Origin of the sequence: Varibaculum sp. (genome assembly GCF_008661855.1) — a bacterium.
Classification (GTDB): Bacteria; Actinomycetota; Actinomycetes; order Actinomycetales; family Actinomycetaceae; genus Varibaculum; species Varibaculum timonense_A.
Map to the genome: position 1 here is coordinate 1 of NZ_RPZY01000057.1, position 57,671 is coordinate 57,671.

A 57,671-nucleotide genomic window follows, 5' to 3' on the forward strand; every position below is an offset into this window, starting at 1 on the left:
AGGTTGTGGAGGCTGCGGAGACTGGAGAGGGGGATTCGGGGGTACGGCATTGTATGGTGATGGACCGGGGTAGCCTTGCGGTGGAAGTGGGGGCTGGGGAAGATTGTTTGGTGGAGTCATGATTAAATGACAGCTTTCTGATTAGAATAGTCATTATCTGAAATGGTTAGACAATCTGAACCAATTCCGGGATTATTCTTAGGCTACTTCTCTAGTCTATTTTTAGTGCCGACTTGAATGTCTGAGTTGTGATACAGCCCGAGCTAGTTGTGATAAAAGTAAATGGCAAAAACCTTGAATAAAAAGAGGTTTAAGAAAAGGACTATTCGCTTTAATAACAACAGATATGAAGATAATCGTGTTACTAAAATAATTACTTGTAATTCCGTTTTATTAAAGCTATTTTGCTGCTTAGAAAAGCATTATTGCTCTATATAAATCTTTTTTCGTTAGAAAGTAACGTAGCTTTCTACGCCCGCCCTCGCCTATGATATGAAATATGGCTGGGCTTATTCGACGCGAGGACATTGATCAGGTACGCGAGCGCGCCCATATTGATGAAATCGTAGGCGAACATGTGGCACTGCGTCCTGCCGGGGTGGGATCTTTAAAAGGGCTATGTCCTTTCCATGATGAGCGCACCCCCTCATTCCATGTTCGTCCTGCTCAAGGGTATTATCATTGCTTTGGTTGCGGTGAGGGCGGCGACGTTATCAAATTTGTGGAAACCATTAATCACCTGTCTTTTAGTGAAGCCGTTCAATATCTGGCAGACAAAACCGGGGTGACTTTACGCTATCAAGAGGGGACAGACAAAGAATCAACAGACCCGAACCGGGTTTCGCGTTCGCGAATCTTGGAAGCAAACCGGAATGCGGCGCAGTTTTTTCGCTCGCAATTGGGCAGTAAAGAGGGACAGATTGCCAGGAATTTTTTGAACCAACGAGGGTTCGATGCCGACGCTGCTGCCCGCTTTTCTTTAGGATATGCCCCTAACTCGTGGAACGCCCTCTTGTCTTATTTGCGTAAACGCGGATTTACGGAAGTGGAACTGGCAGCTTCCGGGTTGTTTTCTACCGGGCAGCGCGGTCCTTATGACCGTTTTCGAGGGCGAGTTATTTGGCCCATCTGCGATTTGACGGGGGCGGTCGTGGGTTTTGGGGCGCGGCGATTGAGCGAAGAAGATAAAGGTCCGAAGTATTTGAATACCCCTGAAACTGCGGTTTATAAGAAATCGCAGGTACTTTATGGGATTGAGATGGCGAAGAAAGCCATCAGTAAGCAGCGCCGAATTGTGGTGGTTGAAGGCTATACCGATGTAATGGCTGCTCATCTTTCCGGGGTGGAATGTGCCGTGGCTACCTGCGGTACTGCTTTTGGGGATGGTCATGTGCGCATTGCTCGGCGTTTGCTGGGGGACAGCGCAGATGCCGCTGCCGGGGTAATGCTATCGTCTGGTAAAACCCGTGGTGGGGAAGTTATTTTTACTTTTGACGGCGATGAAGCGGGACAAAAGGCGGCTTTGCGGGCTTTCGGGGAAGATCAGTCCTTTGCGTCTCAAACATTTGTAGCTATCGAGCCGAGCGGCAAGGATCCTTGTGATTTATGGCAAGCTCAAGGGGCAGGAGCGGTACGAGGTTTGGTGGATTCTCGTCGCCCTCTGTTCGAGTTTGTTTTACGCACTACCCTAAAGTCTTTTGACTTGGATACGGCAGAAGGACGAGTTTCAGGTTTGCGAGCAGCCGGACCTATTGTTAGCCAGATTCGCGATCTTGCGTTGCGCTCTGAATATACCCGCCGCCTGGCTGGTTGGGTGGGAATGCCAGAAGAGGAAGTGCGGCGGGCAGTGCAGAATTCTCCTCGCCCCGAGCGTGGCGGTTTTGGCGGGGGCAGGGGGCAGTTTCCTAATTCACAGGTTTCCCCGAACCTAAATGTCTATCCCTCAACTTCGCCCGCGCACCGTTCCGGAACCCCTGGTGCTGGCGTTGGCGCTGGTTTTCCGGGTGCTGCCTCCAGGGTTAATTTGCCCAATTCCACAGATCCGATTGCTAAGTTGGAGCGGCAAGCTCTGGAATGTTTGCTACAGCTGCCGGCTAGTCTTTTTGGGGTAGGGGTAGAGACGGTTTCGACAGCGGCATTTCGAGTACCCATGTTTAGCGCCCTTTTTACCGCGATTATTGCTTTGGGCGGGCTGGATAAATATGCGGAGCTGTGGCGCGACGCCGAGGACGAACTGGGACTTAAAGGGCAGCGAGCGGTGATTCTGGCCAATAAACGATGGGGTGAACTCTTAAATGCGCAGGTAGATTCGCAGTTGCAGGGGCTGGTTTCTGCGCTGATTGTTTCCCCACTGCCTCAAGATGATTCTGCCCGCCTAAGCGAGTATGCGCGGGGGGTGTGGCAAGCGGTGATTCGCGGTGACCTGTCACGCCAAATCGCAGAGACAAAGGCGCGATTGCAGCGCTGTGACCCTCAAGATGAACAGTATCAACAGATTTTTTCTACATTAATTAACCTAGAGAATGCCCGCCGTAACCTGCAAGAATCTAAATAAGCAACAACTTAGGTACTCAATACTAATTTAAGTAATGACGCTATTGCTATTTAAATTTAGGGAATACTGTTTCAATTATTAGAAGCTAAAAAGCTTTCTATCAGCAGTTATGGAGTTTTATTAATAGGGGTGACATTTTTGTGTTTAATTGCTTTTACTTTGTTGCTTCCCTTTGTAGATTGAAATTGTCTTTATAAAAAAACTTCAAAGGAGGAACACAATGGCAATGCCAGGAGTAAATTGTTCAGCTAGTGATTGTGCCTTTAACGATAATGGTTGCAACGCTTACGCGGTGACCATCGCAAAAGGTGGATGCGCAACCTTTATTGCCCTAGACGAAAAGGGGGGACTAGGAAAAGTTAATTCCCAAGTGGGGGCGTGTCAGCTTGCCGACTGCAAATTCAACAAACACTTGCTCTGCCAAGCTGATTCCGTCAAAGTGGGAGACGACGAAAAATGCCTTACCTTTGCTACCGCCTAGGTAATCAGGTCAGCAGCAGTTAAGAATCTGAATTCTTAACTAAACAGGCAGGATAATAACTTAAGGGGCTGAGGAGTAATGATGCTCCTCAGCCCCTTAAGTTATCGGTTTCACCCCACAGGCGAACCTTCACTTAAAGATTCGCTGACCTAAAACTGTTCCGGGCTAATGGGTTCTTATCTACAGTTAAAGGAACTAGCTATAGCAGTTGGGCACGTAGCTGCTCGGGGGAGGACGGGGAATACCAAGCGGGGGGAATATCCAGGACGCTGGCGGCTCCGATATGTCCGTTTTCGTGCAAACGTACCAGGGCGCGAGCGCTGGCGGTCACCATTGAGCCGGTGAAATCGGGGTTGGAATCTAGTTGCAGCTGGAAGCGGATCAGATGTTTGACCCCCTCTTGAGTGTGACCGAGACGGAGGACTTGCCCTCCGTGGGGCATACCGGCGTGCTCACGCGCCAGTTCCTGGGCGGAAATAAAGTTTACTGTGGTTTCATAATCTGCGAAATACTTCGGCATTTCTTTAATTTCGCGGGTAATCCGTTCTTTATCGGCGCCTTCAGCGGCAACTACATAGCACAGGCGTGAGTGTTTATCTGCCGTGCTCAGCTCGGGGTTTTCTCCGCTTTCTACCGCCTTGATTGCTGCTTCGTTGGGGACAGTGTATTGCACTGCGCCCTCGACCCCTGCAATCCGGCGAATTGCGTCCGAGTGTCCTTGAGATACCCCGCGTCCCCAGAAGGTTTGGGTATAGCCATTCGGGAGTACCGATTCACTTACTACCCTGGCAATCGAGAACAGCCCCGGATCCCAGCCGGTAGAAATCAAGGCAGAATGTCCCGCTTCCTTGGCGGCAGTATCCATATCGGCAAAATAGGCGGGAATATCGGCGTGAGTATCAAAAGAATCAACAGTGTTAAAGTATTTAACCGCTGCCGGTCCTTGGGTGCGCAAATCCGTGGCGCTGCCTCCACAACAAATACACACATCAACTTGTCCGGAAAAATCTGCCATCTGCGAGACAGAATAAACCGGAGTGTCGGCAGTTTCTAAATCTTTAGGATTCCGGCGAGTAAATACCGCGACTGCCTGCATATCTTCGGCGGCATTAACTGCCCTTTCAACCGCGCGTCCTAAATTTCCATATCCATTGATTGCCACTTTTATAGTCATAGCCAGATACTACAAGTTGTATCCTGTTAGATGTGAAAACTGCCCAAAACCTAGACAGGGAAACGTCTAGGTTTTGGGCAGGACGGTAACTAGGTAAGTATTTAGTAGCTGAGCGGCAAATCGGGGTATTCGGCTTGCCAAGTTTGCCGATAGTAATCGGTCAGTTGCAATTTGCTGGCGGCAGCTTCATCAGCGATGATGAATGCGTTTAGGTGGTACTGCAAAATAGAGGCAGGCCAAAAAGCGCTGACCGCGCCCTCTACCGTTGCGGCAACGGCATCGGCTTTTTGGGAGCCGAAAGCCAACAAAACCGCTTGACCCGATTTCATAATGGTAGATAGCCCCTGCGTGACTGCCTGCTTGGGGACATTAGCTTCGTCGTTATCGAAGAAGCGGGCGTTGTCGGCAATAGTTTGGGCGGTTAAGGTCACCACATTTGTGGGGTTAGCTAGGCTGCCGGTCGGTTCATTAAAACCGATATGTCCATCGGCGCCGATACCTAGAATCTGTAAATCAACTCCGGGGGCGATTTCTGCTTCATAATCGCGGGCAGCCTGGCGAGGGTCGGAAGCAGTGCCATCGGGGGTGTGTAAGTTTTCGTCCTTGAGACCGGTCTTGTCGCTGCCAACCAGTTCTCGGCGCAATACGTTACGGTAGCGTTCGGGGTGGTCGGGAGCGATTCCTACATATTCATCTAAAGCCCAGGCGGTGCATTCTTCCAGGCTAAATTGTCCTTGCTCATGGGCGGCGCGGAGCTCAGCGTATAGACCTTCGGGAGTAGAGCCAGTTGCTACCCCCAACCTAAATCCCGGTTTGACTTGGGGAATAATCAGTTTTGCCGCTAGTTTGGAGGCATCTTCGGGGGTGGGGGTAATCGCAATATGCATGTAAATCTCCTTTGGTAGGACTTTTCCATCGTTGGCTATTGAAAGTCCCTCCCATTATCTCACACCTGCTAACTTGGAAAGGATTGCTAGCGGCTAAGCTTAAGATTTCCGGTTTTCCTGTTACCGAGGTTGAACGTGAGAAAATAGGGTTAGACGGTAGTAGGAGGACGAAATGGCGCAGCGCAAAAGAGTTACATTAAAAGATATTGCACAAGAAACTGAGTTATCAATATCTTCAGTTTCACTTGCGTTGCGCAATGACTCGCGAATCTCCGAACCGGTGCGTGAACGGGTTAAGGAAGTTGCCCACCGTTTGGGGTATCAAGTGGATTTGTCGGGGGCGATGCTTCGCAGTTCTAAACCTAAGATAATTGGAATAGTTGCCCAGCTAGATCAAGAGTTACATAACAAATATGTCGAGAATATAAACCGTTGCGCCCAAGAAGCTGGCTATCGTACGATTACTCAAAACGCTTCCCTATTTAATGATTATCGGCAGGGATTAGAGGCTCTGTCTCAGCTACGGATTAACACTTGTGTAGCGATTAATCCTGTTTTTAGCGGTGAGGAACTCCCGGCAAACCTAACTCCCGCAGTAGTGGTGGGGCAAAGCGCGTTAGCGGGCGCTGACTTGGTGCGTTCATCTAACTATAGCGGGCTGCTTGAACTGGTTTTGCATCTAAAGTCTTTAGGACATGCAGAAATAACTTACTTGGACGGTCCGAAAAGCTATTCATCTAAAATTCGTCGCCAGGCACTAATGCGTGCTGGCAAGGAAGCGGGCTTAAAAGTTCATCCGATTTTGGCAGGTAATACTGTGGATGATGGGTTTAAAGTCGTGCAGCAACTTTTGACTGATTCTTGGAGTCGCCAAAAATCTCGTAATGATTTGACTCGGGTTGCTTTATTGGGGGTCACAGCGCTGGCTTGTTATAACGATCAGGTGGCGCAGGGGGCTATGGTGGCTCTATATAGAGCTGGTTTTTCTATTCCCGCTGATATTTCGGTGAGCGGGTTCGATAACTCTCTGGGGGCGTCCTCCCTGGCTTTTAATTTAACCACTGTGGATAGGGGGGCGGCGAAAGTTGCTGAGCACGTGACTTCACTGGCGATTAGAAGAGCTTCCGGTCAGGTGGCAGCGCCGCAAGAGCTCACTGTGGAGAGTTCTTTGGTAATTAGGCGCTCTACCGGTACAGCTTTCTTCCTGCAGAACTAGGAGGGGAAAAGATATTAAAACGTTAAAACAAAAAAATCTAAAAATAGCACTTTTATGCTCTTTCGTAAATTAAGGCTGCTGATAAAACCTATTCAAACGTTTGACTTAATGTGAGGGATATTTTATTGTAGGGCTATGTGCTAAAGCACATCTAGGAATTATTTGCAGCAAAGGAGCTACGAATATGCGTTCAAAGTTAAATAACCTGGGATTCACGGCGACTTCATTTCTGTCGCTGGTGCTAATCACAGTAAATGCGCAGTTAATTTATGCTTTTTGGGACATTCGGAACACCATTCCCAAAGATTTTCCTACCGCCATGGGGGTCACCGACGCTCAGGCAGGGAACCTATATTCAATGCAAGGTTTAGTTATTATCCTGGGAACCATTGCCTTGGGATGGATAGGCGATCGTTTTGCGATTCGTACTATCATGCTGATTTCTTCTCTGGGTGCGGGAGGGATTTCCCTATTCATCACCGTATTCTCACCCAATCTCTCCCTGGGGACGCTGCTCGTATGCTTCTTCTTGATGCTGCTGTTTACCGAGGTATTGTTCAAACCAGCCAACTTCAAAGCAGTTAGCCTCTCAACTACTGAAGAACATCAAGGCAGTGCATTTGGCTTTTTCGAGTTTGGACGCGGTCTGCTCGCGTTCCTGGTTTCTTTGCTTTGGACCTTGATGCTGGCATCAGGAGCCAGCGCTCGAACCATCATGTATACCTCCTCGATAATCGTCCTGGTAGCCGGGCTAATGGTGTTCTGGGCAGTACCAAAAGGACAAAAAGTCGGCAATGAAGACACCCAAGCAGCTAACACTGTAGAGGCAATCAAAGGGGTTGGGAAAGTAGCTAAACTGCCGATAGTCTGGCTCACCGGTATTAACGTTTTCTGTATCTATGGCACTTTCGTAGCTGCCGGAACTTATTTTGCTCGCTTCTTGCAAGCCGGATATGGAACTTCGGCTGTGGCTGCCGCCGTGTTTGCAACTACCGTAATCGGCTTGCGTATGTTGCCACTGGTTTCAACGATTCTGGTAGAAAAAGTATTTAAATCAACGGTAAAGTTCATGAGAACTATGGAAATAGTTCTGGTAGTTCTACTGGCGCTGATTGCGGCAATCTTCTTCACCAACAGCCCAGCTATCAGCTCTTATCCAGCTGGTCAAGTACCGGGTAACCTGATCTCTAGTGGAATGTTCTGGGCGCTAATCGTGATGATGCTTTTGGCATCTGCCACCACCTTTATGATTCGGGGCGTCTACTACGCGCCCATCGGAGAGTTCGGGATTGCCAAGAAGAACTCTTCAGCTGCGATGTCTTTTGCAATCACTGTCGGATATATCCCGGCGTTATTAGCTCCCATTGTGCTCGGTGGTCTGATTACCCCCTCCATTACTGATAGCAATGGGAAAGTAATCACCGAAGTGCTAACCTCCACCAATGTACTGGGGTCTGCATTCTTAGGATTGGCAGCTTTGGCTCTGGTTGCAGCGGTAATGTCACATCTCATGGTGAAAATGCAGCGCCGCCAAAAACAAATGAACTGAGGGCAAAATGAAAGCAGCTGTTAAACAAGCAGACTGGATGGCTCAACATCCAGATTCAGTTTCCATCGCTAATCTCACTATCGTGGGAACTCATGATTCTATGACCGCAACCTGTCCGCAAAGATACTATAAAACTCAGACTCTCCAGCTTGCAGAACAGTTAGATATAGGGGTCAGGTTTTTAGATTTGCGGATTCGTTCTAGCCTGGTTGCAGCTCACCGCGAGTGGATAAGCACAATTAAAGCTACGGACATATTGCAAACTATCCGAGAGTTTCTAAAGAATCATCCGCAAGAATTCCTCTTAGTTAGATTCCAAAATGCAAATGAAAATAAGGATGATTTTCCGCGGTATTGTCAGCAAATTACGAAACTGATTGCCGAAAACAGAGATTTATTCTTCCTATGGAAGAAAGAAAATCAGATTCCCATCAGTGAGCTAACTTTGGGGCAGTTACGCGGAAAAATCCTGGCATTGGAATGTGCTCCCAGTCAGTATGAATCGACGTATTTACCAGATTGTGTTTGGGCATATCCCTGGCATGAAGCCGAGAAAATACGGCTGCAAGACCTATGGGATGGTCCCAGTCTAGAAGCTAAACAGCAGGCAATCTTGCAACTAGGGGAACAATCTGGAACTGGTGAGCTACGTTTGAATCATATTAGCGCCACGAATGGACAGTTAGGATTCCCCGATGCCTATGCCGCTCAGCTAAATCCGTGGATTTTTGATATTTATACCAAGGAGGAAGCGAGATGCAAGCAAAGGGCGCAGGTGCTAATTTTTGACTATCTTACCCCTGAGATTGCTCAAACTTTGATAGATGCTGGGCTAAGTAACTGCCAGAACTAGGTGAGGAACATGGAAAAGCCGGAATTGCTGAAACTATTGGATTATGCAGTAGCTACCGTTAAAAAAGCCGCAGCTATGGCGCTTGAACCGGGAATGGAACTAAATATTACCGCTAAAAGCAGCCGTAATGATTTAGTTACCGATGTTGATAAAGCAATAGAGCAATTTATTGCGAATCAACTACTGGAATTTAGTGGCTACCCAGTGCTCGGAGAGGAAGGACACCAGGTTGATTCTTTCGAGGGACGGGTATGGCTGGTAGATCCCATTGATGGGACGATGAATTACATAGAAACCAAGCGAGATTACGCAATTTCCTTGGCATTATGTGAAAACGGAGTCCCGGTTCTGGCAGTAGTGCAAGATGTGGTGGCTGATAAGACCTATACCGCGACTTTAGGGGGAGGGGCTTATTGCAATGACCTTCCCTTAGAGGCGGTGAATTCGGATATAGATTACCGCCAGGTAGTTCTGCTAACCGATTTAAAGGAAATCCGAGCGCTTCCTCGCTTATCTCAAGTTTTAGAGGAATCGCGGGGACATCGCCGATACGGTTCTGCCGCATTAGAAATGGTGGAAGTAGCAGCCGGTAGGGCAGGGGGATTTATTCATCTTTGGGTATCCCCTTGGGATATAGCGGCGGCGACTTTAATCTGTCGGGAAAGTGGATGCTTAGTTTCCCGCTTTGATGGTACCAGCATGGATGTGCGCCAGAAAGGATCCGTTTTGGCGGCATGGCCTGCCGTACATTCCGGGCTGCTGTATCGGTTGGTGCAAGCTCCTGCCTAGCGGGTTAGCGCAGCCGAATGCCAGGGTGAAACCGCGGGGCAGGGCAGCGGATTTGTCCTGGGAAAACCGGATAGAAAAATAGTCGCGGGGTGGAAGAATCTTTCTTCCACCCCGCGACTATTAGCTATTGACCTATCGCCAAGAATCCGCTTCGGCAGCTAGATTTTTTGTGCCTGTATCTTCCAAACCTCTTTAGCGTAATCAGCTATGGTACGGTCAGCGCTGAATCGACCGGATTCACAGATATTAATCCAGCATTTGCGCGCCCACTCCATCTGGTCAGCATACTCGAGGGCAGCCCGGTCGCGAACCTCACGGTAATCGGCAAAGTCACCCAGCACATAGTACACATCGGCTGGCTCATACCCATTCGAGTCCAGTAACGAGCCCAAAAGGTCATGGAATAGCCCAGTGCCATCATCATCTAAAGTGCCATCAACGAAAGCATCTAAAGTGCGTTTAAGTCCCGGCACGGTTTCATAGAGATGGCGAGGATCGTAAGTGCGCCGCAGTTCGGGCAGTTCTTCCTCTTTCGCCCCGAAAATATAGGCGTTTTCGTCCCCAACTGAATCCACAATCTCTACATTTGCGCCATCTAAAGTTCCCAGGCACAGCGCTCCGTTCATCATGAACTTCATATTGGAAGTACCGGAAGCTTCTTTGCCAGCAGTAGAAATCTGTTCGTGAATATCAGCAGCCGGAATAATATGTTCCGCCGGGGATACATTGTAGTTCTCAACGAACACAACTTGAATAATCTCGCGAACCTGCGGGTCGGAAGCAATTAGTTCCCCAATAGTATTGATTAACTTGATGATTGCTTTAGCGCGTACATACCCGGGAGCTGCTTTCGCCCCGAAAATAAAGACTCGATGCGGCCAGGGCTTTTGCGGGTTTTCTTTAATCCGGAAATACAAATCCAAAATATAGAGCGCGTTCAGCAACTGCCGCTTGTACTCGTGTAACCGTTTAATCTGCACATCGAAAATAGCGGAAGAATCTACCTTAATCCCGCTACGCTGCTCCAACCAACGCGCAAAATCCCGTTTGTTATCGGATTTTACCCCCAGTAATTGAGCCATCAAATCAGAATCGTCAGCCAAATGCCGTAAGGATTTCAGCTGATCCATATCATTAACCCACTCGGTGTTGCCCAGCTTTTCAGAAAGCAGCTCTGCTAGGCGAGGATTGCATTGTTTGAGCCAGCGCCGAGGAGTAACCCCATTGGTCTTGTTATTAAACTTTTGTGGCCATATCTCATGCCAGTCTTTCAAAGTCTGCCGCTTAATAATCTCGGTGTGCAACGCAGCCACCCCATTGATAGAGAAAGCAGCGTAGCAAGCAATCCAAGCCATGTGGATACGACCGCCATGAATGGGCGACATATAGTCAATGCGACCAGCATCAAAGCCCAGGGCTTCTAGCTCCATCCGGAAACGGCGGTCAATCTCCGTTACAATCTCAAGGATTCTGGGGAACAAGCGCTGGAAGATTGAGTATTCCCAAGTTTCCAAAGCCTCGGCTAGAACCGTGTGGTTAGTGTAGGCAAAGGTGTTCTGTACGATTTGCCAGGCGCTTTCCCAATCCATGCCATGGTCGTCAAGCAAAATCCGCATTAGTTCTGGAATCGCCAGCACCGGGTGGGTGTCATTCAGCTGAATACAGTTGTATTTAGCGAAATCATGGAGGTCTTGACCATGGTGCTTAATATAGTTATCCACCATGTCTTGCAAGGAAGCAGACACGAAGAAGTACTGTTGGCGCACCCGCAGTACTTTCCCCTCGAAAGTGGTGTCATTGGGGTAGAGTACCCGGCATAGGTCAGCAACCCGTTCCCGTTCGATAATCGCATCGGTGAACCGCTGAGAGTTGAAAGCCTCATAGTCGAACTCTTCCATCGGTTCTGACTTCCAAAGACGTAAAGTATTTACGTTATCGGTGCCGTAACCGGTAATCGGCATATCATAGGGAACCGCCCGCACCTGCATATCCGCAAAGTTAATAAAGCGGGGTTCTTCCTCGCGGCGGAGGACGAACGGATAGCCTTCCTCCATCCAGGGATCAGGGTGTTCACGCTGGTTACCGTTTTCGAAAGACTGTTTAAACAATCCGTAACGGTACAAGATTCCATATCCGCGAACTGGCAGGTTCATAGTGGCACAAGAATCTAGGAAACAGGCAGCTAAGCGCCCTAGACCGCCATTTCCTAAAGCGGCATCATGCTCGGCTTCCAAAACGTCAGTTAGAGAAATACCGAAAGCATTGGTTGCTACTTTCGCGTCCTCTAACAGCCCCAGATTATCTAGGTTGTTTAGCAAAGCCCTGCCCATTAGGAACTCTGCGGAAAAATAATGTTCTTGGCGTCCCGCTGCATACTTATCGGTAGTTTTTTCCCAATTTTCAGCGATTCGTTCAACTACCGCTTGCGACATTCCCGTCCAAAACTCCATAGGAGTGGAAGCCTCAACGCGACGTCCAGAAATTGAACGGGTGAAAGACCCAAGAGAATCTGTAAGGTTGTCTGCCATTTTTAAACTCCTTGCAAAACTACGGTTACAGGCTACCGGTTGAGACGCAAATAGCGGTGCTTAAAATCCCTATTTAATAAGTGGCATTAGTTACATCTGTCCTCAGACTTCTTAAAACGGCTTTCACCAGGCTCTATTTAATGCGGCTATGGGTAAGCGGATTAAACCTCAATCCATAGGGTCTGCCCGGGGCCGATCCCCCTATCCCGGAAACTGCACTCTGCGTCCTCAGAAGTGATTGTCGGGGTTTGCAAAAGCACCTTCGTCCCCTTACTTAAAGCCAATTGAGGGAGCGGGCGATAACCTACTGCCAGGTTGGTAGCAACTATTACTTTTCGTCCACAACTAGCTGTAACCAGCAGTGATAGTACCTCCGGGTCGCTGTCCAACCAGGTTGATTTTCCCATTCCCAGGCCGAGGCTACGGCGGGTAGCGAGCATTTTCCGGTAAAAATTTAAAGGGGAGTAGGGATTAGACTCTTGCACCTGTGCTGACAGTTCTCCCCAATCAGCTGGTTGCGGTAGCCAAGGGGAGCTAGCTCGCGCAGGCGAAAACCCAAAGTTAGAGCTGGGATTATTTGACCAGGGGAGAGGTACGCGGCAGCCGTCGCGTCCGCGTACGCGATAACCGGAACGTTTCCAGGTAGGGTCTTGGCGGGCATCATCAGGAAGCGTAGTCGCTTCCGGTAGCCCCAGTTCCTCGCCGTTATAAAGGTAAATCGAGCCGGGTAGCCCCGCCAGGAAAGCGGTCGCTGACAAGGCCCGGGTAAGACCGATTTCCCTATCTGGTTGCGGGTCGGTTACCCCGATTCCATTGTCAGTGTTTGCCCCGGTAGGATAGCCAAGCCGGGTGCTGTGGCGCACCGTGTCATGATTGGAGAGTACCCAGGTGGCAGGAGCCCCCACCGATGCCGAGGCTTCTTGGGTGCGGCGGATAACTTTACGCAGCGCGCCCGGCTCCCAGGGGCAATTAACTACCGAGAAGTTGAAAGCCTGAGACATTTCGTCTTCGCGTACATACATAGCTTCTTGTTCTGGGGTATTAACCCAGGCTTCGGCAACTAGCATCCGGTCACGTCCATATTCATCCAACACCTGGCGCCACTCGCGATAAATATCGTGGACTCCTGGCTGGTTAAAGAATGGTCCCACATCGAGGGCGCGGCCATTTTCGCTGTTCGGTCCTTCATAGTTAAGGCGATCTGGTCCCACCTCATCATCGGGTAGCGCGGGATCTTTCACTAAGCCATGCGCCACATCTACCCGAAAACCATCTACCCCGCGGTCTAGCCAAAAACGCAGGTAGGAGCGGAAAAACTCGTGAACTTTCGGGTTTTCCCAGTTGAAGTCAGGTTGGGAAGCGTCAAAAATATGCAGATACCACCAATCCGAATCACTTGCTTTGCCACTTAGGGGCTCAACCTTTGACCAGGCAGAACCGCCAAACATAGAACCCCAGTTGTTGGGAGCACCACCGCTAGATTTACGGAACATATACATATCGCGTGCCGGATCTCCCGGCTGGGCAGATAGCGCCTGCTTGAACAGGGGGTGCTCCCAAGAGGAATGGTTAGGGACCACATCAATGATGACTTTTATCCCGCGGGCATGAAGCTCGGCGAGAACCTTATCGAAAGTCTCCAAGTCCCCATATTCGGGATTAATATCCAGGTAGTCGGCTACATCATAACCGGTATCATGCTGGGGTGAAGGGTAGAAAGGAGAAAACCAGACTGCATCAATGTTCAACTGTTCCAGGTAGTCGATTTTTTCTAGCACGCCACCCAAATCCCCAATTCCATCCCCGTTGCTATCGGAAAAGGAACGCGGATAAACCTGGTAAATAGCGGCGCTACGCCACCACTGATTCCAGTCATTTCTGTGCAACTGGTTCATAGCGTATCCCCTTTACTCTTCGCTACCTTTACGCCGTCGGCTCCGATTTCGGCGAGGACGAGGCTGTCGTTGGGTTCCAGCCCCCTGGTGGGTATCGCGCTCACGGCGTCTGTCGCGTCCCCCGCGGCGCTCTCGTCCTTTCCCGCCTTGAGAATTCCTTCCCCGACCACCGCGATTGCGTCCGTTACGCCCTCCGCGCCGGCCACCGGTTTCCCCTAAATCTTCCAGCTTTTCAGCGGATAAACCTGCCCGCTTACGCTGAGAAATAGGTAAACGAGAACCCGCGTCTTCGGGAATATCTAAATCGGTGTATAGGTGGGCGCTGGTGTGATAGGTTTCTACCGGTTCTTCCGCCCCCAAAGAAAGTTCCTTATTTATCAACCGCCAGCGGGGAACATCATCCCAATCAACAAAGGTAATCGCGGTGCCGGAATGACCAGCCCGCCCGGTACGTCCAATGCGGTGAATATAGATTTTTGCGTCCTCGGGGCACTGATAGTTAATAACATGGGTAACATCATCAACATCAATACCGCGGGCAGCCACATCAGTTGCTACCAATACATCAACTTTTCCATGCCGAAAGGCACGTAAGGACTGTTCCCGTGCTCCTTGCCCCAAATCCCCATGTAGGGAAGCAGTCGCAAAGCCGCGGCTATTCAAATCATCACTAACCCGCGCGGCGCTGCGTTTAGTGCGGGTAAAAATAATGGTGAGACCGCGCCCACGTGCCTGGAGAATACGCGCCAGTACCTCGATTTTATTGAGGGCGTGGCAGCGGTAAATAACTTGCCGAGTAGTTTTAACCGTGGCTCCCTGATCGTCTGGATCTTGCGCCCTAATATGGGTGGGATGCTCCATATAGCGCCTGGCCAAAGCGATTACTTCTCCGGGCATAGTGGCGGAAAACAGCATCGTGTGACGGTTAGCAGGAGTGCGGGAAAGTAACACTTCCACATCGGGAAGAAAACCTAAGTCAAGCATTTCATCGGCTTCATCTAACACCATGGTGCGAACTGATGAGAGGCTCAAATGTCCCTGTTTCATCAGGTCAATCAGGCGTCCAGGGGTGCCAACCACCACCTCAACCCCCCGCTTTAGAGCCGCAACTTGCGGCTCGAATGCACGTCCTCCATAAATTTCACAGATTCTAACGCCGCGACGAGAAGCTGCCTGCGTGGTTTCCCTCGCTACCTGGATAGCTAGCTCGCGGGTAGGGAGCACAATCAAGGCTTGTGGATGTCCAGGGTCTAGGAGGTCTTCGTAGCCATCCTCACCCGGAGCCACCACGTCCTGCAGAACCGGGAGTGCAAACCCCAAGGTCTTACCGGTGCCGGTCTTGGCTTGCCCAATAATGTCATGGCGCTCCAGCGCCACCGGCAAGGTGAGAGCCTGAATGGGGAAAGGATGGACAATGCCCGCCTCGGCTAAAGCTTCACAAAGCGGGGAGCTCACCCCAAAATCGGCAAAAGTTTTATCGCTCAAATCCATTGAGGCTTCCCCCACCACATCGGCTTCCACCTGCTCGGTAGGAAGCTCGTGGGCAAAGGAAGTATCAGCGATTCCGCTAGTTGGCTGGTTAGACTTTTCAGCTATCAATCGATTACCTTTCACGGGGAAAACTTCCCCTACAGTTGGAGGTAGCCGATCGCAAAAAATCTTGGCTTAGCGCTTCAAGGCGACGCCACGCGCCCTTGGAAAAAACTTCGTTCACGAAAACGATCGGTCAACCCGTTGTCGTCGAAACCATCCTATCCCACGCCTGTTGAAAGCAAACAATGAGGGTAACTAAACTTACAGCTTTTTTGAGGGTAAATAACACCCAGTAAATGCTCTGCCTTTCAAAAGCTAGTATCGCAGCGCCAGGCAGGATAATCTAAGAGGGTGAGTGACGCACAAAGACTGGGACTTATTGGGTACTTCACCTTGGCAATGCAGCAACGTCTAGCAAAGGACGCTTCCTTGTGTCCCACGGTGGAACAAGAAATCGCCCTCGGACAGATGTCGGCACGGGCTTGGGAAAACTATCAAAAGGTGGCTCAGGTCAGCCAAAACGTAGCGGTTGATTTACCGGAAGAAATGAAACAGTATCTCGGGCTTACCGTCCAGCTAGAGGAGCGCTTGCGTCCTACTGACTGGTATGAACGCCTGGTGAAAAGTTACGTAACTATTGGAGCTATGGCAGATTTTAACCACAGTTTGACTATCGGATTATCCCCGGAAATCCAACCCCAGCTGGCAGAGGTTTCTTGGGGCTGTGGGCAGGAAGAATGGGCGGTTCCGCTAATTACCCAAGCTTGTGCTACCCAAGTGACTGTACCCGCGCGGCTTTCGCTTTGGGGTAGGCGAGTCCTGGGGGATGTTCGCTCTACTATGCGTCAAGCAATTGTGGGCTACCCGGAACTGTCAGGGCAGGGCGCAGAAGATATCCCTGAGGAAATAAAAGCACGTCACCGGGCACGAATGGAACGGGCTGGTCTGAAAGCCTAGACGAGTTAGTGTCAAGCAGTAACTAATTGCCGAAATTGTTTATCGCCTTGGGCTAGCCATGCGGTATATATGCTGTTAAAAGGGTTTTACCCGATTCCAAATCCCACGCGTTTAGGTTCGGGTTTACCTACCTGGCAGTAAGCAATTAAACGCGGATTAATCAAAACTTGCTGACCGTGTTTATCGGCTAGGACAAGTAATTTTCCTGGTTCATCTAGGGCGGTCTGTAAAACAGATTTTACCTGTTCAGAATCCATTTCTACTTCTAAATCTAAAGATTTGGCAACGCCTTTAAGTCCCAGGGAAATATTCACAGTATCCTCCGTTTAACTTCGTGTTCTGCTCCCCATCCTACCTGCCTTAGCTAAGGCTTTCCCCGATTGCTTGCTGAGAGCAAAATATCTTTAGCTAGATTTATCCTAGGAGCAAGTTATCCCGATTATCTCTCTCTCGTTTATTTTGAAGCGAATAGGATAATCGGCTGCTTAGGGACTGGTCTTTGTTACGGCTAAACAGATAAGGACGCGGCGAGAGGGGGCTGCTCCCTATAATTGTTTCCATGGCTACTTTTTCTGTTCGTCCCGCCCCTTTTCCTCCTGAACTGGAATTACCAGAGTTTAGTGAAGCTGGAGCGCAGCTGCTTTCGCGTTTAGATTCAGCTAGCTCCCTGGTAGTTGCGGGCGTGGCTGGCAGTGGGAAAACCGTCCTCGCTTTGGCAGCAATGCAGCAATTACGCAAGCAGGGCGATACCGTGCGGGGACTGGTTCCCTCACGGTTACGTGCCGATTATTTGAACACTTCCCGCTGCGCCCGGAGTCTGCCTATTGCTCGTCCTTTTATTACCCCGAGCGCTTTAGCTTTCCAGGTTTTGCAGCAATTTGCTATGAAAAGACGCCAAGCTCTTCGCGAACCGGTGTTACTTACCGGCTCTGAAGAGGAAGCCAGAATCCGGGAGCTTTTAGAAAAAGTAGATGCCCCCTGGCCTAGCTACATCAACGCCGAGCTTCGCAGCAGCGATTATTTTTGTTCCGATCTGCGTTCCCTGTTCGCAACCTGCGCCCATTGGGGACTTAGCGCTCAGGAATTAGATGAGCTAGGACGCGAACGTAAAGTTACAGAATGGCAGGCGGGAGCCGTCATGCTCAGCCAATACGAGCCATCTTTTAAGGACAACAAATGGGATGCTGCCAGAATGCAAGACCGGGCAGCTAGGTTGCTGCAAAACTGGGAGCAGGATGCTGCCATCTTAGAACCGCCGCTTTTGCCGGATTGGATAGTTGCCGATGACCTGCAAGACTGTCCAGCTTCAACTATCCGAATGCTCAGAGAAATGGGCAAGCGGGGAACAAAAATTTTCGCCCTATTTAATCCCAAAGTAGCGGCAGAAACGTTCCGGGGAGGATACCCGAACGGAGCTAAAGAACTGTCTGAACAGTTAGGATGTCCACTTGTATCCTTGGAAGAATCATTTCGGGAAACAGCTGGCGGTCTAACCCTTAGCGATCCACTCAGTCAAAAACTAGGCGGAGACAGTGCGCGCGATCAAAAAATTGCCCAGTTTTCCACGATTTCTTCGCAGGCGAGGGCGGTCGCGGAATACTTACGCTACCAGCATCTAAAACGGTATGTGGCATGGAATGACATGGCGATTATTGCCCGTACTCAGGGGCAGCTTGATGAACTTAGTGCCTTGCTGGAGGGCTTGGAAATTCCTATCAATCACCGGCGTCGGCCCATGCTGTTTAAATCCAACCAGATTAGCGGCTCCTTGCTTCGCTTTTTCACTATTGCAGGGCAATCAGAGTTAGCTAAATCTATTTCCCCTCGAAAAACAAAGCAAAATGGGCAGGGACAGGCCCCAGCTTATGACCTAGGTATTGGATACTGCTGGGACGAAAAGTTGATTACTGCGCGCGGTAAAGCCATCCGCCAGCTGCTTCGCTCCCCACTTTTTGCCGTGGATTCTTTGCAGATGCTCCGTTTGGAGCGTTCCTTAGTGGGAGCCCAGATTGCAGTAGATACCAAACTAGAAGAGTTTTACGCGCTGCTAGGTACTCCTCGTTTTCCTCTTAGCCAACTTCAAATGGTAGAGGGAGCGCAGGTTTTGATTCGTTGCCACCAGGTTTTTACCGCTGCCGTGTCTGCTTTGACGCTTCCTCCCACGCAAGCCTTAGAGAAAATCTGGTTAGAGTTGCAGTTAGAAGAGCAATGGCGTCACCGCGCCTTAGCGGGAGACGAATTTGCAGACCAGGCATTAGATGCGGTGATTTCTTTAGTTAGACACGCGGAGATTTGGTCACAACGGCATTTAAGCGCGAATATGACCGACTATTGCGCGGTGCTTTTGCGGCAAAGGCAAGCCGAGGACGTACTCAGCGGCAGTCACGGTCTCAAACCTGCTGTAGCTATAGAAACTGTGTTCTCGGCAGCCGGACGTACCTGGGATACCTGTGTAGTAATTGGAATGCAAGATGGGCAATGGCCTTTACTTTCCGAAAGTGGCTCGCTACTTAGAGTTGGGGAATTATCAGAGTTAATGCATGCGACTGCGCTGCTTAGCCCCTCGGGGAAACTTCAGGAGGTTCCCGGTGGCTCCAGAAAACGCGCCCTCGAAACTGAACGTTCCTTAGCGAGGTGCGCCCTGAGTCGCGCCCGAGAGAAAATGCTGGTAACCGCACGTTCAGGTAATGAGGACGTGCCTTCGATTTTTTTCATTAACCTCGGTGAAAAAATCAAAAATGGAGATTTTAATACTGCGCAATATCTAGGAAATAGCTGGGATACCTTAGGGGGAAATGATTTAACGGCCAGCTCAAAGCTGAGGGATAAAAACCATGAGGAGCAGCAACTATTTCCCTCTGTACGCTCTTTGGTGGGGTATCTTCGCGCCCTACTTTCACAAGACATTCCAGTAGATGCCCCTGGGGGTACATCAGAAGATGCGGATAGCTACCGGCGTAAAGCCCTAGAGACCTTGGCCTATCTAGCCACACAAACAGTAACTGCCGCAAACCCGCAAAGCTGGCGACAAGTGGGTCGAGATTCTAGCTGGTGGACAAATCCGGCGGGATTAAAGCCAGCTGGTAGTAGAGTCGGAATTTCTCCCTCTACCTTGGAACAGTTAAATGATTGCGAACTTCGCTGGTTGCTGGAACGCCGAGGCGGTCAAGAAGTCGATGCTACCGGCAGTCTTTCTTGGGGAACCTTGGTGCATCAGATAGCGGAGGAAATGGGGGATAACAGTTTAAAGGAGCGCCTAGATTTCTTTTATTCACACTGGCCTCAAAATAAAGAGACGTTTTATTCGCGAACCGAACTGCAAAGCAAAGAAGATATGATTGTTCGCCTCTCGCACTATCTGGATAATCATAAAGCACCGGCGGTGAGCGAGATTAGTTCACGCGCATTCGTGGGTGAATCAGCGCTACTTAATGCCCGGATTGACCGCCTGGAAGCCGGAGAGGACGGGGTGCGAATAGTTGATTTCAAAACTATGAAAAACCCTCCCAGTGCACAGGAAGTAAAGAACCATCTCCAGTTGGCTTGCTACCAGCTGGTACTGGAAGCCATGCTAGCGGGAGACGATTCTCAGGCGGCTAAGGCTCTTTCGCCCGTGCTTAAAGCAACCAAAGCTGAAGTGCAAAGTTCCAGTCTGGTTATCGTCTCTAAAGCTAAGGGAAGCCGGGAAGCAGAGATTCCCAAAGAAATGTCGCAGGCTCCTTTAACCGATGAACAGAAAGAACAGTTAGCGCAAACCATAGTTGATGCGGCGCAAGTAGCGGCGGGAGCGGTCTTTAAAGCGGTAGAAAACGCTAAATGTGACCACTGTAAACTGCGTTCTTGCTGTCCATTGATGAGCGAAGGAGAGTCAGTCCTATGAGTATAAATCCCGAAATTAGCTATTCTCCCGCGCAAATTGCCGAGGCAATCGGGCAGTACCGCCCAAACCCAGATCAAGAAAAGGTTATTTGCGCCCCGGTGGATAAACCAATGATGGCGATTGCGGGGGCGGGAGCTGGGAAAACCGCGACTATGGCTTTCCGGGTGGTCTACCTGGTGGCAAATGCTTTGGTGTCTGCTGAAAGAGTTCTGGGGCTGACATTTTCCAATAAGGCGGATCGTGAGCTATCTGAGCGAGTCAATAACTATTTGCGCCAGCTAGCCAAGCATAAAGATTTCTCTAAGGTCGCGGATTTTTTAACCGACAGTGAAACTGGTGCTCTAATGCGACCGGTAACTTCTACCTATAACGCTTTCGCTAACCAAATTGTGCGCCAATATGGTTCTCGACTGGGGATTTCCCCTGCCTGTGTCCTGCTAGATGAGGCGCGGCGTTGGCAACTGATGTATCAGGTTGTTAGTGAATGGGCCGGGGATTTAACCACTGAACTAAGTATTGGGGCGACTGTAAAAAATGCCTTGGCTTTAGGTTCGCAGCTGCGCGATCAACTAATTGAATCCGAGGACGTGCGGGCTGGTTTAACTCAAATGAAGCAGATGTATTCAGCGGGTCAGCCGGGGAAACGTTCTAATAAACCCAATAAAAATATGCAGAGTTTTCTTGATTCTCTAACCTATAGGGCAGAGTTATTAGATATTTTTGCTGAATATGAAAAGTTAAAGAAACAAAACGGCTATCTTGAATACTCTGATCAGATATATTATGCCGCGCTTTTAGTAGAGAAATTTGACGATATTAGAGAACAGATTCGTGCCCGCTATGACGTGGTTTTATTGGACGAGTTCCAAGATACTTCTGTGGCGCAGCTAAAACTGTTTTCTACTATTTTTACCGGTAAGGGCGTGATGGCGGTCGGTGACCCCAATCAAGGTATCTATGATTGGCGTGGGGCTTCAGATTTATCTATGCAACATTTCTTGAGTAGTTTTGGAGTGCCAGCTAGCGAACACGCTGCCCATATTCAAGATATGCCGGTGACCTATCGTAACCGGGAAGCGATTTTAGAGGTAGCTAACCAGGTGGTTTTACCTTTACGGAACCTTTCTGCGGGCAAAAGCGCTATCCAGGTTGAAAGCGAGGTTCGCGCCAGGCTTTCTGGGTCGGAACCAGAATACAAACTTGATCCTGCCCCCTCCCCAGATCAATTCGCCGCGCCTTCATTAGGGGTTAAAGCAAAAGAGCTGGTTACCTGCCCGCAAAAGCGAGATGACCCGGGTGAAGTCCAGATGTATTTTGTGGAAGATTCCCAGCAAGAAGCAGAGTTGGTTGCCGATTTCTTTGCTGAACGTTGGGTCGAGCGTGAACAAATAATAGCTAAAAATCAGCAGCTACCTCCACAAGAACAACAAAGCGTTCCCACCGGGGCGATTCTAATCCGGAAGCATTCCCAAGCTCCGCTCCTTACCCAGGCGCTACGTAAACGGAACCTGCCGGTAGAAGTGAGTGGGGTGGCGGGACTGATTTACGATCCGGCAGTTGCCGACGTGATTGCGGCGTTGCAGGTGTCGGCAGATGCCGGACGCGGAGATGCCTTAATGCGGCTAATAACCGGGTGTGGAATTAGTCCGGCTGATATCGATTTATTATGGCGTTGGGCAGGTCATTTAGCTAATCCCGAGGACGACCAGGGCGTTCGCGTACAACCCTATTTAATGGACGCACTCGATAACTTACCCCAGCCAGGCTGGACAGTTAAAGGAGCGGGGAGCGCTTTTAGCCCGGAAGCCTATCGCCGCCTAGATATTTTACGTTCCCAACTAGCTACTGTGCGCCGCCACCTGCATGATTCTTTAGGATCGTTGGTGCAGCGCACAATTTTTACTCTTTGCCTAGATTTAGATGTGAAAGTACGTCCCGATGGGGGAATATCTGCCAGGTGCTTGGAAAGTTTTGTAAAGATTGCTCGTGATTACCAGGCAAGTGGAGTAAATGCCGATTTACCTGGTTTCTTGGAATGGTTAAAGTTTGCTGACCAGCAAGGCTCGGGACTGGATATGCCACTGCAAGAACCAGATCCAAACGCTATTCAACTCATGACTATTCATGCCGCGAAAGGACTGGAATGGACTTGGGTAGCCGTTCCGGGGATGGATGAGTCTCGCAGCGGCAGTGGCAGTTTACCGAAAACCGCTATCTCTGTTAATAAGGGCGAATGTAAGGATTCCGCCTGGATTAGCGATAAAGGGATGATTCCATATGATTTGCGCCCAGATAAGCAAGTTCTCCCCACCATTGAGCGCGGCATTGAGGACAGCGGTTATGACTTCGCTGAGGGAACATTTTCCGATAACCCCAAAGTTATAACCAGTTATCAGTATGCGTTAGGTTTTCACTCCCAACTAGCGGATCGGCGGCTAGCATATGTGGCGTTTACACGCGCAGAATCCAAATTGTTGATTGGAGGTAGCGCCCATAGTGCTACCTCCAAGAAAGAGCGGGTTCCTTCCCAGTTCTTAGCGGAAGTCGATAGCAGCGGAAAGCTGCGCGAGCTGCGTAATCGACAAGCAGATGAAAACGATAGCTGGGAGGCTCCCGTGCGTGAAGAGCCTTGGCCGGGCGCGGTATCACCGCAGCTGTCTAGGCTTTCGGTGGCGGCGCGAGAGCTCAGTGAGCTGATCAGCGGTATTCACGCTCACCCCTTTTTACACCGGTTAGTGTCCACCTCGGATTTAGAGGAGGCGCAAGACATGGCGAATAGTCATTCTTCTTGGCTCAGTCAGGCTTTGCAGCTAACCAGAGATTTACGGGTTGAACAAGAGTATCTAGGGCAGGTTCAAATGCCGGTGTCTAGTGGCGTAACCCGGGCAAGAGAACTGCAAGATAACCCCGCGGCTTTCGCCTTAAATCAGCGTCGTCCTTTGCCAGATTTCCCCACCGCGGGTGCTAGGGTGGGCACGTTGTTTCACCAGTGGGTCGATCAGCAGCAACGGGGTAATGATTATCCTCTTCCCGATAATCTCGATACCCAGGTGCGTGAAGATTTGCGCTCGTTACAGCACAGTTGGCAGCAAGCGAAAATTCATCCCGAGGACGGGTGGGAATATATCGATTCCGAGGTTGAGTTCTCTGCTCCGATGGCTATCAAACTGGTGGCTCGTATCGACGCTATTTTACGGAATCCCGCAACCGGTAAACCCACGATTATTGATTGGAAAACTGACTCTTTACAGTTCGATGAATCCGGGACTATTAGCGGCAAAGCGGGCGAGCTAGTGGCAAAATATATGCAACAGATTAATACCTATCGCCTGGTGTATGCCTTTTCTAAAGGAATGCGCCTTGACGAGGTGGATGCGGCACTATTTTTTGTTAGACACCAGTTGCTGTTGCCGTTAGAGGATTGGCAGGCAAGGCTAAATCTGCCCCAAAAACTCGAAGAACTGTTCCCAGATTTGGTCTAGCTGCTAGGGTTGGTCATTTTCGCTCTGATTATCCGGGGAATCGGTATTTAGCTCCTCCTCGCCCTGCGAATCCGCAAGGGTAGGTGAGTCCTGGTTGTTGGTTTCTTCCCGGTCAGCATTAGGGGTGTCGGTCTGACTCGTCCTAGCGGTTGTTTTTGGGAGGGCGTCCTCGCGCAGAGCCGGCAGTAACCCGGTTGCGTCCAAAGTATCGGCTAGTTGAGAAATTAACTCGCGGGCATCGCCTATGATTTCGTCATTGTTTTCGTGGACTCCATGCAGTAGCCACTCTAGAAGTACCAGCTCGGAGTGGAGTTCTATGCGGGTTGTAAACTTTGGGTCTTCAACTAGCCGGAGTTTTCGATAGGTAGCTAATACCCAGGTTGCGAAGTCATCTGAAGAGGAGGAAACTACCCAGGCGAGGTCGCGGGCAGGGTCGCCAATTTGGGCTTGTCCAAATCCGGTGATACCGCTGATGGTTGCGTCCTCTATATATAGGTGTTGTTCTAATAGGTCATTGTGAATGAAGGCTGGCGAAAAATTCCATAGGGAAGTATCTTCTAAACGTTCCTCCCAGCGTTGCCAAAGACGTGGGGGGATGGCGCGCGTGGTTGCACCCTCGTCTAAGAGGTGAAGCCAACGGCGGCGAATCTGGTCGGCGGTGAAAATAGGGCAATCGGCGCTCTGTAAAATCCGGGCGGGTAGGTCATGTAGGGAAGCGAGGGCAGTACCTAGGGAGATAGCGAGTTTTTCCGATATTGTGAAGTCCTCTGCTTGCGCGGGTCTACCCGAGAATGCGGGATGTATGAGGGCGTGTTTTCCTCCTACTATTCGTACCGAGTGCGCTGGCCAGGGCACTGAGAAGGGGAGGCGGGCTCCATCGTGTGAGAGAACCCGCATGATTCGGGTTTGAGTTTGCAGTTGTTTATCTAGGTGGCTAGAAGTTGGGCAAGTGACTAACCATTTGCGTTCGGCAGTGTCTTTAACTGCGCATACTCGCATTTCTTCGGTTTCAAAATGTGGAGAAGAAAGGGAAATAAAGTCAGTCTCGGGCATCGCGGCGGATGCCATAGCCGCTAGAGGTAGAAAATTGTCCATGTCATTCACTGTTTTAGGTTATCAAGCTGGGAGGATTTCGGGGTTTAAGTGAAGCGCTAATCGGATTTTTTGAGGTTTTCGGGCTCGTTTTTTTATTGGGAGTGGCTTACGGGGGTGCTGTTTTTGGTTGGGGTTGGTGCTTAGTGGGAGTAATGATTGACGAAAGTAGAATCTCTATGAGGTAGGGCACGAAAAGATTTGAAGTGATGAAAAAGTTATTAGATAACGGTCATGAGGTAGGTGTTTTTAAGGGAAATTTGGCGGTTATCCCCAATACTTACCAGGTGGTAAGTATTGGGGATAAAATATTGTGCTAAATAAAAAAATCTTTATATTCCCTGGTTGAAGCGGTAAAGACACTTGTTTTTATAGTTTCCGCTATATAAGTTTTTGGCAATTGTGGCGCACGTCACGTAAAAATAAGGGCTATTAGCTTGCTTTCATCTAACCGGGTGGTAAGATTGATACCAACAAGAAAGAATTCAAGTCGTGAGGGAGACTGAAATGAACAACAAGGCTTCAATCAAGAAGATAGCTGCTTGCGGAATCGCTGCTGCTGCTTTGATTCCAGCTGGTGTCCTCACCGCTCAGGCTGCCGAGGGGCTGTCCAATGATGGTGTTCAGACTTCCGTTCAGATTCAGGCTCGCACGACCGAGGTTAGCGGAAACCTAGCTGCTAACGATGTTGATGCTACAGCTTATGCGGCCAACAATCTCTCCGCGATTGACCGTATGGGCGGCGCCGGCACCCTCGCCGGAATCGTTATCTTGGGTGGCATCGGCGCTGCCGGTGCTATCAGCCTTACACGTTCCTTCATGATTGGGTAGCTCCTCTTACTACCTAATAAGAAAAACCTTTCCGTGCTTATGTTTAACCGTGCGTTCGCTCATTTCCCGGCAAATAAAGTCGAGCCAGAAAGAATTGCGGTAGTGGTTAATAAGTGCAATCGTGTTATCGCGAGACGGTCGAGTTCTTTCACAAAATAGCTGATGTGAGCTTTAAAATCTGGGTTAATACCTATAATTTCATTACTTTTTAGGGGCGTGGTTTCCTGAGGTAAACGTCTTATCTTGGCTTACGTTACGCAGCGAGGAAATAATTGCCAAGCCCATTCCGCTACTACTAATAAATGTCGCTCTCCAAACACTAGGAGCACCCCGAAGCTGCTAATACACCAATCCGACAGCAGACTCCCTATGTTTACGCGAATACTTCCTAGGTGTAAAACAATCCCCTCAAGTAACCAAAAAAGATAATTCACAACGACCTTTAGGTTTAGTTAGAGTGGGTGTCAGGCTGTTAGATAGTTCTATGGTAGTTAAAGATCGTTTGGGAATGACCCGCAGGGATCGGCAATCTCTGGACGTGGCTAAGCTTTACTATAGTGGGTTATCCCAAAGTGAAGTCGCAGATATAATGCATATTTCCCGACCGAATGTTTCTAAACTACTTACATATGCTAAGGGGCGCGGGTTCGTAAAAATCAATATAGAGGATCCACGCGAGCAAGACAGAGAATTGATTGATGCCCTCCGCTCCGTCTTTTCACTTGATGAAGTACGTTTGGTTTCGCCACCTAGAAGGCGCGATGTTGATATTCGCAAGGCTCTAGGAAAAGCGGGGGCAGACCTATTCATGAATCTTGTACGCGATGGTGACACGGTTGGGGTTTACTGGTCGCGAACTATTCAGTCATTGACCGCAAGTCTGCGCACGCTAGATTTACAGCGGGTTACCGTAGTGCAATTGGGGGGCGATTTGAAAATGCCATCCATGGATTTATCTACGCGAAACAGTTTCCGGGAGTTACGACAATCTTTAAAGGCAGAGGTGCATATGATGGGCTATCCAATAGTTATGGAATCTGCCGGTGCGAAGCTGACGATTGAAAGAGAAGGGACTGTAAGTAGAGCAATGGAGCTTGCGCGCCGAGCACGAATCGTTCTTTATTCAGTTGGGTCAGTTAGTTCAGAGGGAAACCTGTTGCACAGTCCGTTAATTAGTAAGGATGAAAGAGAATTTTTAGCTGCGCACTCAGTGGGTGAGGTATGTTCACACTTTATTGACTCAGATGGTCGAGTCTGCCTGCCAGATCTCAACAATCGCACTCTGGGAATTTCTCTTCCAGATTTGCGGCACAGTGAGCAAAAAATCCTTTTAGCGGGAGGAGCCGATAAGCTCTGTGCAATCAATGCCGCATTGATTCGGGGGTATGCTAACCGGTTGGTAATAGACACGGCAACGGCACGCATGCTATATGCCTTGACTCAAAAGAAAAAGGGGAAATAACTAAAATGGCACATATGTGCCAATAATTTGGTGTGAATGCATAGCTCGCAAAGTAGCGTGAAACCAGTGACAAGTCAATCAGTAACTTGCACGAAGTCGAAGGAGACGTAGATATGACCACTAAAGCAAAATTAATCGATCATACCCTGCTTGCCCCGGATGCTACGACCGAAGCAATCAGAAAGCTTTGCGATGAGGCTAAGGCTGCTGGCTTCTGGTCAGTGTGTGTAAGCCCTAATAGGGTTTCACTGGCGAAGCGTGAGCTTTCTGGTAGTGATATTAAAGTATGTACTGTAATCGGATTTCCCTCCGGAGCGCATTGCACAGAGGTGAAAAAAATCGAGACTGCCCAAGCAATTTCGGACGGTGCGCAAGAGGTCGACATGGTGGTAGACCTGGGGGCAATCAAAGACGGAGATTGGTGCACAGTTCAGCGGGATATCGCTGCTGTAGTCCAAGCAGCGGGTGCCGAAGTATTAGTGAAGGTCATCTTGGAAACCTGCTTACTTACCGATGAAGAAATTGTGCAAGCATGTGAATGTGCACAAGAGGCGGGCGCAGACTTTGTAAAAACTTCCACGGGTTTCTCACAATCCGGTGCCAGTACGCACGCAGTAGAGCTTATGCGCAAAACTGTTGGCTCAAAAATGGGCGTGAAAGCATCTGGAGGCATCCGAACCTCCTCTTCCATGGATGAAATGATCTCGGCAGGAGCTAATCGTATTGGTGCCTCTGCCGGAATTAAACTGTTGGGAGAGAACTGATGAGTACAGATGTAAAAAACTCACCGAAGAATCAATTAATGCCGGAGCGAAACACTCCCCAAGGACAAACAAATAACACTTTAGGACTGATAAAGGATAATGCATTGCAATTATCCGATGGATACCTATCGCGAACACCTATTTTTCAGTATCTCTTATTATCGATTTGCTTCCCTATGTGGGGGATAGCTGCAAGTCTCAATGATATTTTAATTACGCAGTTTAAATCAGTTTTCACACTTTCTGACTTTGCTTCCGCTTTTGTGCAGTCGGCATTCTACGGTGGGTATTTCATTATTGCTATCCCCGCCTCCCGAGTAATCCGCTCTACATCCTACAAAGTAGGAATCATGGTTGGTCTAAGTGTTTATATAATCGGTTGCTCGATGTTTTTCCCGGCCTCCCGCATGGCAACATATTCAGTTTTCCTACTATCTCTATTTGCAATCGCAATAGGGTTATCGTTCTTAGAGACCTCCTGTAATACTTACTCCTCTATGATTGGACCGAAAAAATATTCCACGCTGCGACTAAATATTTCCCAAACTTTCTATCCTCTGGGATCTATCGGGGGAATTTTGTTGGGCAAGTACTTGATTTTTTCCGAAGGTGCTGCGCTTCATAATCAGATGGCCAACCTTTCGGCGGACGAGTCGCAACAATTTGCTCGGGAAATGCTTCAACGTACCTTGCATCCCTACCGGGTAATCATAATGATTTTGCTAGTGATGTTGGTTCTAGTGATGATTACACAGTTTCCAAAGTGTAAACCAACAGTTACCAAGGCAAAAGAGACCACAAAGGCAACTGTGTTCGAGACTCTGAAATACTTAGCTGGAAATCGCAGATTTAAAGCTGGTATCCTGACCCAGTTTCTTTATGTCGGTATGCAGACTGCGGTCTGGTCTTTTACTATTCGACTTGCCTTACAACTAGATCACGGTCTTAATGAAAGAACCGCCTCGAACTTCATGATTTTTTCGTTCATCGGATTCTTCTTGGGTAAATTATTGGCAAATATCTTGATGACTCGATTCAATCAAGACCTCGTCCTCGTTGGTTATTCTGTTTGTGGATTGGGGGCGCTAGTATATGTAATCCTAGTTCCCAATATGACGGCAGTTTATGCTGCGGTATTGGTGTCGTTCCTGTTCGGACCGTGTTGGGCAACTATTTACTCACGCACATTAGACTCAGTAAAAGATAAGCGTTATACAGAAACTGGCGGAGCAATAATTGTTATGTCGATTATTGGTGGTGCAGTTATCCCCGCAGTACAGGGGCTAGTTTCTGACCTTACCGGTTCAATGCAAGTATCTTTTGCTGTGAATCTCTTTTGCTTCGGTGCGGTATTCATGTACTTCTATTTCTCTTACAAGACTTCTCAAAAGGCTGAAATCTAATGCAATACGAAATTAATTTAACAAAATCTCTTTTTACACCGCTAGAGACAGAAATACTTCATTCAGAGCAATGGTCGGTAACCGCGAAAACCTATTCGTCAGGAGTTGCTTCACTTACCATCCATAATTCGCTCGGGTACGTTGAGATTTTGCCGTTCATGGGGCAAATCATATGGGATGCAAATTTTTGCGGGCACAGCCTACGTATGGAAAGTATGTTTTCTGAGCCAAAACCTGCGACCCTAATTGAGGATACCTACGGGTGCTTTGCTTTTCATTCGGGACTGCTCGCTGCCGGTTGTCCCGGCGAAGGCGACAATCACCCTTTGCATGGAGAATTTGCGTGCGCGCCCATGGACTCGGCAAAATTAATCGTTTCAAATGATGCTATTCGTGTAGTTTCTTGCTGCGAGTATTTGAAAGGCTTCGGGAATCACTACTTAGCCAATCCGGCTGTGACTTTGCGCCAGGATTCATCTATGTTTGACATTGAACTGCGAGTGCAAAACTTGTCTAAGTATGCGTCAATGCCTCTGCAATATATGTGCCACATGAACTATGCGTTTGTGACAAACGGAAAAATAACACAAAACTTGCCTGTAGAGGCCTTCAAACTGCGTGAATCAGTACCTGCGCACGTTAAACCAACCGAAAATTGGTTGAAAATAAATGCAGATATTAGAGCCGGTAATCGAGATGCTAATTCCTTGGAAGGAGCCGAAGAGTTCGATCCGGAGATCGTTTATTTCGCTGATGCAGTCGATGAAATGACTAAAGAAGCGATTATAGAATTGGATAGCCAGAATGGAACGGTATTTGAAACCCGTTTTAGCACTGAGAGTTTCCCAGTGGTTACGCGCTGGATATTGCACAACGCAGATCAAAAAGTTGCTGCGTTTGCGCTTCCCGGCACCTCGCGTCCAGAAGGGCGTGAAGCAGCTCGTAAAGCTGGAACATTGATTGAACTTGCTCCGGGAGAAGTTCGCAATTTCAAGGTAACCACTGGGATAAAGGAGAAATAAATGGATATTGCAGTAGTTGGCTCTAATATGGTTGATTTAATCTCCTATATAAATCGAATGCCGCGTGAAGGTGAGACCGTAGAAGCCCCGGATTTTTGTATGGGCTGTGGCGGTAAGGGTGCGAACCAAGCCGTAGCTGCTTCTCGATTAGGCTCAAAGATTTTGATGGTTACCAGGGTGGGTAACGATATGTTTGCAGACAACACCATCAGAAATTTCGCCGAGAATGGGATAGATACAGATTTTGTTTTACGCACTGAGGCTACCTCGGGAGTTGCCCCAATTTTTGTAGATCCCCAATCCCGTAACTCAATAATCATCGTGAAGGGTGCAAATGCATTCCTAACTCCTGATGATGTAGAAAGTGCTAGGGCACAAATTGCCAAATGTAAATTGATTGTGATGCAGCTGGAAATTCCGTTAGAAACGGTATATTCAACTATACAATTAGGAAAGGAATTAGGTATCCCCATTCTGCTGAACCCAGCACCAGCTGATCCTTCCTTATCGTTGGAACGGGTAAAAGACGTAGAGTTTATAGTACCGAATGAGAGTGAACTGTCTTTACTAACCGGAATGCCGGTAGATACCGAGGAAGATATCCGCGCCGCCGGTCAAGTACTTATGCGATCTGGAATTCCAAATGTAATTGTTACTTTAGGGGCTCGCGGAGCTTTGTGGATTAGCGATTCGGGGGAGCAGTTGATTGCGGGTACTTCCTCCCGAGCACTGGATACCACCGGAGCAGGTGATGCTTTTATTGGATGTTTTTCTCACAGCTGGACTCAGAGCGGTGATATAGCAGACTCGATTCGCAAGGCAAATATTTATGCAGGTGATGCGGTAACTAAACGAGGAACGCAAACCTCCTATGCAACAGCAAAGGAGCTGAAATTTAGCTAATATCATTTGCGTGTCTACCTGGTAATCACGTAGCTACTGGGCTTATTTAGTAGTTACACTACTTTTAGTAGTGGTCGGCACAGACAACGTTAGAATTATGAGGGTATGAGGCAGGGGTATTTTTATCAATCTGCTGCTACTCTTGGATGCCCTTCCTCTATTTAGAGGAAGGGCATCACGCTATTTTTACTGAGTTGATTGCGTGCGGAGAGGTCGAATCCTGCTCAAGTGCATGGGGTTTTATTTCTGCCTATTTTGAGAGGGTTAGGGATATGAGTAAGAGGTGTTCGCACGATTTTAAGGATTACGTGGTTCGGATGGTGTGTGAGCAGCTTGAAATGGTTTGTTCTCTAACGTCTGTTGAACAGATAAAATCAATGTCTCAGTGTGCGCGGTTTGCGTGATTAATTCCTGATAAAGGAACTGAAGCAGATATATGCAGGTGGCTACGAGATCTACGGGAAGCGGAAAATGTAGTTGGAAATCTTTAGAATCTGTAGTTAGATTTCACAAATTCCGCGAACCGGTAGTTCTCATCGAAAATCTACACGATTTCCCCTGCTATCACGATATTTATCAATTGCCTGGCATATGCTTTTTAACTTTGTCACCCGATAAGCGTGGGGAGTAACAAAGCCTCAAATAGGTATTAGCCAGTTAATCGCGGATGGGGCCCAAGGCGCTTAGGGGAATCACGTGTATACCGCTAGGTAGGGTATACCCGGAAGTGCTGCGTACTGGTTTTATTCCGCTTCTTGATACTATTTGTTTTACTGCCGCGCGGTAGAAAATGACCCAACACGACAGGAGCAAAAAATGAAAAGAAACATTGCAGCCATGACGGTGTTACCATTATCGGTTTCTTTACTTTTTACCGGTTTTAGCGCACCAGCATTCGCAAGTGAGACCGTACCGTATCCCAAAGATCAGGTTATCGTAAATACCCATACACCGAGTGTTGCAAACTGTGCTTCTGTGATTACTCAGGAAAATGAGAATTCATTATTCGATTTGGAGACTAAAAACCAAACAAGTAACGTCAAGAATCTAAAGCCGTCGTATTCATCTCCCTCACGAGAAGATATCAGTTTTTATGGAACTGATGATTTAGAAACAATTGCCTTGTTAAAGGAGATAGAAAAAGGCTTTGAGTTCTATGGAAACGAGGGAGCGTACGATGACTTAGTAATTCCTGCTATACAGACTCGGAGTTGGGGGACATTTGCCAACTGTATAGGAAACGGGTTAGCAAAGTCCTATGGATTGGATGTGTTAAAACGGGCTTTTAATCAAGAAGTTCGTAAGGCATTAAAATCACGCAAATGGAAAGTTGCCTCATCTGTGATGCATCGAAATCTTAAAAAGTTTTTAGGTAAGAAAGTCGCTTCTTATGTAATTAAAGTGATTGCAAGTAAAGCACTTCCAGGAGGATTACCTGGTCAGATTGCTTTTCAGGCAGGAAAATGTGCCATCAAGGAAGTTTGGTAGTGATGAAATCTGTCAAGAAAACGCGAATGGGCGAACCTAGCTTCGCAAAAGCTCTAGCAATAAGCATTCTAATTATTTTATCTGTACCGCTTCCCCTAGCGTTTTACATGAGTGGTATCGATTGGATATTTCAGGGGATATCAGCTGTTCCAAAAGAGTTTTTAGCTACATATTTTCTTGAATTGTTGATTCTGGTTATTAGCATTTCTGTATTTAAAATTAAAGAAAAAATATCTCAGCAGAAATAGTCGTAACTTTTTTATATTCACCAATCAGGTAACCACTGAAAATAAGCACTCATTTTAGGCAAAGCCCCGAGTAGACGGTTGAACGGCTCTCGGGGCTTTGCCACATTTGACGCAGTAGGGGATACTGTCGGGTTGATACCTGAATGGGAATTAGTCCATTAATCGCGGATGGGACCCAAGGCGCTTAGGGGAATCACGTGTACACCGCTAGGTAGGGTATACCCGGAAGTGCCTCCGGTTATGATGGCTAGGAAATCTGGGGGAGTAACCATTCTGCTGTTCCGCAAACGGAGAAGGTTATTCTCGGCAGCAGAAATAACGCTATCTGATTCTCCAAGTTTTACCTCAAGACCTGCCCAGTTTCCATCATCAAACTCAAGCAAAATATCTACTTCTAGATCTGATTCGTCCCGGTAGCCAAAACAGTTAGCGTCAATTTGCTCCGCGTAGGTGCGAATGTCTCGAACCGATATCGAAATAAATATCGCTTCTAACAGCTATATTGATACTTTTGCGAGAATTTTGTTGATACTTTTGCGAGGTTTTTGCTTATATGTTTGCGAGGTTTTCATTGATACTTTTGCGAGATTTGTTCGCCTTAAGGTAAATGAAAAGACCGGGGTATGACCAGGGATTGATGAGGCTAGCTGCTCTGGTTTTCCTTGGCCTGGCGAGTATATTGATCAAAATCTTCCACATTGTTGTTGGAATCCCCACCCAAGGGGGAGGAGACGAGTGGAACTTTCTTGAAAGTAAGCGCGGGGTCGTAGGGCATAGGGCGCTGACCCTTGCGACGCGCAGCAGATATGAAAGTAACCAGCCAAGAAATCACTGTCCAAATCGCCAAAACCACGAGTGCTTTGCCCAAATGTAGTTCCCCGCCGGCAATAGCCGCGCGAATCGTGCGTGCCACGTGGGTCATTGGGAATAGCGGGCTGAGGAACTGGAAGAACTTCGGAGCGGTTTCTACTGGGAAAGTTGCCCCGGTAGAGGTTATCTGTAAACACAATAAGATTACTGAAAGGGCGCGTCCTCTATAGCCCAAACCGGCTACGCAAGCTTGGTTTACTGCTACATATCCGATAGAGGCTAATACTGAAATCAGAATCAATGCCACGAAATTATGAGGATTTATCTTTAAGAACAGTTGCAAACCGGTCACTACCGTAACTGCTTGAAGTGCCCCAAATAGCGCGCCTATTGACATAGAACGGAAACCGCAACGCCAGAAGCTTTCCTGAGGGTGACGTCGTAAATCCAATGCCGGGAAAATCAAGAAAATAGCGATTCCCCCAATCCATAGACACAAAGCCATAAAGAACGGGGCAAATCCGGCACCGTTGTTACTGACGGAGTTTTCGCGCACGGATTTAACATCTGCAACTGTGCTGGCAGATTTAGAAACTTTATCCGCTTGAGTGCTGCTGACCTCGGGAATCTGCTCGGCTCCGCTGCGGAGACCGTCTTGGAGGTTTGAGGCTCCCTCGCCAAGTTGGTCTATACCGACAGAGAGCTGTTTTCCACCATCGGAAGCTTTTTTCGCTCCCTGTGATAGCGAGTTAAGACCGCCAGTTAGAGCACCTGTTCCTTGCTGTAGTTGAGCCGAATTCTTATCTAAGGTGGCAGCGCCGGAAGCTAGTTTATTAACTCCTTTTTCTGCTTGAGCTAATCCGTTAGCGAGCGCAAATGTGCCATCTTTTAAGGTTGGCTTATTTTTTCCGTTTTGGGAAGCAGGGGTAAGGGCAGTCTGTCGGCTCAGTTCTTTTATTCCCTGGTCAGCGGTGTTTAGTTTCTGTTTGATTTCTTGAGGATTGAGCTGGGAGAGTTTATTTGCCATTCCAAGGAGGTCTTGGGCTTTCGTGATTTTTTCCGCTAGCTGTTGCAGGGTTAAACCTTGCTGCTTGGCCATATCAGACAATAATTTGCACTGGGGAACTGTGGGCAGCGCAGCTGGAGGAACCTGAGCACAAGCGGTAACCACTCCTTTAAATTTGGTTAAAAACTTTGCAATTTGTGCAGCATCAACGTCTGAATTAGCTAGCGGCGCTAGCAAATCAACTAGGTCATTTCCTTTCTTAACCAATTGGGAAACCTCAGGTTGAATAGCGGAAACCTGCTGGTGGATTTGATCGACTCCGCCATCAACTTGTTGTGCACCTGCCGCTAACTTGGGCATATTGGCATTTAGCTGACCAAGTCCAGAGCTTAAAGTAGATACTCCGCCGGTATAGGCGCTCACCCCGTCTCGAAGCACTAGCGCGCCATTGCGGATTTTAACGCTCCCATCGGCGAGTTCTCCTAGTCCTGCCACTAAAGTATCAGCGCCGTCCCCTAATTGTTTTCCGCCCTCGGCAAGTTTTCCGGCACCGGAGCTGGCATCTAGAAAACCCTCTTTTAGAGTTCCGGTTGATAGTAATAGTTGGTCAATATATCCGGCAGCTCCCTGTTGAGATAGGGCAGCTTGCAGGGCAGATGCAGCTGATACCGCCATCGTGCCCTGTAGGTAATTCACCGAGTCATCGGTACGCAGCTCCAGCCGAGCTTTCTTGGTAGGTACTTTGTTTTCCGGGTTGGCAAGATTTGCAAACGAGCTAGATAAATCATTAGGGATTATCAGGGCTGCCTTGTAGGTTCCATCTTTTAGCCCGGTTTTTGCCTGTGATAGCGAGGACTTTGTCCAGTCAAACCCGGGGGCGTCCTCTTTGTAAAGTTCGTTTTCTAGACTTTTGCCGAGGTCGATAGTTCGGGTTTTTTCGCCAGTGTTAGCTTCTGCCGGGGAATCGAGGTTTACGACCGCTGCTTTTAAGGTCCCTACCCGTTCCATTGGATCCTCGTATGCCCAGGTAAACAGACCGGAATACATTAGGGGGATAATCAGGACACCTATGACTACCACTATGTTGGAAAGAGTGTTCCAACGGTATTTCTTTCCCATAGTACCTCCGGACTTTACTGATGAAATCTTTACCAAAAGATTACGATACACCGGTGTATCGAATGGTGCTAATTGCTGGGGTTTTCTGCTCGTTCGTAGTAGGTAACCTGCCAGCGACAATCTCCCGAAATAGGGCGAAACTCACTGTCAGAACGCAGTGAATCTTTTTTCCAAATAGCGGGGGAAATTAGGGGAGCGCGAGCAAAATCCTCACTGTCTCCTACATCTAAATCTAGGTAGGTAACTACGAGTTCATCAGCTATTTCCATACCTTCGGTGTATAGGCGCGCCCCTCCGGTAATCCAGCAGCGCTCAGCGCCCGAATCCTTAGCTAGGGTCAAAGCCTCGGATAGCGAAAAAGCAAGAGATGCGCCCTTTGCCTGATAGCTTTCCTGCGAAGTCAATACGATATTTAAGCGCCCAGGCAAAGGCTTTTTACCCAAGGCTTCAAAGGAACGCCGCCCCATAATAATAGGGCTGCCCATGGTGGTGGTTTTAAAATGCTTGAAATCAGCGGGGACGTGCCAAAGCATTCCCCGACCGTCTCCGATAACTCGATGGGCTGCCTGCGCCCAAATCATGCCAATATGCATTTGCTGTCTCCTAAACTGCTATCGGGGCTTTAATCGTGGGGTGGTGCTGATAATTCTCAACCTGTACATCTTCCCAGGTGTAGCTGAATAAGGAGTCTGCGGGGCGTAAATGCAAAGTGGGGAAAGGATAAGGACGGCGAGCAAGCTGTTCTTTAACCTGCTGGATATGGTTGTTATAAATATGGCAATCCCCGCCTGTCCAAATCAATTCACCAACTTCTAATCCGCTTTGCTGAGCCAACATATGAGTTAGTAAAGAATAGGAGGCGATATTAAAAGGAACGCCCAGGAACATATCGCAAGAGCGTTGGTAGACTTGCAACGATAGACGACCAGACGCTACATATGCTTGGAATAGCAGGTGACAGGGGGCAAGAGCCATTTTGTCCAGTTCCGATACGTTCCAAGCAGATACCAGTAGCCGCCTAGAGGACGGGTCTTGTTTTAGAGCAGAAAGCAGTTTTTCGATTTGGTCGATATTTCCTTGTCTACTTGGCCAAGAACGCCATTGCACTCCGTAGACCGGTCCTAGTTCGCCCTCTTCGTTCGCCCAATCATCCCAAATATGAACGTTTTTTTCCTGTAACGGTTTTACACTGGAGCTTCCCGATAAGAACCAGAAAAGCTCCTCGGCGACTCCGCGCATAAAAACTCTTTTGGTGGTAATCAAGGGGAATGATTTTGAGAGGTCATAGCGCAATTGAGCGCCAAAAAGTGAACGAGTTCCGGTGCCGGTTCTATCTTCCTTTTGGTTTCCGCTCTCTAAGATTTTTTGCAGTAAATCTTCATATTGTGTATCTAACACGCCCTCACCTTTCGCTAGTGTTACCCCATATTTTAACGGCAATCTATCCGGCTCGATCGCCAAGCCTGAGTATTCGCCGCAGGTAGTACTTAGGCAGAATGGATAAAGCTGGGAATAGCTGGTTGGTAGGGGTAGTTTTACTGCCCGGCGCTAGCTTTTATCTGGCTTTCAATGTTGATAACCGGTGCTAGCTCAACCATAAATTCCTGTGCGGAAAGGTTCCGGATTTGCCCTAAAGCTGCTTGTACGCCCGCTACTGTCCGTTTGGCGACCGCTTTCCCAGATAAATATCCAACCCCGGCTCCGATTCCAAAAGGAATAAGACGTCCGGCAATGCGGCCAGCGCTGCGATGTGCGAGTTTCTTTGAAGCATACTTCATTAATGCCTTATTTACCTGACTTATTGTGGGGGAGGAAAGGTTTTTCAAGGACGAGCGTGCCCAACTAAGAGAACGTAATCCCAACTGATCGGATACAATCCGAGCGCCCTCTTCTCCCAGGAGACTAGACAATATCAGGGTGCGGCGTTTTTCCCGGTCGGCAGGGCGAAAACCATGCAAACGGCTAACGGCCAAAATATAGGTGGTAGTCTGCAAGGCGTAGGTAGCAAGCTCGCCGGCAGTAAGCCCTAAAGCTACCCCGGTACCAGCTCCCGGTATTGCCGCTCCGGCTCCTACTGCCGAGGAAGCGTAGGCGGTGCGAGTGATATATTGCTTGGTCAAAATGGTTTCAAGCTGCGCAACATCTGCTTTCGGGTAGGTGTTTACCAGTTTTAACAGCTTGTTGTCGATGTGTTCGTTGGGAATATCCAGTACCGCATCTAGCACTTGTCCAAAGTCTGAAGCCTGGCGTATTTTAGGCAGTACCTCTTTGACGGTGGTAGCTATCTGCTCTTTTGGCAAACGCGGGTGAGGCTGAAAGCGTTTGAAATCTGGGCGCTTGAACATTTTGTTTTCACTCCTGGCAGACTAGATGGTCAAAACTGGATACAATCAATACTGCTTAATACTTTTAGGTTAGTCTCCAGGGCGTTTAACAGCGAGCCTAAACGGTGTCAGAGCCTCCAAAGAAAGGGAGATAGCTTGCGTGACTTTCAGCTGGAAATTCAGTATCCGTCCTCTCCAGAGCTGGTTTGGGCGATGCTTACCAATCCGGATTTTCTAAAGTTTCGCTTCAGGCAAATCCCGGCTTTTCTTGGCGAGGTGGAACTTGAAAAAGCAGATTCGGGTATTTATATTTCACGGGCGACCCTTAAAGCTCGCGCCTGGCAAGAACTTGGAAGATATGCCCACTTGCTTCCAGAAGAGTTAGCAATAGAAATAGTGGAAACCTGGGTGGATAATCCGGCTGTTCCTCTAATAGCTGAAGGCAGTTTTCAGGTGAATATCGCTAGTATTCCAGTAACAATCAAAGCAGATAGTCAGCTGAAGTATCCAGAAAATAACCGGCAGGAAACCGTACGTCACCTCTCGGGAAAACTGGAAGTCAAATTGCCGTTTATCGGCGGTAAAGTTGAGCGGGAAATTCTCTCCCGGATGCAATTGTTAGCTAGCGCGGAAGAGGACGCAGCGGCAAGTTGGCTGCAAAGTAGCGCTCAATAGAATTTCCGTTCAGGGATACCTCATAACTTGCCGATGTCGCTCCTAGCATAGACTGGTAACCGTGAGCGGGATGAGGGAACTGATTCGCCGGTACGGTCAGGATTTATCGGACAGTGATAGCGACCATCTGCATATGTTGGTGGGCGATTGGCAGGTTTTAGCTGATATTGGCAGTGCCGATTTGATTTTGTGGATTCCAGATGACCAGGGGCGGTATGTAGCGATTGCCCATACCCGTCCGGGATCTGGTTTTACTATCCACCTTGATGACGTGGTGGGGCTTACGGCTTCGCCAACGCGCTCCAGAATGCTTAAATCTGCCTTTGCTCCGGATTCGCAGCCTACCACTCCGGAAGTGCGCTGGGCAGGTTCTTATTCGGTAATCGCCAATGCGGTTCCGGTTCGTCACGACTCTCGGGTAATTGCTGCCCTCACTGTAGAGGTTAATATTCAGTCTTTGCGTGTTTTTGAACAGCAAGAACAGTGGTTTCATAAAACCGCGAATATGCTTTGTGAAATGATTTCTCAAGGTAGTTTTCCGGCTGCTTCTCTGCCGGCAGCTACTACTCACGGGATGCCGCGCCTGATTGATGGCGCGATTAATTTGGACGCAGAGGGCAGAGTGCTGGATTTGACTCCCAATGCGCGCTCTTGTCTACGTCGCTTGGGAGTTCGGGAAGAGGTTATCGGGGCGGTTCTCGCTGAGCTAATAACCGAGGTGGTTCAAGATCAATGCCAGGTCGATGAAACCTTGCCGGTGGTGGTAATGGGGAAAGCGTATTGGCTGGCAGAAGTGGAGTCGCCCTCGGGTATTGTTTCTTTACGTTCGTTGCCTTTAGAGCAGTCTGGCGAGCGAATGGGGGCACTTTTGTTGTGTAGAGATGTTACTGAGGTGCGTAGACGCGAACGCGAATTGATGAGCAAAGATGCTACGATTCGCGAGATTCATCATCGGGTGAAAAACAATCTGCAAACTGTTTGTGCGCTTTTGCGTCTGCAGGTTCGTCGTTCCGATTCTCAAGAGGTTAAAACAGCCTTAGGGGAGGCAGAACGGCGGGTTGCCTCGATTGCGCGTGTTCATGAAGAGCTATCGCAAACGGTCAGTGAAACCGTAGATTTTGACGAAATGATTTCTCGCCTACTTAGAATGTCGGCGGCAATGGCGGCAACCGATCAAGAAGTTGATACTGAGTTTGTTGGTAGTTTCGGAATGATTGATGCCGAGACAGCTTTGGTACTGGCAGTGGTGATTTCAGAACTGGTTGCTAATGCGGTTGAGCACGGTTTGGCAAATCGTGATGGGAAAGTGGTTTTAGAGGCTAAACGTGAACGCAGTGAGCTCGATGTTTGGGTGCGCGATAATGGTAGTGGTTTAGAAGATAAACCGCTTAGCGGACTGGGAACCCATATTGTGCGCACTCTGGTACGTGCAAATCTTAAGGGTTCTATTGATTGGAGTTGTCCCGAGGAGGGCGGTACGAAGGTGCATATCCATGCCCGCATTGAGGAGGACGTTAGATAAATGGGGAAATCACGTAGACGGCGTGGCTGGCCAGACCTGCCCAGCTCTTTGGCGGGCAAAATAGTTGATAATCATACCCACTTGCCACTGTGGGAAGAACAGATTCCCCTGGTAGAGGGACTACGGCTGAGTCTAGATGAACAACTGGAGAGGGCGAAAACTGTAGGGGTTAGCGCCTTGATTACTTCAGGCTGTCAAATCGATGAGCTTGCGCCTACAGTGCGATTAACTGAGCAGCATCCCCAGGTATTTTGCGCGCTTGCTATTCACCCGAATGAGGCCGCTTTGCACGCGAAAGTGGTAGCTAAAGCGCCCGATGGGCAAACCTATTCACTGAAGCCTTGGCATGAAAACTATTCCTTAGAACAGGCGATAGCTGAAGTTTATGAGCAGGTAAAAGGCTGCGACAAGGCGGTTGCGATAGGCGAGAGCGGATTGGATTATTTTCGCACTTCTGCGCAGGGAAAATCTGCGCAACAGCAGGCTTTTAGAATGCATATCTCCCTGGCTAAAGAGCTGAATCTACCATTGCAGATTCATGACCGGGAGGCTCATGCCGACACTATTCGGATTTTAATGGAAGAGGGCGCTCCCGAGCGTACGGTTTTCCACTGTTTTAGTGGAGACAAAGAAATGGCTCAGGTACTGGCAGAGCAGGGGTGGTATGCCTCTATTGCCGGGCCGGTCACCTATAATGCGAACGAGTGGCAGCGCGATGCTGCCCGAAAGATACCAGCTTCGCTATTGCTGGTGGAAACCGATGCGCCCTATTTAACTCCGCATCCGCACCGGGGGCAGCCGAATGCTTCCTATATGCTTGCCTGGACGGTGCGAAAGCTGGCAGAAATCACCGATAAAAGCGAACCTGAACTGGTGAGCCAGCTACTTAGTAATACTCGTGAGGTGTATGGACAGGCGGTAACGGCGCTAGATTAGCGGGACGTTAATATCTATTCACAAAGTCTATTGTGCGAGGTAGACTGGTGGTGTTTTATTCCACTAAGGAAATATATCGAACAGGTAGCTATTTGGTAACAATCAGGTTACAGTTATTTCTGATTGGGGGTTTTATTTCCCAGGGTTACCATCTAGTGCAGCGAGGGTATACGTGAGCAGAAAACATCGGCGCAACCAGGTGAAGCTAACAGCCATTTTCGCCGGGATATGCACAGCTATCGTCCTGGGAGGATTAGCGGCGGTAGCCAGTGAATATAAAAGCGTAGCCGTCACCGTTGATGACGCTACCCGTCAAATGCAAACTACCAATCGCACAGTTGAACAAGTGGTTTCCGATATGGGAATTAAAGTGGGTAAATATGATCAAGTGAGTCCCGCCCTGGATACAAAAATCTCCCGAAACCAAAAAATCAAAATAGTCCACGCTCGCCCAGTCGTCCTCCAAGAAACAAAAAATGCCCAGGTTACTTGGAAAACTGCCCACCATGATGCTCCAGTATTGCAGACAACTTTCCGGGTAGACAATGCCGAGGTTAAAGGAGTCTATAAACCGGGTTCAGACCCGCGAACAGCAGCCCAAGCAGCAGGTATCAAACTGTCGAACCTAGATAGAGTCACCGTTGAACAAAGCAGTCAAAATACGGCAACCATTAAAGTCGCGCGGGTGCAACGGGGCATAGAGAAAAAGGAAGAAAAATCTGCCCCGGAAGTTAAAAAAGTAGAAGACAAGACTTTGCAACCCGGAGAAGAGATTGTAGAAAACGAAGGAAAACAGGGCGTTACCGCAAAAACTACTTTTGTAGAAAAAGTTGATGGCAGCGTCAGTTTTCAGTCTGCTGAACAGGTAACTACCCTGGTAAAGGCAGAACCAAAAATTGTGCGATTCGGACCGGCAGATAATTCTGGTGACACCAATTATGGACCGGTAGTTCCCGCCGGACAGGCGCAAGAAATCGCCCACCAAAAAGTTATTGCCCGTGGCTGGTCCGAGGGGCAGTTTACCTGCCTAGTTAAACTGTGGAATCGGGAATCAGGGTGGAATGCTTCAGCGAGAAATCGCAGCTCGGGAGCGTACGGTATTCCTCAGTCGCTGCCAGCAAACAAGATGGCATCTGCGGGTGCGGATTGGCGTACTAATCCTGCCACTCAAATCGAGTGGGGACTCGGCTATATTCAAGGACGCTACGGCAGTCCCTGTGAAGCCTGGAATCATTCTGAACGTATAGGCTGGTACTAGTAAGCTAGGGGGGTGGAAAAAAACCCTCCGGTTACGCTTTTGACCCCTAATGCGGTCAGCCAGCTCTGTAAGAGGCTGGATATTCGTCCTACGAAACAGTTAGGACAAAACTTTGTTACCGAACCCAGTGCAATCCGTAAAATTGTGCGCGAAGCAGGGGTGAAAGCAGGGGAGCAGGTTCTGGAGGTCGGACCGGGACTCGGATCTCTTACCCTGGGGCTTTTAGAGGTCGGGGCGAATGTGGCTGCCTGCGAGATTGATTCTCGCTTGGCTGCTTTTTTGCCGGCAACGATTGCTAGTCACGCTCCTCAATCTCTAGAGCGAGCCTACCTGGTAAATAAAGACGCTTTGAAGCTAGTCCCCTCAGATTTAGAGAACTTAGTGGCTCTGTCAGAGAGCGCAGGTGAGGGGGGCAAAGAGCTAGATGCACGGCGAGCTAGCGGGCAGACAGAAAGCGAGCATCACCCTGGCAAGGCTTTTTTGCCCGAAATTCTGGTTTCAAATCTTCCCTATAACGTGGCAGTTCCGGTGCTATTGCATCTATTTGCAGTTTTTCCCTCCTTAAAAAGAGCGCTGGTAATGGTGCAAAAAGAGGTAGCTGTGCGTCTTAGCGCCCCGCCGGGCAGTAAAGTTTATGGGGTTCCCAGCGTTAAAATCGCCTGGTATGGTAAGGCGCGCATGAAATCCGATATTTCGCGGCGAGTGTTTTATCCCCAGCCCAATGTAGACTCCGCGCTGGTAGAAATCGTTCGCGCTCCTAGCGACAATCTTTACTTTCAAGATGATAAGCAAAAAAGCTACCTCAGCAGTGAAAAAGAAATCAGCCGACACTTAGAAAAAACACTCACCACGCAAGAATCAGAGCGCAGGCAACGGGAATTAGTCTTTGAACTCATTGATTGCGCCTTTGCGTCAAGGCGGAAAATGCTGCGTTCTTCATTGAAAACTTGGGCAGCTCCTCTCGCAGTAACGCCCCTATTGCGCGCCGCGGGAATTGCCCCGACCGGTCGGGCAGAAACCTTAACTATTCGCAACTTTGTGGCACTTGCCAAGCTACGCTCCGTTTTAGAATCCAGAGTGGAAAAAACTCCGATTATCCCGGATAAGACCGGTATCAATATAACTACCCTAGAGCGGGAAGAAAACAGCGTTCCCGCGTCCGCGCCCGCTGCGCCCTCAAAGCCAAGCCTTCCAGCTGCCGAAACTGCCTCTGCCAGGCAAGCCCAAGCGGTAAGCAACGGCAAAATCAACCTATTTTTGGCAGCTACCAGGGCAAATGATGGCTACCATCCCCTGTCTACTCTGTTTCAAGCGGTTAATCTGCGTGAGAAAGTAACAGTTAGCTTACAAGAACAAGGTCTCGATATTGACATAAAATTCGATGCTCCTGAGGGAGCGGTTGGTTATAGTCCTGACCGCGACCAACAAGCACTAACCGGGTTGGCGGTACAAAATAACCTCGCAACCCGCGCTTTTTTGCTGGTAGCGGAGCAGTGTGGCTACCAGGGGGGAGCAAAAATCAGTATCGAGAAACAAGTGCCGGTAGCCGGGGGTATGGCAGGGGGTTCAGCCGATGCGGCTGCGGCCCTGCTGGCTTCTAACCAGGTTTTAGCTGCCGGGATTTCTCGTCACCAATTAGCTGAAATTGGGGCAAAACTAGGGGCAGATGTGCCATTTGGGCTCTATGGGGGAACCTGTTTTGCAGACCGCTACGGAGACCGGATTACCCCGCTTCCGCCAGCGAACTCCCTGTCGGTAGTCGCCGCGGTTTCTCCTAACACCCTTGCTACCCCCGCAGTATTTAGGCAATACGATAAAAGTGATTGTCTCCGGCAAAAATTACCGAATTTGGCGGAATTAAATTCCCTGCTTCAAGCTCTCTATCAGGCAGACTTGCCGGCTCTTGCGCAGCTGATTCAAAATGATTTGCAAAATCCAGCAATCAAACTCATGCCGCAGCTGGCACTAACCCTAGAAGTTGCCAAACAACAGGGAGCGGTGGCTTTTATTTCTGGGTCTGGACCTACCGTGATTGCTTTAGTACAAACCGATTCGCACGCGCGCGCCCTGGCAGTAGAACTAGCGAAACTAGATACCGTCTCCTATGCTCTGCCGCTTACTTTTTCGACCCCCGCCTGTCCCCTAGATAGAGAGCATTGGTTAGCGTGAAAACTTTCCTAGCTGGAACTAAAGACGTATCCGCGTTGGCAGGGCCGCGCCGACTCTTGGCGGGAGTAACCATAAGCCTTTTCCCCGCTGACCGGATTGGTATTCTCGGACCAAATGGAGCCGGCAAATCCACCCTGCTTCGTCTGCTCAGTGGTGAGCAGCAGCCAGATAGCGGTAGCGTAACCTATGCGCCCGGTATCAGTTTTGCTGCCATGTCACAACAGGAAACTCTAGATTCCGCTTTAAGTGTTAAACAGGCGGTTCATGCAGATATTCCTGACTATCAGTGGGCATCTCAACCTCATTTGCGAGCCATAGACCAAGGATTATTGTCCGATGTGGACATGGAGACTAGCTGTGGGGAACTTTCAGGGGGACAGGCGCGCCGGGTAGTGCTTGCACGAACTTTAGGGCAAGATGCGCCGATTCTTGCTTTAGATGAACCCACTAACCATTTAGATGTCGAGGGCGTAGCTTGGCTAGCTAAATATCTGAATAACCGTTTCAGCTCGGGAAAAGGAGCTTTAGTGGTTATTACCCATGATCGTTGGTTTCTCGATGCGGTCTGCAACCGGATTTGGGAGGTGGTTCCAGGCGCAGATTCAGGAAACGGTCGTCCGCAAATACCGGGACATATTGAAGAATATGACGGTTCATACGCGGCCTATGTGCTGGCTCGGATGGAGAGAGCCCGGCAAGCCGAAGTGGCGGAAGAAAAACGTCAAAATCAGTTACGCAAAGAGCTAGCCTGGCTGCGGCGAGGGGCTCCGGCTCGTACCTCAAAACCAAAATTCCGTATTGAGGCGGCCGAGGCCTTAATCAGTGACGTTCCGCCCTTAAGGGACAGTGTAGAACTTGTGCGCTTAGCTTCAGTGCGTTTAGGGAAACGAGTCATTGAACTCGAAGATGTTTCATTTTCTTATCCCGAATCGACGCGAAATATCTTAAACCAGGTGACCTGGCGATTAAACCCAGGGCAGCGCGTAGGAGTAATCGGCGTTAATGGGGCTGGTAAATCGACATTACTGAAAATAATGAGCGGAGAACTCACCCCTACAAGTGGAAAAATCAAACGGGGGAAAACCGTGCAGCTCGCAACCTTGGCGCAGTTGCCTCAAATCGGACAGATGAACCCCGACCTTAGAGTAGTGGAAGCAATCTCGCAGATAAAAGAGCGGATTATTTGGGGAGAAAAAGAAATCACCGCCACGAAACTGGTTGAGAAACTGGGGTTTTCAAAAGAACGCGCCTGGACAAGGGTAAGCGAACTATCGGGTGGGGAAATGCGCCGCCTACAGATAGCTACTCAGCTGCTAGCCGAACCTAATGTTTTAATTTTAGATGAGCCAACTAATGATTTAGATACCGACACATTGGCGAAACTGGAAGATCTTTTAGATTCATTCCCCGGCACCTTGATAGTGGTTAGCCATGACCGATACCTGCTGCAACGGGTAACAGATTCGCAGGTAGCGCTGCTGGCTGATGGAACCTTGGCGGCGTTACCGGGAGGGGTGGAGCAGTATCTACAAATGCGCGCTGCCCGGCAATCAGACGGGGTAGCTAGTAATGGTGTGGGAGAGCAGAAAAAGAGCGAAGGCGAGGGTAATTTAGCCTCCTCGAAACCCCCTAAGAAAAGCGGGGCTGAGATTTATCGCACCCGCAAAGAGCTGTCGGCGATTGAAAAGAAACTTGACAAGGTACAAACCCAACTAGCAGCTCTTGATGAGCAGCTAAGTGAAAGTGCAGCCGATAGCAGCCCTCAAGGCTTGCTTCACCTGCAAGAACTAAATAAACTTCGTACACAGCTAGTTGCTAACGAAGAAGAACTGGAAGAAACCTGGCTGCGTCTTAGCGAGATTCTAGACTAGCTAACCTGCTCAGCGTACGGGGAAAATAGCTGCTTCGGTAATTGGGTGGGGTAGGGAAGGCAGGTGCTTAGCGCAGAGGACGCACCGGTGTACCCTCAAAGGGCAGTAGTAGCTGGCGCAGCAAAGCCGAAAGGGTTTTCCGCTCGTCCTCGTCCAGGGGAGCTAGTAGCTCAGACTCCCTCATCAGTAGCTCTTTGAGAGCCGAATCAACCCGGGTAACCCCCAAATCGGTTAGGGTTACCAATACCGCCCGGCGATCATGCGGAGAGGGAGTGCGCTTAACCAAGCCTTTCTTTTCTAAACGGTCAATCCGGTTGGTCATAGTTCCGGAAGAAACCAGCAGTTCTTGCAGTAATGTGCCCGGGGTTAGGGAATAGGGCGAGGCGGCACGGCGCAGTACCGAAAGTACATCGAACTCCCAAGGTTCCATCCCCTGGGCGCTGAAAGCCTCTTTACGAGCCAAATCAAGATGGCGTGCCAGGCGCGCTACCCGCGAGTACACTTCCATTGGGGAAACATCAAGGTCAGGGCGTTCAATCTGCCAGGCTAAAATGATGCGGTCTACTTCGTCAGTAGCCTCGGTGGGGTAGTTTTCTGCAAGCACAAGCCAAGTTTACTGGAAGTGGCGAGAACGGTCTATTGTTTCCCGCCGACCTCTATCCTCTTAGCTCTAGCTTTACCTGGGGTGGGTAAGATTTATCGATAGAAGCGTTCCGAAGATAGCCTCCTAGAGAGCGAGATTGCTCTGCCTGGAATGGCTAACTAGCTAGTTTCTTCGCAGAATCGGTCACCAAATGCGGATCTTTGCGCATTCCGGACAGATCATACCAGACCAGATTAACAATATGTGCAGCTACCTCTTGTTTAGAAGGTTTGCGTTCATCAAGCCACCATTGTCCCACTTGGGAGACCAATCCCACCATCATGTGGGCATACATCGGTGCCCAATCGGCATGAAAGCCACTGTCTCGGAAGTGCTCTGCTAATAGAGCCTCAACTTTTTGAGCCACGTCCCCTATCACCGAGTAATAAGAGCCTCGAGACTGGGAGGCGGGCGAATCACGCACCAAAATCCGGAATCCGTCAGTATGGGTGTCAATGTAGTCTAGCAGCGCAAGTGCTGCTCCCTCTGCCATAGCTCGCGGTGACTGGGATTGCTCTAGCACCCCGATAATGGCGGAAACTAGCTGTTGGACTTCACGGTCTACAATCACCGCATAGAGTCCTTCTTTGCCTCCGAAATGCTCATAAACTACCGGTTTGGAAACTTTTGCTTTCGCGCTAATCTCCTCCATGGAAGTAGCCTCAAATCCCTTTTCTGCAAATATGGATCTGGCCACACCAATCAGTTGTTCCCGCCGTTCAATTCCGCTCATTCGCCGTTTCTTACTCACCCCTCTATCATTGCATTTTTGTTTTTCTTGCGGAGGCTTTCCTCTTCTGGGCTGGTATCAGGAAATAAGGGGAGAAATAGGGCAGATATACCGGTTCTCAAGTGCGGTTTTAGGAAATTATTTTTGTCTGTGTAATATAGAGGAGTGATCCGCCCTGGTGTATAGGTAACACGCGGGCTTTTGGTGCCTTGAGAGCCGGGTTCGAATCCTGGGGGCGGAACTGGCATTTGATATGCCTATTTTTCCAATCCGGCTACCGGCAAGGGGTCAAATAGTGGAAAACACGCCCTCCTTAGCGATTGTCTTATCTGCTGATAAATGCACCCCGAACAGTTTTTACGGAAAACAATTTTTTCAGATGAATCTAACTGTCGTTATGGAATGACTCGCTAGGCAAACAATGACTTGTAGAATCAAAATAACGATATGGCATTATCGGCCAGAAAGTGAAAGGTAAACAGCATGACGGGGATTAAATCCGCAGGTCAAAAGCATCTTCTGATTGTGCCTGGGCGGGCATACCCCGAACTTGCGCAAGGAATCGCCGAGGAACTACACACCGAGGTACTTCCTACTGTCGCCTACGACTTTGCCAACGGCGAGATCTATGTTCGATTCTCTGAATCCGTGCGCGGGGCAGACTGCTATGTGGTGCAATCTCACACCACCCCGTTAAACAAATGGGTGATGGAGCAGATGATTATGGTTGATGCTTTAAAGCGGGCATCGGCTGCTCGGATAACCGTGGTGGCTCCATTCTTCCCCTATGCACGGCAAGATAAGAAGCACCAAGGACGTGAACCCATCTCTGCCCGTCTAATCGCCGACCTGTTCAAAACTGCCGGTGCTGACCGCTTGATGAGCGTAGATTTACACGCAGCCCAAGAACAGGGATTCTTTGATGGGCCTTGGGATCATCTCTATGCACAACCAGTACTGATTGACTATGTGAAGAGTCGGGTAGATAAAACCAACCTGACGGTAGTTTCCCCAGATGCAGGACGTATCCGTGTAGCTGAAAAATGGGCAAACAAGTTAGGTGGATGCGAACTGGCCTTCGTGCACAAGACCCGGGATACTACCCGTCCTAATGTGGCAGTGGCTCATAGGGTAGTCGGCACTGTTGAGGGACGAACCTGTGTCTTGGTAGATGACCTAATCGATACCGGTGGCACTATCGCCGAAGCGGTAAAGGTGCTGCTACATTCGGGGGCAAAAGATGTGATTGTGGCTGCTACTCACGGAGTTCTTTCTCCGCCTGCCGCTGAACGTCTTTCCACCTGTGGGGCGCGGGAAGTTATCGTTACCGACACTCTGCCTATTTCGGCTGATAAGCGTTTCCCGCAGCTGACGGTACTACCAATCGCTCCGCTGCTGGCCAGTGCGATTCGGACTGTATTTGATGACGGATCGGTTACTGCTCTCTTTGATCAGGATTAAAGTACCGGCAGTATCTAAAAGAACCGCAGGATAAAATACTTTCTGGCAATAAATGTGAGTTGCCAGACCTTTTCGGGCTTTGGTTTTACCCGCCCGGATTGGGAATATATGCTAAATCAAGGTTGCCTCGGCGAGGGCGCGTATTGATTAACCAATAGGTGCCGTAATCGACGTGGCCGTGAGGTTTTCTCACGTCCTCCGGGGTCCAGTAATATCAGTAAACCTAAGGAGGAAAAATAATGGCAGCTAAACTAACTGCACAACTACGTGAAGAAACTGGTAAAGGTGCTGCCCGCCGGGCACGCCGCTTAGGGCTAATCCCCGCAGTTCTTTATGGTCACACCCTTGAAAAGAACCTACATCTAAATCTGCCAGGGCACGAAGCTTTCCTAATTGTCAAAGATAACCCGAACGCGATTATCAATCTAGAGGTAGACGGCAAGAGTCATCTAGTTCTTATCAAAGAGATTCAGCGCCACCCGGTACGCCGCGATATTTTACATATTGACCTGCTAGAAGTTCGCCGTGATGAAAAAGTAGAGGTCGAAGTACCAGTTGTTCTCGTGGGAGAATCTGCACCCGGTACCGTGGTAAACCTAGAAGTATTCCACTTGCCCGTAGAGGTATCCCCGCTAGAAATTCCGGAAGAAATCTCCATCAACGTTGAAGGCTGGGAAGAAGGTCGCGTACTTTACGCTCGCGACCTAGAGCTGCCCGCCGGGGTCACCACCACTTTGGACGGTGACCATGACGTACTCTCGATTACTCTGCCCGAGGAAATGCCGGAAGAGCCGGCAGCGGGCGAGGGCGAATCAGCAGCAGAGCCAGCAAAAGAAGAAGCTGCTGAAGAGGAATAATCTCTGGTTATACTTTTCGGGGAGGGCTGACGCCCTCCCCGAAACCAATTTTGTACAGAATTAAAGTTGTTAGGGAGCGAAAGTGCAAGAATCCTGGCTGGTGATTGGTCTGGGTAACCCCGGAGAAAAATATGCCTATACCCGTCATAACGCTGGGCATTTAGTAATTAAAGAACTAGCGGAAAGTCAGGGAGTCCAGCTACGCCGCCATAAAAGTGGCTGCCAAGTGGCTACCGTCCATCTGGGCTATCCTGGAAGCGAAATATCGACTTTCAATATTGCTGCTTTAGATTCCTATATGAACACTTCGGGAATTCCAACCGCAAAACTGGTCAAGTTTTTTAATATAGATCCCGCTTCTAAGCTGCTAATAATCCATGATGAGCTTGATTTACCCGCCCATGAATTACGATTAAAACGCGGCGGTGGCGAGGGCGGTCACAACGGTTTACGCTCTATTTCTCAGAGCCTCGGAACTAAAGACTATGCCCGCTTACGGATAGGTATCGGTCGTCCTCACCCTCGGCAAGACCCAGCTGACTATGTGTTATCCCCCTTTGGGCGAGCAGAAAAGGCTCTACTTGAAGAGACAGTAATAAATGCAGCTAACGCGGTAACTGACGTGGTGAGCTTGGGATTTACCCAGGCTCAACAGCGACTTAATTCCCAAAAATCCTAGTTAGCCTTAGCAGGCACTACTTAACGGAAACGGAACTACTAACTGTTGCTGACACGTCCTTTAATCCCGGTAAAGCCCCAGAATCAAAACCTAACTGTTCCTGTAGCTCACTTAAACTGCTTAGCGTTTGAATCAGCCCCAAATCCTGCAAATTGGGCGTTATAGAAACCAAATCAATTTGTAGCTGCTGCGCAAGAGTTAAACCATGAGAGATTGCTTTCTTGTCAGCGCCGCTAAGACCAGGGTACGGCTGGTAGGCTGCTTGCCGAGGATCGGAACCCAGCTGGCTAACCAGTTCCTGAAGCTCACGACGAAGCAAAGGAGTAATTGCGTTAGAAACCAGCCGTTTTAGCTGTATCTCGCCCCCTTGAGCCACATTTTTTTCCAGATTAAAACGTAAAGAATCCAGTTGCCCGATGATGCGTTCCAGTTCTACCTTTTGCGCCTGGGTTAAGGGCTGTTTTGTTCCTTTTTCGCTGCCTTTATCCTCCGGGCTGGACTTATCGGTACTCCACTTGCCATTTATATAACGCAGCGGCGAAAGCTCACTAGGGCGGGCTGTAGGCAGTGTTTGGGTCGCGGTCGCCGCAATTTGTTTATTGTCCCGCCCCATCCCAATTCCTGCCGAGATCAGCACTTTCGCCAAGGTGGCAGTATCGCGCAACCGCTTTTCCTCGTCCTTATCACCCTGAGTGGAATCTTGACTCCGCGCGACGAGGGCGCTAAGAATAATCCCGTCATTTAATGTATCTGCCTGACAATCCACCATTTTTTGTAGCAAAGCCTGGGCATTTGCCGGAGTACGGAAGGGGAGGGGCTCGGGCAGATTTTCTGGCTTTGCCTTGCCTTTCAGTTTCACCGAGGTGCTAGGCCATCTAGAACCAAGAGCTTTACTGCGATTAGCGAAACGGTTCTTGAACTCTAAGAGATTGGGACTGCCTTGAAAAACTTGTTCAATTCCTGCCTGTATTGCCTCCTGGCAGGCGCTAGCGCGATAGCGAGCCATTTGAACCTTGCTGGCAATAACCGTATCCCCGCTACCATCATCAAGGTGTACGCCGCAGCCGGAAATACTCAAGGAAACGGCGAGCATTAAGGTTAAGGAAACAATGCCGGTTTTTCTCATCAAGATTAAGTTTGCCACGGGTAACATTATTTTTGAAATGCTAGATTAGCGAGGCAAAGAAATGACGAAAGAAAAAACAAAACTAGAACAACAACTCCGCGACTTATTAACCTCCGACTGTGAAGCGGTAGGGCTCTATTTAGAGGACGTGTCACTAAAAAGAGCCGGTAAATATACCCGCTTAGTAGTGACGGTAGATTTACCGCGAGGGCCTGGACCCGTCCTCGAAAATCAGCTTTCTGCCGTTACCTTGGCAATATCTAAACATCTAGACCAGGCAGACCCGATTAAAGCTAGCTATAACTTAGAGGTCACAACTCCGGGAATTGAACGCCCCTTAAAGGACGAACGCCAGTATTCGCGGGCAATTGGTCACTATATTCAGGTAAGAAAATATGACAGTGCCAGTGAAGAGGGTAAACTATTGGCTACAACAACTGAAGAAATCGAACTGGAAACTGCCAGCGGTTCGCGTGTTATTGCCCTTAAAGATATTGAACACGCGCAGATGGTAGTACGGTTCTAAAGGCTCGTAAGGAGCATCAATGGATATTGATATGACCGCGCTGCGCATGGTTGAGGCAGACAAGGGCGTTAGTTTAGATACCCTGGTGTCTGCCATCGAGGATGCTTTACTAAAGGCGTATCACAATGCTCCCGGCGCATTAGCGGACGCGCGGGTAGAAATTGACCGCAAGAACGGTCACGTAATTGTCATGGCTGCCGAAATTGATGAGGACGGCAACAAGATTGGCGAATTCGATGACACCCCCTCCGGTTTTGGACGTATCGCTACCACCACTGCTCGTTCCATCATTATGCAGCGGTTACGCGAAGCCGAGGACGACCAGGTACTAGGGTCTTTCCGGGATAAAAAGGGCGAAATTGTCTCGGGGATTATCCAACAGGGTGGCGACAAAGATACCGTGGTGGTCAAAGTCGGAGAATATGAAGCAGCTTTGCCGAAAACCGAACAGGTCCCTGGGGAAAAATATCGTCACGGTCAGTGGATTCGGGCAGTAGTGGTTAAAACTATGCGCGGAGACAAAGGTCCACGTATCGAGCTGTCCCGCCGGCATCCAGATTTAGTGCGCGGTCTATTTGCTCGGGAAGTTCCCGAAATTGCCTCCGGAGAGGTAATAATCGAATCGGTGGCTCGCGAAGCCGGATATCGTACCAAAATTGCGGTGAGCTCTTCCCGCCCAAATATCAACGCTAAAGGGGCTTGTATCGGACCGATGGGGCGGCGGGTTCGAGCCGTGATGAACGAGCTTAACCACGAAAAAATCGATATCATTGATTATTCTGAGGATGTAGCCGAGTTTGTCGCTAACGCCCTATCACCTGCGCATGTTACCTCTGTCACGGTTGAACCAGCTGAGCATATTTTAGCGCACGTGGTTGTTCCTGATTTCCAGCTTTCTCTCGCCATTGGAAAAGAGGGGCAGAATGCGCGTTTAGCTGCTCGTTTAACCGGAGCAAAGATTGACATTCACTCTGATACCGATTTAGAAGACCCGCAGCCAGAATCTTAAAACAGCGACAGTTTTGTTCCCTGTCCCTTAGGTGGCTTCGGGTATTTTGAGCTAAAGCGTTAGTATAGAAGTAGAACCTGACATTGGTTGCAATGGCTGCACCGGTTCTGGGCTTTCGCCTTGACCGGTGCTTTATTGTGACCACCGCAGGAACTCTAAAAGTAAGGTTACCGGTATCTACACCCTGTAGATACCCGATACAGGAAAGCAGGGTTGGAAGCTGATGGTCACCCGATGAGCAACCAGCGATGATCTGCCAATTAAACCAATAGTCTGCTCCTCGCTGGGCAGACCAGCAAGGAGAATTGTGGCGAAACTTAGAGTTCATGAGTTAGCGAAAGAGCTCGGAACCACCTCGAAAGTCGTGCTGCAGGCACTGAAAGATTCGGGAGAGTTCGTAAAAAGCGCGTCCTCTACAATAGAGGCTCCGGTTGCGCGTAAAATGCGTGAGCATTTTGCCAAGCTCGCCGTAGAGGTAGAAGCAGCAGCTCCCAAAATTAAAGAAGCGAAGAAAAAAGTCGCTAGTAAAACCGCTAAAGTTAAAGCGGCTAAAAAAGCTAAAACGCAAGAAAATGAAACCGTAGCAGCTGCCGGCACTGCCAAGGAAGATAACAAACCAGCTCCCTCGGAGGAAGCCAAGAAAGCGGCGTCAATTAAACCGGGTCCTAAACCCGGTCCAAAGCCAGCACCTAAAGCAGAGAAACCAAAATCTGCCCCAAGTGGACCTAAACCAGCTCCTAAACCCGGAAAATCGCCGGGAAGTTCTGCGCCAAAACCGGCACCTCGTGCTGGCGCGCCCCGTCCGGGCAACAACCCGTTCGCCTCTGCGCAGGGAATGCCTCGTCCTGGCGGGCCGCGTCCGGGTAATAATCCGTTCGCGTCCTCACAGGGAATGCCCCGTCCGGGGGGAACCTCAGGGCAGCGTAAGAGCAGCGGAAGAGGTCGCCCCGGAAAGGGTAATCGTCGTCAGTCCTCGGCAACCCCCAACGTAATGCCGGCACATTCCGCAACTACTCCCATGATGGATCAACCGGCTCCTTCCCGTGGTCAGCGCCGCGGTGCAGCCGGACAAGGAGGACCTGGCGGTTCGGGCGGTCCTGGTCGTCCCGGCGGTCACAAGATGAATAACCGTGGTCGCGGCGGTTTCGGTGCCACTCAGGGGGCATTTGGTCGCGGCGGTTCCTCGAAATCTAAACGGCGTAAATCCAAACGGGCTAAACGCGCCGAGTACGAGCAACAAACCGCTCCGAAGATTGGCGGCGTACAGGTTCCCCACGGGGATGGTTCCACGCCTTTACGCCTACGGTCTGGGGCTTCACTAGCCGATATGGCAGATCGGATTGATTGCGATCCCGCATCCTTGGTAACTGTGCTGATGACCTTGGGTGAAATGGCAACCTCGAACCAATCCTTGGACGAGGACACCTTGATGACGCTCGGCTCTGAACTGGGCTATCAGGTACAGGTAGTTTCCCCAGAAGATGAAGATCGCGAACTACTCGAATCTTTCGATATTAACCTACGCGAAGAGGAACAAAGCGATGAAGAGGACGCTTTGCCGCGTCCTCCGGTAGTTACGGTTATGGGGCACGTAGACCACGGTAAAACCAAACTATTGGACGCTATCCGTGATACCGATGTGGTGGGCGCTGAACATGGGGGAATCACCCAGCATATTGGTGCTTACCAGGTAAATATCGATGTGGACGAGGTTCGCCGGGCAATCACCTTTATTGACACCCCTGGTCACGAAGCCTTTACCGCTATGCGTGCGCGCGGGGCGGAAGTAACCGATATCGCGATTTTGGTAGTTGCCGCTGATGACGGGGTTATGCCTCAGACAGTGGAGGCGATTAACCACGCCCAAGCCGCCAATGTGCCGATTGTGGTAGCGGTAAACAAGGTTGATAAACCTGACTCTAACCCGGATAAAGTGCGCGCTCAGCTCACTGAATACGGTCTGGTGGCCGAAGAATATGGCGGCGACGTAATGTTCGTTGATGTATCGGCTAAACAGCGCAAAGGTATTCACGAATTGCTAGAAGCGGTGCTGCTGACTGCGGATGCTGCTTTAGAGCTGAAAGCTAACCCGGATGCTGCTGCTCGCGGGGTCGCGATTGAAACTCGCCTGGATAAAGGGCGGGGCGCGGTCGCTACGATTTTGGTGCAGCGCGGTACCTTGCGGGTCGGGGACTCGATTGTGGTGGGTTCGGCTCATGGTCGGGTTCGTGCCATGCTTGATGAATACGGCAACCAAGTTGAACAGGCCGGTCCGTCCTTCCCCACGGCTGTTCTTGGTTTAACCAGTGTGCCGGGAGCCGGTGATTCTTTGTTAGTGGCAGAAGATGAACGTACTGCCCGCCAGATTGCCGATAAACGCCAAGCGCAGCAACGCGCTGCCCAACTGGGCAAACGTCGCAAACGGATTTCTTTGGAAGATTTCAACGCGGCTTTGGAGCAGGGCAAGGTAGATACTTTGAACCTGATTTTGAAGGGCGACGTCTCTGGCGCGGTCGAAGCCTTGGAGGATTCGCTACTCAAGATCGATGTGGGCGAGGAAGTGCAGTTGCGGATTATTCACCGTGGCGTAGGCGCAATCACCCAAAACGATATCAACCTGGCCAGCGTAGACAATGCGGTAGTTATCGGCTTCAATGTGCGTCCGGCGCAGCGCGTAGCCGAATATGCTGATTCGCAAGGCGTAGATATGCGTTTCTATAACGTTATTTACCAGGCGATTGAAGATGTTGAGAGCGCTATGAAAGGTATGCTCAAACCCATTTATGAAGAAAAGCAGATGGGTGTGGCAGAGATTTTGCAGGTTTTCCGCTCCTCTAAGTTTGGTAATATCGCCGGTTCGGTGGTGCGTGAGGGTCTGATCAAGCGGGGCGCCAAGGCTCGCTTGGTACGTGACGGAATCGTGGTTGAACCTGAACTTCAGATTTCCTCTTTGCGTCGCGAGAAAGACGATGTGACTGAGGTTCGCGAGGGTTACGAATGTGGTATTTCCTTAGCGATTAAAGATATTCAGGTTGGTGACCATATCGAAACCTGGGAAATGGTAGAGAAACCGCGCGATTAGCGTTACTGGTCGGCTTTTCGGGCGCGAGCTGTTTGCGCCCGAAAAGCCACTTTTAGGTGAAGGAGTTTTCATGGCTGATCAGGCTCGTAGGCGCAGAGTTGAGGAACGGATTCAGACCACGGTGGCTAGGCTATTGGAACGCCGGGTTAAAGATCCGCGTATTGGTTTTACTACCATCACTGATTGTCGGGTTACCGGCGATTTGCAGCATGCTACTGTGTTTTACACGGTTTTTGGTGATGAAAAGCAGCGTGAAAAAACCGCGAAAGCGTTGAACAGTGCCAAAGGGCTGATTCGTTCAGAGGTCGGCAAGGCTCTTGGTATTCGCTTGACACCCAGTATCGAGTTCACTTTGGATGCTTTGCCGCAGCAGACTGCCAGTTTTGAAGAAACCCTTGCCAGCGCCCTCGACTCGGATGTGAATCTGCGTGAAGGGGCTCAGGCAGCTAGTTATGCCGGGGAGGAAGATCCTTACCGTAAGCCTCGGGAAAAGAAAATCTTTGAACCTCAAGAAGCAGAGCCTACTTTCACTGAATGGACTGGTGAAGATGGTTTTGCTGATACCGATAGTTTTCCAGACACGGATAATTCTTAAGGTCTGGACGCTATTGGTAACCGCAAAATGTGAAGTGGTGAGTTGAATAGTTTTGACTGTGGATTCACTTAGTTCTGACCCTACTTTTGCTCCAAAAGGAGCAGATATTGAAGTTCCCCGCGCCCAAGTCACAGCTGGTGATGGGGTGTTAGCAATTGATAAGCCCCTGGGGATTACCAGTCATGATGTGGTTGCCCGGCTGCGTCGCCTCGCGGCTACTCGCAAGGTGGGTCATGCCGGTACTTTGGATCCGGCGGCATCAGGCGTATTAGTTGTTGGTCT

Annotated in this window: 46 protein-coding genes and 1 tRNA gene (1 of these 47 running past the window's edge); 32 read left to right on the forward strand and 15 right to left on the reverse strand. The window is 49.4% G+C overall.

Translation table 11 applies throughout. The features are described from left to right. Window positions 1-499 precede the first annotated feature (499 nt). Both dnaG and QZT94_RS07925 read left to right on the forward strand, forming a co-directional pair. A complete protein-coding gene (gene dnaG, locus QZT94_RS07920) occupies window positions 500-2,554 on the forward strand; it encodes a DNA primase (protein ID WP_296762517.1) in 2,055 nt (684 codons plus the stop codon). Window positions 2,555-2,774: 220 nt separating this feature from the next. After that, window positions 2,775-3,035, forward strand: a complete 261-nt coding sequence (locus tag QZT94_RS07925) for a DUF1540 domain-containing protein (RefSeq protein ID WP_072510041.1) — start codon at window positions 2,775-2,777, stop codon at window positions 3,033-3,035. 199 nt (window positions 3,036-3,234) lie between these two features. On the opposite strand, the gene QZT94_RS07930 is transcribed toward QZT94_RS07925, so the two are convergent. After that, window positions 3,235-4,209 carry a diaminopimelate dehydrogenase gene (locus tag QZT94_RS07930; protein WP_296762515.1) on the reverse strand — a complete coding sequence of 325 codons (975 nt, stop codon included), beginning with the start codon at window positions 4,207-4,209 and terminating at the stop codon, window positions 3,235-3,237. Between the two features lie 101 nt (window positions 4,210-4,310). Next, the gene (locus QZT94_RS07935; protein ID WP_072510039.1) at window positions 4,311-5,096 is read right to left on the reverse strand and encodes a glucosamine-6-phosphate deaminase; all 786 of its coding nucleotides are present in this window, start codon (window positions 5,094-5,096) and stop codon (window positions 4,311-4,313) included. Between the two features lie 172 nt (window positions 5,097-5,268). Here QZT94_RS07935 and QZT94_RS07940 point away from each other — a divergent pair, with 172 nt between their 5' ends. From QZT94_RS07940 to QZT94_RS07955, 4 genes are all read left to right on the forward strand, one after another. After that, window positions 5,269-6,312 (forward strand): LacI family DNA-binding transcriptional regulator, encoded by a 1,044-nt coding sequence (locus QZT94_RS07940; protein WP_270625074.1) that lies wholly within the window; start codon window positions 5,269-5,271, stop codon window positions 6,310-6,312. 184 nt (window positions 6,313-6,496) lie between these two features. Next, window positions 6,497-7,861: an MFS transporter gene (locus QZT94_RS07945; protein WP_072510037.1), complete on the forward strand. Its 1,365-nt coding sequence runs from the start codon at window positions 6,497-6,499 to the stop codon at window positions 7,859-7,861. Between the two features lie 7 nt (window positions 7,862-7,868). Further along, window positions 7,869-8,714 carry a phosphatidylinositol-specific phospholipase C domain-containing protein gene (locus tag QZT94_RS07950; RefSeq protein WP_296773339.1) on the forward strand — a complete coding sequence of 282 codons (846 nt, stop codon included), beginning with the start codon at window positions 7,869-7,871 and terminating at the stop codon, window positions 8,712-8,714. 9 nt (window positions 8,715-8,723) lie between these two features. Beyond that, on the forward strand, window positions 8,724-9,503 hold the full coding sequence (locus tag QZT94_RS07955; protein WP_270625078.1) for an inositol monophosphatase family protein: 780 nt from the start codon (window positions 8,724-8,726) through the stop codon (window positions 9,501-9,503). Window positions 9,504-9,661: 158 nt separating this feature from the next. On the opposite strand, the gene QZT94_RS07960 is transcribed toward QZT94_RS07955, so the two are convergent. From QZT94_RS07960 to QZT94_RS07970, 3 genes are all read right to left on the reverse strand, one after another. Beyond that, window positions 9,662-12,031 carry a glycogen/starch/alpha-glucan phosphorylase gene (locus tag QZT94_RS07960; protein ID WP_296762508.1) on the reverse strand — a complete coding sequence of 790 codons (2,370 nt, stop codon included), beginning with the start codon at window positions 12,029-12,031 and terminating at the stop codon, window positions 9,662-9,664. A 161-nt stretch (window positions 12,032-12,192) separates the two neighbouring features. After that, on the reverse strand, window positions 12,193-13,926 hold the full coding sequence (locus tag QZT94_RS07965; RefSeq protein ID WP_296762506.1) for a glycoside hydrolase family 13 protein: 1,734 nt from the start codon (window positions 13,924-13,926) through the stop codon (window positions 12,193-12,195). 12 nt (window positions 13,927-13,938) lie between these two features. Continuing rightward, on the reverse strand, window positions 13,939-15,447 hold the full coding sequence (locus QZT94_RS07970; RefSeq protein WP_270625348.1) for a DEAD/DEAH box helicase: 1,509 nt from the start codon (window positions 15,445-15,447) through the stop codon (window positions 13,939-13,941). A 363-nt stretch (window positions 15,448-15,810) separates the two neighbouring features. On the opposite strand from QZT94_RS07970, the gene QZT94_RS07975 reads away from it, so the two are divergent. Further along, window positions 15,811-16,416: a ferritin-like fold-containing protein gene (locus tag QZT94_RS07975; protein WP_270625082.1), complete on the forward strand. Its 606-nt coding sequence runs from the start codon at window positions 15,811-15,813 to the stop codon at window positions 16,414-16,416. An 86-nt stretch (window positions 16,417-16,502) separates the two neighbouring features. On the opposite strand, the gene QZT94_RS07980 is transcribed toward QZT94_RS07975, so the two are convergent. Continuing rightward, window positions 16,503-16,730 carry a DUF3107 domain-containing protein gene (locus QZT94_RS07980; RefSeq protein ID WP_072510031.1) on the reverse strand — a complete coding sequence of 76 codons (228 nt, stop codon included), beginning with the start codon at window positions 16,728-16,730 and terminating at the stop codon, window positions 16,503-16,505. 245 nt (window positions 16,731-16,975) lie between these two features. Here QZT94_RS07980 and QZT94_RS07985 point away from each other — a divergent pair, with 245 nt between their 5' ends. Both QZT94_RS07985 and QZT94_RS07990 read left to right on the forward strand, forming a co-directional pair. Continuing rightward, a complete protein-coding gene (locus tag QZT94_RS07985; protein ID WP_296762502.1) occupies window positions 16,976-20,296 on the forward strand; it encodes a PD-(D/E)XK nuclease family protein in 3,321 nt (1,106 codons plus the stop codon). Continuing rightward, window positions 20,293-23,778: an ATP-dependent DNA helicase gene (locus tag QZT94_RS07990; RefSeq protein ID WP_296762499.1), complete on the forward strand. Its 3,486-nt coding sequence runs from the start codon at window positions 20,293-20,295 to the stop codon at window positions 23,776-23,778. The genes QZT94_RS07985 and QZT94_RS07990 overlap by 4 nt, the downstream gene beginning before the upstream one ends. A 3-nt stretch (window positions 23,779-23,781) precedes the next feature. Here the strand turns inward: QZT94_RS07990 and QZT94_RS07995 are convergent, their stop codons facing one another. Further along, on the reverse strand, window positions 23,782-24,873 hold the full coding sequence (locus tag QZT94_RS07995) for a phosphotransferase (RefSeq protein WP_296773341.1): 1,092 nt from the start codon (window positions 24,871-24,873) through the stop codon (window positions 23,782-23,784). Between the two features lie 504 nt (window positions 24,874-25,377). Between QZT94_RS07995 and QZT94_RS08000 the strand changes: the two genes are divergently transcribed. The 8 genes from QZT94_RS08000 (at window position 25,378) to QZT94_RS08035 (ending at window position 32,991) form a co-directional block, all read left to right on the forward strand. Next, complete coding sequence (locus tag QZT94_RS08000) at window positions 25,378-25,701, forward strand: hypothetical protein (RefSeq protein WP_072510027.1); 324 nt, start codon at window positions 25,378-25,380, stop codon at window positions 25,699-25,701. Between the two features lie 484 nt (window positions 25,702-26,185). Beyond that, window positions 26,186-27,163, forward strand: coding sequence for a sugar-binding domain-containing protein (locus QZT94_RS08005; RefSeq protein ID WP_072510025.1), 978 nt, complete (start codon window positions 26,186-26,188; stop codon window positions 27,161-27,163). Between the two features lie 113 nt (window positions 27,164-27,276). Further along, a complete protein-coding gene (deoC, locus tag QZT94_RS08010) occupies window positions 27,277-27,927 on the forward strand; it encodes a deoxyribose-phosphate aldolase (protein WP_072510024.1) in 651 nt (216 codons plus the stop codon). Next, the gene (gene fucP / locus QZT94_RS08015; RefSeq protein ID WP_333558156.1) at window positions 27,927-29,330 is read left to right on the forward strand and encodes an L-fucose:H+ symporter permease; all 1,404 of its coding nucleotides are present in this window, start codon (window positions 27,927-27,929) and stop codon (window positions 29,328-29,330) included. Before deoC ends, fucP begins: the two co-directional genes overlap by 1 nt. Continuing rightward, on the forward strand, window positions 29,330-30,352 hold the full coding sequence (locus QZT94_RS08020) for an aldose 1-epimerase family protein (RefSeq protein ID WP_072510023.1): 1,023 nt from the start codon (window positions 29,330-29,332) through the stop codon (window positions 30,350-30,352). The genes fucP and QZT94_RS08020 overlap by 1 nt, the downstream gene beginning before the upstream one ends. Next, complete coding sequence (gene rbsK / locus QZT94_RS08025; protein ID WP_072510022.1) at window positions 30,353-31,255, forward strand: ribokinase; 903 nt, start codon at window positions 30,353-30,355, stop codon at window positions 31,253-31,255. It begins immediately after the preceding gene. Between the two features lie 816 nt (window positions 31,256-32,071). Then, window positions 32,072-32,743, forward strand: a complete 672-nt coding sequence (locus QZT94_RS08030) for a hypothetical protein (protein WP_072510021.1) — start codon at window positions 32,072-32,074, stop codon at window positions 32,741-32,743. After that, window positions 32,743-32,991 carry a hypothetical protein gene (locus QZT94_RS08035; RefSeq protein ID WP_270625091.1) on the forward strand — a complete coding sequence of 83 codons (249 nt, stop codon included), beginning with the start codon at window positions 32,743-32,745 and terminating at the stop codon, window positions 32,989-32,991. The genes QZT94_RS08030 and QZT94_RS08035 overlap by 1 nt, the downstream gene beginning before the upstream one ends. Window positions 32,992-33,149: 158 nt before the next feature. On the opposite strand, the gene QZT94_RS08040 is transcribed toward QZT94_RS08035, so the two are convergent. The 5 genes from QZT94_RS08040 to QZT94_RS08060 all read right to left on the reverse strand — a co-directional run bounded on the left by QZT94_RS08040 (window position 33,150) and on the right by QZT94_RS08060 (window position 38,271). Then, window positions 33,150-33,374 (reverse strand): hypothetical protein, encoded by a 225-nt coding sequence (locus QZT94_RS08040; RefSeq protein ID WP_296762491.1) that lies wholly within the window; start codon window positions 33,372-33,374, stop codon window positions 33,150-33,152. 260 nt (window positions 33,375-33,634) lie between these two features. Then, window positions 33,635-35,926, reverse strand: coding sequence for a YhgE/Pip domain-containing protein (locus QZT94_RS08045; protein WP_072510019.1), 2,292 nt, complete (start codon window positions 35,924-35,926; stop codon window positions 33,635-33,637). 68 nt (window positions 35,927-35,994) lie between these two features. After that, a complete protein-coding gene (locus QZT94_RS08050) occupies window positions 35,995-36,519 on the reverse strand; it encodes a dihydrofolate reductase (protein ID WP_072510018.1) in 525 nt (174 codons plus the stop codon). Window positions 36,520-36,529: 10 nt separating this feature from the next. Continuing rightward, on the reverse strand, window positions 36,530-37,324 hold the full coding sequence (locus tag QZT94_RS08055) for a thymidylate synthase (protein ID WP_072510017.1): 795 nt from the start codon (window positions 37,322-37,324) through the stop codon (window positions 36,530-36,532). Between the two features lie 137 nt (window positions 37,325-37,461). Then, window positions 37,462-38,271: a hypothetical protein gene (locus tag QZT94_RS08060; RefSeq protein ID WP_072510016.1), complete on the reverse strand. Its 810-nt coding sequence runs from the start codon at window positions 38,269-38,271 to the stop codon at window positions 37,462-37,464. Window positions 38,272-38,406: 135 nt separating this feature from the next. Between QZT94_RS08060 and QZT94_RS08065 the strand changes: the two genes are divergently transcribed. The 6 genes from QZT94_RS08065 (at window position 38,407) to QZT94_RS08090 (ending at window position 46,681) form a co-directional block, all read left to right on the forward strand. Then, a complete protein-coding gene (locus tag QZT94_RS08065) occupies window positions 38,407-38,925 on the forward strand; it encodes a DUF2505 domain-containing protein (protein ID WP_072510015.1) in 519 nt (172 codons plus the stop codon). 70 nt (window positions 38,926-38,995) lie between these two features. Next, window positions 38,996-40,447: a PAS domain-containing sensor histidine kinase gene (locus tag QZT94_RS08070; RefSeq protein WP_296762588.1), complete on the forward strand. Its 1,452-nt coding sequence runs from the start codon at window positions 38,996-38,998 to the stop codon at window positions 40,445-40,447. After that, window positions 40,448-41,383 (forward strand): TatD family hydrolase, encoded by a 936-nt coding sequence (locus QZT94_RS08075; RefSeq protein WP_072510013.1) that lies wholly within the window; start codon window positions 40,448-40,450, stop codon window positions 41,381-41,383. It begins immediately after the preceding gene. Window positions 41,384-41,555: 172 nt separating this feature from the next. Beyond that, a complete protein-coding gene (locus tag QZT94_RS08080; RefSeq protein ID WP_296762484.1) occupies window positions 41,556-42,641 on the forward strand; it encodes a ubiquitin-like domain-containing protein in 1,086 nt (361 codons plus the stop codon). Window positions 42,642-42,653: 12 nt separating this feature from the next. Then, the gene (gene ispE, locus QZT94_RS08085; protein WP_270625104.1) at window positions 42,654-44,810 is read left to right on the forward strand and encodes a 4-(cytidine 5'-diphospho)-2-C-methyl-D-erythritol kinase; all 2,157 of its coding nucleotides are present in this window, start codon (window positions 42,654-42,656) and stop codon (window positions 44,808-44,810) included. Continuing rightward, window positions 44,807-46,681: an ABC-F family ATP-binding cassette domain-containing protein gene (locus QZT94_RS08090; protein WP_296762481.1), complete on the forward strand. Its 1,875-nt coding sequence runs from the start codon at window positions 44,807-44,809 to the stop codon at window positions 46,679-46,681. Before ispE ends, QZT94_RS08090 begins: the two co-directional genes overlap by 4 nt. 67 nt (window positions 46,682-46,748) lie before the next feature. Here the strand turns inward: QZT94_RS08090 and QZT94_RS08095 are convergent, their stop codons facing one another. Together QZT94_RS08095 and QZT94_RS08100 are read right to left on the reverse strand one after the other, a co-directional pair. Continuing rightward, complete coding sequence (locus QZT94_RS08095) at window positions 46,749-47,285, reverse strand: MarR family transcriptional regulator (RefSeq protein ID WP_072510009.1); 537 nt, start codon at window positions 47,283-47,285, stop codon at window positions 46,749-46,751. A 154-nt stretch (window positions 47,286-47,439) separates the two neighbouring features. Then, window positions 47,440-48,057, reverse strand: coding sequence for a TetR/AcrR family transcriptional regulator (locus QZT94_RS08100; RefSeq protein WP_296762477.1), 618 nt, complete (start codon window positions 48,055-48,057; stop codon window positions 47,440-47,442). A gap of 166 nt (window positions 48,058-48,223) precedes the next feature. On the opposite strand from QZT94_RS08100, the gene QZT94_RS08105 reads away from it, so the two are divergent. The 4 genes from QZT94_RS08105 to pth all read left to right on the forward strand — a co-directional run bounded on the left by QZT94_RS08105 (window position 48,224) and on the right by pth (window position 51,051). After that, window positions 48,224-48,295: transfer RNA gene (locus tag QZT94_RS08105), tRNA-Gln, on the forward strand. A 242-nt stretch (window positions 48,296-48,537) separates the two neighbouring features. After that, the gene (locus QZT94_RS08110) at window positions 48,538-49,515 is read left to right on the forward strand and encodes a ribose-phosphate diphosphokinase (RefSeq protein WP_072510006.1); all 978 of its coding nucleotides are present in this window, start codon (window positions 48,538-48,540) and stop codon (window positions 49,513-49,515) included. A gap of 239 nt (window positions 49,516-49,754) precedes the next feature. Beyond that, window positions 49,755-50,372, forward strand: coding sequence for a 50S ribosomal protein L25/general stress protein Ctc (locus tag QZT94_RS08115; protein ID WP_072510005.1), 618 nt, complete (start codon window positions 49,755-49,757; stop codon window positions 50,370-50,372). 82 nt (window positions 50,373-50,454) lie between these two features. Beyond that, window positions 50,455-51,051: an aminoacyl-tRNA hydrolase gene (gene pth, locus QZT94_RS08120; RefSeq protein WP_072510004.1), complete on the forward strand. Its 597-nt coding sequence runs from the start codon at window positions 50,455-50,457 to the stop codon at window positions 51,049-51,051. Between the two features lie 16 nt (window positions 51,052-51,067). On the opposite strand, the gene QZT94_RS08125 is transcribed toward pth, so the two are convergent. Next, window positions 51,068-52,177, reverse strand: coding sequence for a hypothetical protein (locus tag QZT94_RS08125; protein WP_296773343.1), 1,110 nt, complete (start codon window positions 52,175-52,177; stop codon window positions 51,068-51,070). 61 nt (window positions 52,178-52,238) lie between these two features. Here QZT94_RS08125 and QZT94_RS08130 point away from each other — a divergent pair, with 61 nt between their 5' ends. From QZT94_RS08130 to truB, 5 genes are all read left to right on the forward strand, one after another. Then, window positions 52,239-52,703 carry a hypothetical protein gene (locus QZT94_RS08130; RefSeq protein WP_072510002.1) on the forward strand — a complete coding sequence of 155 codons (465 nt, stop codon included), beginning with the start codon at window positions 52,239-52,241 and terminating at the stop codon, window positions 52,701-52,703. Between the two features lie 19 nt (window positions 52,704-52,722). Beyond that, complete coding sequence (gene nusA, locus QZT94_RS08135; protein ID WP_072510001.1) at window positions 52,723-53,712, forward strand: transcription termination factor NusA; 990 nt, start codon at window positions 52,723-52,725, stop codon at window positions 53,710-53,712. A gap of 307 nt (window positions 53,713-54,019) precedes the next feature. Continuing rightward, window positions 54,020-56,794 carry a translation initiation factor IF-2 gene (gene infB, locus QZT94_RS08140; RefSeq protein WP_072510000.1) on the forward strand — a complete coding sequence of 925 codons (2,775 nt, stop codon included), beginning with the start codon at window positions 54,020-54,022 and terminating at the stop codon, window positions 56,792-56,794. 70 nt (window positions 56,795-56,864) lie between these two features. After that, the gene (gene rbfA, locus QZT94_RS08145; protein WP_296762469.1) at window positions 56,865-57,389 is read left to right on the forward strand and encodes a 30S ribosome-binding factor RbfA; all 525 of its coding nucleotides are present in this window, start codon (window positions 56,865-56,867) and stop codon (window positions 57,387-57,389) included. Between the two features lie 58 nt (window positions 57,390-57,447). Then, window positions 57,448-57,671: the 5' portion of a tRNA pseudouridine(55) synthase TruB gene (gene truB / locus QZT94_RS08150; RefSeq protein WP_296762466.1), read on the forward strand. It continues 811 nt past the right edge of the window; 224 of the gene's 1,035 nt are visible here — the first part of the coding sequence; its start codon is at window positions 57,448-57,450; its stop codon lies beyond the right edge, outside the window.

Bases quoted from the DNA above. Each gene is read 5' to 3' on its own strand.
- QZT94_RS08075 (WP_072510013.1), top strand. From the start codon at position 40,448: ATGGGGAAATCACGTAGACGGCGTGGCTGGCCAGACCTGCCCAGCTCT.
- QZT94_RS07965 (WP_296762506.1), bottom strand. From the start codon at position 13,926: ATGAACCAGTTGCACAGAAATGACTGGAATCAGTGGTGGCGTAGCGCC.
- QZT94_RS07990 (WP_296762499.1), top strand. From the start codon at position 20,293: ATGAGTATAAATCCCGAAATTAGCTATTCTCCCGCGCAAATTGCCGAG.
- QZT94_RS07930 (WP_296762515.1), bottom strand. From the start codon at position 4,209: ATGACTATAAAAGTGGCAATCAATGGATATGGAAATTTAGGACGCGCG.
- QZT94_RS07960 (WP_296762508.1), bottom strand. From the start codon at position 12,031: ATGGCAGACAACCTTACAGATTCTCTTGGGTCTTTCACCCGTTCAATT.
- nusA (WP_072510001.1), top strand. From the start codon at position 52,723: ATGGATATTGATATGACCGCGCTGCGCATGGTTGAGGCAGACAAGGGC.
- deoC (WP_072510024.1), top strand. From the start codon at position 27,277: ATGACCACTAAAGCAAAATTAATCGATCATACCCTGCTTGCCCCGGAT.
- QZT94_RS08070 (WP_296762588.1), top strand. From the start codon at position 38,996: ATGAGGGAACTGATTCGCCGGTACGGTCAGGATTTATCGGACAGTGAT.
- QZT94_RS07950 (WP_296773339.1), top strand. From the start codon at position 7,869: ATGAAAGCAGCTGTTAAACAAGCAGACTGGATGGCTCAACATCCAGAT.
- fucP (WP_333558156.1), top strand. From the start codon at position 27,927: ATGAGTACAGATGTAAAAAACTCACCGAAGAATCAATTAATGCCGGAG.
- QZT94_RS07955 (WP_270625078.1), top strand. From the start codon at position 8,724: ATGGAAAAGCCGGAATTGCTGAAACTATTGGATTATGCAGTAGCTACC.
- QZT94_RS08100 (WP_296762477.1), bottom strand. From the start codon at position 48,057: ATGAGCGGAATTGAACGGCGGGAACAACTGATTGGTGTGGCCAGATCC.
- QZT94_RS08005 (WP_072510025.1), top strand. From the start codon at position 26,186: ATGGTAGTTAAAGATCGTTTGGGAATGACCCGCAGGGATCGGCAATCT.
- rbfA (WP_296762469.1), top strand. From the start codon at position 56,865: ATGGCTGATCAGGCTCGTAGGCGCAGAGTTGAGGAACGGATTCAGACC.
- QZT94_RS07925 (WP_072510041.1), top strand. From the start codon at position 2,775: ATGGCAATGCCAGGAGTAAATTGTTCAGCTAGTGATTGTGCCTTTAAC.
- QZT94_RS08110 (WP_072510006.1), top strand. From the start codon at position 48,538: ATGACGGGGATTAAATCCGCAGGTCAAAAGCATCTTCTGATTGTGCCT.
- QZT94_RS07995 (WP_296773341.1), bottom strand. From the start codon at position 24,873: ATGGACAATTTTCTACCTCTAGCGGCTATGGCATCCGCCGCGATGCCC.
- QZT94_RS08115 (WP_072510005.1), top strand. From the start codon at position 49,755: ATGGCAGCTAAACTAACTGCACAACTACGTGAAGAAACTGGTAAAGGT.
- QZT94_RS07940 (WP_270625074.1), top strand. From the start codon at position 5,269: ATGGCGCAGCGCAAAAGAGTTACATTAAAAGATATTGCACAAGAAACT.
- dnaG (WP_296762517.1), top strand. From the start codon at position 500: ATGGCTGGGCTTATTCGACGCGAGGACATTGATCAGGTACGCGAGCGC.
- QZT94_RS07935 (WP_072510039.1), bottom strand. From the start codon at position 5,096: ATGCATATTGCGATTACCCCCACCCCCGAAGATGCCTCCAAACTAGCG.
- QZT94_RS08020 (WP_072510023.1), top strand. From the start codon at position 29,330: ATGCAATACGAAATTAATTTAACAAAATCTCTTTTTACACCGCTAGAG.
- QZT94_RS08130 (WP_072510002.1), top strand. From the start codon at position 52,239: ATGACGAAAGAAAAAACAAAACTAGAACAACAACTCCGCGACTTATTA.
- rbsK (WP_072510022.1), top strand. From the start codon at position 30,353: ATGGATATTGCAGTAGTTGGCTCTAATATGGTTGATTTAATCTCCTAT.
- QZT94_RS08000 (WP_072510027.1), top strand. From the start codon at position 25,378: ATGAACAACAAGGCTTCAATCAAGAAGATAGCTGCTTGCGGAATCGCT.
- QZT94_RS08030 (WP_072510021.1), top strand. From the start codon at position 32,072: ATGAAAAGAAACATTGCAGCCATGACGGTGTTACCATTATCGGTTTCT.
- QZT94_RS07985 (WP_296762502.1), top strand. From the start codon at position 16,976: ATGGCTACTTTTTCTGTTCGTCCCGCCCCTTTTCCTCCTGAACTGGAA.
- QZT94_RS07945 (WP_072510037.1), top strand. From the start codon at position 6,497: ATGCGTTCAAAGTTAAATAACCTGGGATTCACGGCGACTTCATTTCTG.
- QZT94_RS08125 (WP_296773343.1), bottom strand. From the start codon at position 52,177: ATGAGAAAAACCGGCATTGTTTCCTTAACCTTAATGCTCGCCGTTTCC.
- QZT94_RS08050 (WP_072510018.1), bottom strand. From the start codon at position 36,519: ATGCATATTGGCATGATTTGGGCGCAGGCAGCCCATCGAGTTATCGGA.
- QZT94_RS08060 (WP_072510016.1), bottom strand. From the start codon at position 38,271: ATGTTCAAGCGCCCAGATTTCAAACGCTTTCAGCCTCACCCGCGTTTG.
- QZT94_RS08045 (WP_072510019.1), bottom strand. From the start codon at position 35,926: ATGGGAAAGAAATACCGTTGGAACACTCTTTCCAACATAGTGGTAGTC.